We start from the raw sequence: 57,019 nt of genomic DNA, 5'->3' as shown, positions 1-57,019 counted from the left end.
CCGATGCCCCCGGGGTGTCGCTCCCGGGGGCATCGGGCGTCCTGCGGCCGCCGGGGCGGCCGGCCGGTGCGGTCACATGCCGGCGATCAGCTTCTCCACCCGTTCGTCCACCGAACGGAACGGGTCCTTGCACAGCACGGTGCGCTGCGCCTGGTCGTTCAGCTTGAGGTGGACCCAGTCGACGGTGAAGTCCCGGCGCTGCTCCTGGGCCCGGCGGATGAAGTCGCCGCGCAGCCGCGCCCGGGTGGTCTGCGGCGGCACCGACTTGCCCTCGAAGATCTTGAGGTCGTTGCAGATCCGGGCGGCCTGCCCCCTCTTCTCGAGCAGGTAGTAGAGGCCACGACGGCGGTGGATGTCGTGGTACGCGAGGTCTATCTGCGCGACCCGCGGATTCGACATGGTCATGTTGTGCTTGGCCCGGTACCGCTCGATGAGCTTGTACTTCATGACCCAGTCGATCTCGGTGCCGATGCGGTCGAGGTCCTCCTCCTCGATGGCGTCCAGGGTGCGGCCCCACAGCTCCAGCACCTGCTCCACCGTGCCGGTGCGGATCCCGCGGCGCTCGCAGAAGTCCAGCGCCTTCTCGTAGTACTCGCGCTGCACCTCCAGCGCGGACGCCTCGCGGCCGCTGGCCAGGCGCACCTTGCGCCGGCCGGTGATGTCGTGGCTGACCTCGCGGATCGCCCGGATCGGGTTCTCCAGGGTCAGGTCCCGCATGACCGTGCCCGCCTCGATCATGCGCAGCACCAGGTCGGTGGCACCGACCTTGAGCAGCATGGTCGTCTCGGACATGTTCGAGTCGCCCACGATGACGTGCAGCCGGCGGTAGCGCTCGGCGTCCGCGTGCGGCTCGTCCCGGGTGTTGATGATCGGACGGGAGCGGGTGGTCGCCGAGGAGACGCCCTCCCAGATGTGTTCGGCCCGCTGGCTGACGCAGTACACGGCTCCGCGCGGTGTCTGCAGCACCTTGCCCGCGCCGCACAGCAGTTGGCGGGTCACCAGGAAGGGGATGAGGATGTCCGCGAGCCGGGAGAACTCCCCGTGCCGGGCGACGAGGAAGTTCTCGTGACACCCGTAGGAGTTTCCCGCGGAGTCGGTGTTGTTCTTGAAGAGGTAGACGTCGCCCGCGATTCCCTCCTCGTGCAGGCGTCGTTCGGCGTCCACCAGGAGTCCTTCGAGAATGCGCTCGCCGGCCTTGTCGTGGGTGACCAGCTCGGTCACGTTGTCGCATTCGGGTGTGGCGTATTCCGGATGCGAACCCACGTCGAGATAAAGGCGGGCACCGTTGCGCAGAAAGACGTTGCTGCTTCGGCCCCATGACACGACACGGCGGAAGAGGTACCGCGCCACCTCGTCAGGAGACAGGCGCCGCTGTCCCCTGAACGTGCACGTGACGCCGTACTCGTTCTCCAGCCCGAAAATGCGGCGGTCCATGACTGAACATTACGCCCGTTTCCCGGAACTGAAACGGGGTTCGAGGGCACGGTTCGGATCATTTTCGGAGCGGGCCGCAACTACCGCCCCGCCCACCGGAACTGCCATTACCCTTCCTGTCGCGATCAAAACCAGCAGGGACACGCCACCCGCCACCCCGGGCACCGCGAAACCCCACAGCGCACCGCCCGCCTCGACGACGGGTCCCGCCACGCCCGTTCCGGCCGACGCGCCGACGGTGAAGGTGGTCACCAGCCAGGAGAACGCCTCGGTGACCGTCCCGCGCGGCGCGTGCCGGTCCACCAGGACGAAGGCGCAGGCGATGGCCGGGGCGAGGAAGACCCCGGCGAGGGCGGCGAGCAGCGTCATGGCGACCGGGCCCGGCATCAGCATCAGCGGCAGGTAACACACCGCCAGAAGGGCCACCAGCACCCGCAGTCGCCGTGCCGGCTCGCCCCGCCACCCGCGCGCCCCGTAGGCGAGGCCCCCGGCCAGGGCGCCGAAGCCGAGGCCCGCCATCAGCCAGCCGTACACCACATCGCCGCCGTGGTCGTCCCCGTAGGAGACGGCCGCCACGGTGATGGAGCCCAGCGCCATGCCGACGAACAGGAAGGCGGCCAGCAGGGCGAGGAGCCCCGGTGAGCGCAGGGCGCCGAGCCAGTGCGCCTCGCGCGGGGCGGAGCGCCAGGCGCGGGAGGGCGCCGAGACGACCACGGACAGCGCGCCGAGCACCCCGATGACGTTGAGCACGAGCAGGGCCGCCTGGGCCGACCACAGGGCGGCGCACACCGTCACCAGCAGCGGCCCGACGGTGAACATCACCTCCTGGGCCACGGCGTCCAGGGCGTACGCCCGGTGCACGTGGTCCTCCCGGGGCAGCACCGTGGCCCACAGCGCGCGCAGCCCGCCCTCCAGCGGCGGCGTGAACAGGCCGGCGGCGGCCACGGCGGCGCAGGCCAGCGGCAGCGGGCCGATGCCGGCGAAGGCGAAGACGGCCATGGCGAGGGCGGAGAGGACGGCGGCGGGGAGCTGGACGCGGGGCTGCCCCTTCAGGTCCACCAGCCGCCCCAGCACGGGCTGGCCCACGGCGTTGGAGACGCCGTACACGGCGGCGAGCGCACCGGCCAGGCTGAAGGAGCCTCCCTCGGCGCGCACGAACAGCACGATCGCGATGGCCGCGGTCGCGTTGGGCAGCCGGCCCACCAGCGTGCCGACGAGCAGCCGGGCGGCGTGCCGCACCCGGAGGATCTCCAGGTATCCCGTGGCCATGCCGAGCCCTCCACTCACCTGCCGGACTGCGCCGGACGGGGGGTTGTACGTATAACGGCCGCTTCCATACGTACCATGTCGGCTGTTCGCCAGTCCAGACGAAGGAGCGGTCCGCGGTGGCCCGAGCCAGCACCCGACCCACGAGCCGGGACGTCGCCCGGGCCGCCGGTGTCTCCCAGGCCGCCGTCTCCCTGGTACTCGGGGAGAAGTGGCGCGGACGGGTCTCGGAGGCCACCGCGCAGCGGGTCCGCGACGCCGCGCACGACCTCGGCTACCGGCCCAACCTGGCCGCCCGCAATCTGCGCCTGGGGCGCACCCGCACCGTGCTGCTGGTGGTGCCGGCCCTCACCACGGAGTTCTTCGCCGGGGTCTACACGGGCGCGGCACGGGTCGCCGCGCAGCACGGCTTCGGCGTGGTCCTCTACCCCTCGCCGGAGGGCATCGGGCCGGCCCGCGATCCGTTCGCGTCCGCACAGGCGGCCCTGGACGGCGTCATCGCCTCCTCCATGGCCGCCGACGCCCTCAGCGCGATCCGGGGCGACCAGCTCCCCCTGGTGATGCTGGACAGCGATCCGGAGGCCGGCCCCGGCGCGGCCACGGTGAACCTCGACATCGCCGACGGCGTCCGCCAGGTCGCCCGGCACCTGCTGGACCTCGGCCACCGCCGCTTCCTGCACCTGGCCGCGGACGTGGCGTCCTGGACCTTCGAGGTACGCGCCCGCGAACTGGCCGCCCGGCTGGCGGGCGCCCCGGGCACGTCCCTGCGCACCGTCTCCTCCCCCATCTCCATCCGGGGCGCCGAGGCCGCCGCCGCGGCCGCCCTGGCGGAGGGGGACCGGCCCACGGCCGTCGTCTGCGACGACGACCAGTTGGCGGCCGGCGTCTACAAGGCGGCCCGCCGACTGGGCCTGGCGATCCCCGGCGACCTCTCCGTCACCGGGCTCGACGACCTGGCCCTGGCCACGGCCATCGACCCCGAGCTCACCACCGTGCGGTTCGACGCGGAGCTGTTCGGCGAGCGGGGCATGCGGGCCCTGCTGGCCGTCCTGGAGCAGCGCGAGCCCCGGGCGGACGACATCCCGGTGGACCTGGTGGTGCGCGGTTCCACCGGTCCGGCCCGGGACTGATCCGGGTCCGGGCACGCGTGCGCCGCGTGCCCGGACCCGCGGATCCGGCGGCACGCGGCGCACCCGTACGGGACTACTCGGTGTCCGTGCCGGACTCCGTCTCCGCCTCGGCGTCCGCTTCCGCCTCCGACGCCGTCTCGGCGCCGCCGGCCTCCAGCAACCGGGCCAGCTGCCGGCCGGTGATCCGCTTGAACTTGCGCTTCTGCGGCCGGGTGCGGTCCAGCACCGCGACCTCCAGCCGCTCCGCGGGGATCTCCCGCTCACTGCCGTTGGTGTCCCGCGACAGGGACTGCACGGCCAGCTTGAGCGCCTCGGCCAGCGTCATGCCGTCCCGGTGGCGCTGGTCGAGGTAGCCGCTGATCTGCTCGGCGTTGCCGCCGACCGCCACCGAGCCGTGCTCGTCGACGATGGAGCCGTCGTGCGGCAGCCGGTAGATCTGGTCCTGCTCCGCGGTCTCGCCGACCTCGGCGACCACCAGCTCCACCTCGTAGGGCTTCTCCCCGACGCTGGAGAAGATGGTGCCGAGCGTCTGCGCGTAGACGTTGGCCAGGCCCCGGGCGGTCACGTCGTGCCGGGCGTAGGTGTACCCGCGCAGGTCGGCGTAGCGGACGCCGCCGATGCGGAGGTTCTCGTACTCGTTGTACTTCCCGGCGGCGGCGAAGCCGATCCGGTCGTAGATCTCGCTGAACTTGTGCAGCGCGCGGGACGGGTTCTCGCCGACGAAGACGATGCCGTCGGCGTACTGCAGCACGACCAGGCTGCGGCCGCGGGCGATGCCTTTGCGGGCGTACTCGGCCCGGTCGGCCATCGCCTGCTGGGGGGAGACATAGAACGGCGTCGACACCGGTTATCCGTCCCTTTCTGTCGAAGTCACTGGACCACCTTGAAACATCCGGACCGCCCGCTACAGCAGCGAGGCCCGCGGACCGTCGGGCTGCTCCAGCCGCCGTTCCAGCACGGACCGGGCGATCGCGGACGCCTCGTCCTCGGTGAGCCGGCGGAAGCCGTCCTCGGTGATCACGGTGACGATCGGGTAGATCCGGCGGGCGACATCGGGACCACCGGTCGCCGAGTCGTCGTCTGCCGCGTCGTACAGGGCCTGGACCACCAGCGTGGTGGCCTCGGCCTCGCTCAGGTCCTCCCGGAACAGCTTCTTCATCGCGCCGCGCGCGAAGATCGAGCCGGAACCGGTGGCGGCGTACCCCTGCTCCTCGGAACGGCCGCCCGTGACGTCGTAGGAGAAGATCCGCCCCTGCTCGCGGTCCACGTCGTACCCGGCGAACAGCGGCACCACGGCCAGGCCCTGCATGGCCATGCCGAGGTTGGAACGGATCATGGTCGACAGCCGGTTCGCCTTGCCCTCCAGCGACAGCTGTGCCCCCTCGACCTTCTCGAAGTGCTCCAGCTCCAGCTGGAACAGCTTCACCATCTCCACGGCCAGGCCCGCCGTGCCCGCGATGCCCACCGCGGAGTACTCGTCCGCCGGGAAGACCTTCTCGATGTCCCGCTGGGCGATGACGTTGCCCATCGTGGCCCGCCGGTCACCGGCGAGGACGACCCCGCCGGGGAAGGTCACGGAGACGATGGTGGTGCCGTGCGGGGCCTCGATCGCGCCCTGGACGGGCGGCAGCTTCCTGCGCCCCGGCAGCAGGTCCGGCTGGTGTTCGGAGAGGAAGTCCATGAAGGAGGAGGACCCGGGCGTCAGGAAGGCAGCCGGCAGACGCCCGGTGTCACGAGTGTTGGCTTCCACGAGGTTCCCTCCAGGTAGGCGGCAGCCCGACGGATGCTGTCGGGATCGTCTCCCAACTTGCCGATGGCCGAATTGCAGTTGAAGCACAGTACGTCACGGACCCTACCCGCCTCGCGGCAATGATCCACATGGGATACGGGTTCGATGCGGGTCGTTCCGTCACGCGTCCTCCGCGAGCGGACCACGCGGCCTGCCGCAGCGCGAACGCTGTCCCCGGCCCGTGCCGACGCACCGCGGACAGCGTTCACACCTTCTTCGATTGCGAAGTACGGCACCTGCTCGGCCTGCGGGCCGAAGGTTACTCGCCGCCCTTTTGGACGAAGGACCTGACGAAGTCCTCGGCGTTGGCCTCCAGGACGTCGTCGATCTCGTCGAGGACGTCGTCCACGTCCTCGCTCAGCGCCTCCTGGCGCTCCTTGAGGTCCTCGGAAACCTGCGCGTCCTGCGCCTGCTCCTCGACCTCCTCGGTGGAACGCGTGGCCTTCTGCTGCCCGCCGCCGGTGTCCTTGGTCGCCATAACCCTCACCCCGCTCAGTTCGCCCGACATGGTCGGCATGACGCCGATTGGTGATGATCAGACCCTACAAGCCGGGTCCGACAATGCCCCCGTACTTGCTCCAACGTACGGGGACCACCTCGATGATTCCCGCCGGCGGGTCGTTCCACCCTCCGACGGGCCGTTGCCGCCTCCCGGGTACCCGGGAGGTTCCGGCTCAGTTGCCGGAGAGAACCCTGACCAGGTCTTCCGCGGTGCGGCAGCGGTCGAGGAGTTCCTTGACGTGGTGACGCGTCCCGCGCAGCGGCTCCAGGGTCGGGACGCGCTGGAGCGAGTCCCGGCCCGGGAGGTCGAAGATGACCGAGTCCCAGGAGGCGGCCGCCACGTCGTCCGCGTACTGCTCCAGGCAGCGGCCGCGGAAGTAGGCGCGGGTGTCCTCCGGCGGCTTCGTACGGGCCCGCTCGACCTCCGCCTCGTCCAGCAGCCGCTTCATCCGGCCGCGGGCCACCAGCCGGTTGTAGAGGCCCTTGTCGGGGCGTACGTCGGCGTACTGGAGGTCCACCAGGTGCAGCCGGGCGGCGTCCCAGTCCAGGTCGTCACGGCGCCGGTAGCCCTCCATCAGCTCCCGCTTGGCGACCCAGTCCAGCTCGCCGGCCAGGCTCATCGGGTCGTTCTCCAGACGGGTGAGGGTGTCCTCCCAGCGCGCCAGGACGTCCTTGGTCTGCTCGTCCGCGTCGGCGCCGAACCGCTCCTCCACGTACTTGCGGGACAGCTCGTAGTACTCCATCTGCAGCTGCACCGCGGTCAGTGTCCGCCCGCTGCGGAGAGTGACCAGGCGCTTCAGCGACGGGTCGTGCGAGACCTGGTGCAGGGTGCGGACCGGCTGGTCGACGGCGAGGTCGACCGCGATGAAGCCGTCCTCGATCATCGACAGCACCAGGGCCGTCGTGCCCAGCTTCAGGTAGGTCGAGATCTCCGACAGGTTGGCGTCCCCGATGATCACGTGCAGGCGCCGGTACTTCTCGGCGTCGGCGTGCGGTTCGTCGCGGGTGTTGATGATGGGGCGCTTCAGCGTCGTCTCCAGGCCCACCTCAACCTCGAAGTAGTCCGCCCGCTGGCTGATCTGGAACCCGTGCTCGTGGCCGTCCTGGCCGATGCCGACACGGCCGGCACCGGCGAAGACCTGCCGGGAGACGAAGAAGGGCGTCAGGTGGCGCACGATGTCCGAGAACGGGGTGGCCCGCTTCATCAGGTAGTTCTCGTGCGTGCCGTAGGAGGCGCCCTTGTTGTCGGTGTTGTTCTTGTAGAGGTGGATCGGCTGGGCACCGGGCAGCGCGGCGGCCCGCTCGGCGGCCTCGGCCATGATGCGCTCACCGGCCTTGTCCCACAGCACGGCGTCCCGCGGGTTGGTGACCTCGGGCGCGCTGTACTCGGGATGCGCGTGGTCCACGTAGAGCCGGGCGCCGTTGGTGAGGATCACGTTCGCCAGGCCGATGTCCTCGTCGGTGAGCTGGCTGGCGTCGGCGGCCTCCCGGGCGAGGTCGAAGCCCCGGGCGTCCCGCAGCGGATTCTCCTCCTCGAAGTCCCAGCGGGCCCGGCGGGCCCGGTGCATCGCCGCCGCGTAGGCGTTCACGATCTGGGACGAGGTGAGCATGGCATTGGCGTTCGGGTGGCCGGGGACGGAGATCCCGTACTCCGTCTCGATGCCCATTACTCGCCGTACGGTCATGCGGCCCTCCTTGCCCGGCGGCACTCCCGGTCGGGGGCGCCGCTCAAGTACCGCCGTCGCTCAGGTGCGCGTGCGGTGCCCGTCCCCGCACCGCGCGACTCGGCGGTATGGAAGAGCCTAGAACGCCTCTGCGCCGGTGGGGAGATCATTTGCGTCATTGCTGTGCTCCAGCCGTGGCCCGGAAAACAGTCGGCTGCGGGTACCCGTTCAGGGCACCCGCAGCCACCCTGCTTTTTACAGGTACTGACCGGTATTCGCCACCGTGTCGATGGAGCGACCGGTGTCCGCGCCCTGCTTTCCGGTGATGAGCGTACGGATGTACACGATCCGCTCGCCCTTCTTTCCGGAGATGCGCGCCCAGTCGTCCGGGTTGGTGGTGTTGGGCAGGTCCTCGTTCTCCTTGAACTCGTCCACGCATGCCTGGAGCAGGTGCGAGACGCGCAGGCCCTTCTGGTTCTTCTCGAGGAAGTCCTTGATGGCCATCTTCTTGGCCCGGCCCACGATGTTCTCGATCATGGCGCCGGAATTGAAGTCCTTGAAGTAGAGGACTTCCTTGTCACCATTGGCGTAGGTGACCTCCAGGAAGCGGTTCTCCTCGGATTCGGCGTACATCTGTTCCACGGCGGTCTGGATCATGCTCTGGACCGTCATGCCCTTGTCGCCGCCGTGCTCGGCGAGGTCGTCGCCGTGCAGCGGGAGGCGCTCGGTGAGGTACTTGCCGAAGATGTCCTTCGCCGCTTCGGCGTCCGGACGCTCGATCTTGATCTTCACGTCGAGCCGGCCGGGCCGCAGGATCGCGGGGTCGATCATGTCCTCACGGTTGGAGGCACCGATGACCACGACATTCTCCAGGCCCTCCACACCGTCGATCTCGGCCAGCAGCTGCGGGACGATGGTGTTCTCCACGTCCGAGCTGACACCGGAGCCACGGGTGCGGAAGAGGGACTCCATCTCGTCGAAGAAGACGATGACGGGCGTGCCCTCGCTGGCCTTCTCACGGGCCCGCTGGAAGACCAGGCGGATCTGCCGCTCGGTCTCGCCGACGTACTTGTTGAGCAGCTCCGGGCCCTTGATGTTGAGGAAGAAGCTCTTGCCGGCGGCCTGCCCGGTCACCTCGGCCACCTTCTTGGCGAGCGAGTTGGCGACGGCCTTGGCGATGAGCGTCTTTCCGCATCCGGGGGGCCCGTAGAGCAGGACGCCCTTGGGCGGGCGCAGTTCGTGCTCGCGGAACAGGTCCGGGTAGAGGTACGGCAGCTCGACCGCGTCCCGGATGGCCTCGATCTGGTTGCCGAGGCCGCCGATCTGCTCGTACCCGATGTCGGGGACCTCTTCGAGGACGAGCTCCTCGACCTCGCTCTTGGGCACGACCTCGTAGACGTAGCCGGAGCGCGGCTCCATGAGCAGGGCGTCGCCGGGGCGGATGGTGATGTCCAGCAGCGGCTCCGCGAGCCGCACCACCCGCTCCTCGTCGGTGTGCCCGACCACCAGGGCGCGCTCGCCGTCCTCGAGGATCTCCTTGAGGGTGACGATGTCGCCGACGCGCTCGAACTCCATGGCCTCGACCACGTTGAGCGCCTCGTTGAGCATGACCTCCTGGCCACGCCGGAGCCCGTCGAGCTCCACGCCCGGGCTGACGTTCACCCGGAGCTTGCGGCCGCCGGTGAAGATGTCGGCGGTGCCGTCCTCGTTCGCCGTGAGGAAGACTCCGAAACCGGCCGGGGGCTGCGCCAGCCGGTCGACCTCCTCCTTGAGGGCCACGATCTGGTCGCGGGCCTCACGGAGCGTGCTGGCGAGTCGTTCGTTCTGGGCGGACACGCCGGCCAGGTTGGTCTGCAGCTCGACGATCCGCTCTTCGAGAATCCTCGTGTGTCGCGGAGAGTCGGCGAGCTTACGTCGCAGGACGGCGATCTCCTGCTCAAGGTAGGCGATCTGCCCGGCCGGGTCGTCGGACCCGCGTCCCGGGCGGATGCCGCGGTTCATGTCGTCGTCGTGGGCTGCCACGGTCCTCACCTCCTCCAAGGGGAGCTGGACGCTTCCAGACCCTACCTGGGCGGGTGTCGATTGAAACCCCTAGATCACAAACACGGTCGGGGTGTGTCCGATCTTCACCCTTGCGCTCTCCCTCACGCCAGGGGAATACCCACCGACGAAGATTGGAATCCCGGCGCGGGTAGGCTCGACGTGTTCAACACCCGTCGGAGCTGGCCGGATTCCCGTCCGGTCCGGCGCGGGAAAGCGGCAGGAGGGATGAGCGTGCAGCAGGAGGCCGGGGTCCGCGAGGAGCCGCTGGAGGTCTGGATCGACCAGGACCTGTGTACGGGCGACGGCATCTGCGCCCAGTACGCGCCGGAGGTGTTCGAACTCGACATCGACGGGCTGGCCTACGTCAAGGGCCCGGACGACGAACTGCTCCAGGACAAGGGAGCGGCAACGCCCGTTCCGCTGCCGCTCCTCACCGACGTCGTCGACTCGGCGAAGGAGTGTCCCGGCGAGTGCATCCACGTCCGCCGGACGACGGACGGCGTGGAGGTGTACGGGCCGGACGCCGGGTGACCGGCGCGGCACGGCCCGTCATGGCTGTCCGGAAATCCGCGGGCGCCGGAGTGCGCGCCGGGCTCACGCTCCCGCGCGCACGCCGCGGATCGCCCTACCTCCGTCACACGCTGCGGGCGCCGGACGGCTCGGAGCGCACGAACGCACCGTCGTCCCAGTGCCACTTCACGTCCTCGCGCACATCGGGGCAGCAACTCGGCACGTCGTCGGACGAGTAGCCGAGGAGGGTGGCGCGGACATCGCCCGCGCGCACGGCGAACTCCTCGACGTTGGTGCGGTCACGGGGGTCGACGAGCGTGGCGACCACGCGCGCGGTGTCGTCGCCGTCGGCGCGGGTGAGCACGTACACGCCGTCCGGCGGAGTGCCCATGGGGGCGTCGCAGTGGACGACGGCCACCGTCTCGGGCCGGCCGTCCCCGTCGAGGTCGCCGGACGCCTGCCGCTCCACCACCTGTTCCACCGGACCGCAGTCGAACGGGAAGTCCACACCCGCCGGATCCGGCGGAGCGCCCTGCGCCGGCGCACTCTTCGTCTGCGGGGCCGGGGTCTGGGCCGCGGTCGCGGAGCCGGGCTGGAACAGCGACGACAGCGCGACGACACCGGCCAGGGCCGTCGCGGTGGCGACCCAGTGGATCGGGCGGGCGTGCGTGTGGGCCAGTTCCGGGACGGCGGAAGGCTGCACGGGGAGTGCCTCCTGTGAGGGCTGTGCCGGTGGGGTGGCCAGCATCGTGCCACACGTCACACGACCGAGGGAACGGCGGGGGTGTGCCGTTGTGGTGCGGGGGTACCGGGGCGGGTCCGCCGGCGGCCCTCGGACCCCGGACCCCGGACCCCGGACCCCGGCGGCCGGCCGGCCGGAGCGCCGGTCAACGCGGCGGCGCCGTGGCACAGTTCCGGCGGATGCCGGGGAACTGGGCCACGGCGCCGGTGCGTTGTCGTGGCGTAAGCCGTCAGCGGGCGTCGTGGCGTAAGCCGTCAGCGGGCGTCGTGGCGAAAGCCGTCAGCGGGCGGTGCCGCCGTCGGCGTTGGGGCCGGAGTAGTCCTCGCCGTAGGCGCCCTTCGCGGGACGGCGGCGGCGCATGGGCGGCTCGACGCCGTCGGCGAGACGGCGGGCGGTGAGCAGGAAGCCGGTGTGGCCGATCATCCGGTGGTCCGGGCGGACGGCCAGACCCTCGATGTGCCAGTTGCGGATCATCGTCTCCCACGAGGTCGGCTCGTTGAAGCAGCCGATCTCGCGGATGGACTCCACGGTCCGGGCGAGCTGGGTGGTGGTCGCCACGTAGCAGCACAGGATGCCGCCGGGGACGAGGGCCTTGGAGACGGCCTCCAGGCACTCCCAGGGGGCGAGCATGTCGAGGATGACGCGGTCCACGTCGGCGTCGGACAGGTTGTCCTGGAGGTCACCGACGGTCAGCTGCCAGGCGGGGTGCGGCCCGCCGAAGTAGCGCTCGACGTTCTGCCGGGCGATGTCGGCGAAGTCCTCCCGGCGCTCGTAGCTGTGCAGCATGCCCTGGTCGCCGATGGCCCGCAGCAGGAAGCTGCTCAGCGAGCCGGACCCGACACCCGCCTCCACGACGCGCGCGCCGGGGAAGATGTCGGCGAAGGCGAGGATCTGCCCCGCGTCCTTCGGATAGACGACGGCTGCCCCGCGGGGCATGGACAGGACGTAGTCGGGGAGCAGGGGGCGCAGCGCGAGGTAGGCGACGTTACCGGTGGTGCGGACAACGCTGCCCTCGGGTGCGCCGATCAGCTCGTCGTGCGGGAAGGAACCCTTGTGGGTGTGGAAGTTCTTCCCGGCCTCGAGCGTGAACGTGTAGTGGCGGCCCTTGGGGTCGGTCAGCTGAACCTGGTCCCCGACCTTGAAGGGCCCGCGCCTGCGGGCGGCACCGGTCGGTTCGGACATGTGACCAGCCTACCGGTCCCCGGAGGGGCCACCGACCACCTCCCGGACGGGCGCGGACCGGGACGGCGCGGGCGGGCCTCGGCTCCGCCCGCGTCAGCTGGGCCGTGCCATCGCCTTCACGAAGGCCCGCTCCACGTCCGCCGCGGACAGCACGCCGTAGATCTCGCCGGTGTCCTCGACGACCAGGTACTCGGTGGCCGGGGTCGCCCGCAGCACCTCCAGCAGGTCCTCGCCCGCCAGCTCGGCGGACACCCGCATGCCGTCGGTGATGTCCTGGGACAGACCGCTGACCGGGACCCACGGGCGGCGGTGCTCGGGCACGCCGACGATGGCGGCCTCGCGCACCAGGGACAGCGGGGTGCCGTCGGGGTCGACGACGACCAGGGCGCGGGCGCCGGCGGCGTTGGCGCGGCGCAGGGCCTCGGACAGCGGGGTGTCGTTCTCCACCGGCACCGCACGCCGGGTGAGGGTGCGGGCGCGCAGCTCGGGAAGGTGCTCGCGCAGCCGGGCCACGCGCAGGCTGTTGCCCGCTCCGGTCCAGATGATGGCGGCCAGGATGGCGGCGAGCAGGGCGTCCAGGACGGTGTCCATGCCGACGCCGTCCTGCGCGTCGGAGCCGAGCGCGCCGGTCTGGGTGAGCAGCGGCAGCCCGATCAGCACGGAGACGGCGAGGGCGCGGCCGACCCAGGCGGCGGCGACCGTGCCGCTCATCGGCTTGCCGGTGAGTTTCCAGACCACCGCGCGGAGCATGCGGCCGCCGTCGAGGGGGAGGCCGGGCAGGAGGTTGAAGACGGCCACGATGAGGTTGGAGATCATCAGGCCGGCCAGCAGGACACCGGGCACGGAGGCGGGGTCGACGACGAGGAGGCCCAGGTAGAAGACGCCGGACAGCACCAGGGACAGCAGCGGGCCGACGAAGGCGAGTACGAACTCGCGGCCGGGGGTCTCGGCCTCCTTCTCGATCTCGGAGACGCCGCCGAAGAACTGGAGCTGGATGCGGCGCACCGGCAGCTTGAAGCGGAGCGCGGCGAGGGTGTGGGCCAGCTCGTGGACGAGGACCGAGGCGTAGAAGGCGACGGCGAAGAACAGGGAGACCAGGTAGCTGGCGGCGCCGAGCTCGGGCAGGACGCGGTCGATCTGCCCGCCGAAGACCCAGGTGATGAGGATGGCGACGAGGAACCAGCTCGGCGCGACGTACACCGGCACGCCGAACGGCCGTCCCATCAGCAGGCCGCCGCGCTGCTGCTCGGGGGGCCGCTGCGGACCCCTGCCGGAGCCGGAGGCGGCGCGTGCGCGGTCGTCGGTGCCGTGCGGGGTGCCCTGCGGGCCAGCCGGAGGGCCGGGGGGCGCCGGGGGAACCCCCGGGCGGGGGGCCTCATCGGATGCCGGGAGCGGGGCCGTGCCGTCGCGGGGGTCGGTGGGTCCGCCGGGGTCCGTGGGTCGGCCGGGGGCGGCGGGGCCGCCGGGTGCGCCGCCGGGGCGGTCGGGGCCGCCGGGTGCGGCGGAAGGTTCCGTCGGGGGCGGAGGGCCGCCGGCGGGGGCCTCCGGGGCGGTCCGGCCGGGGTCGCCGGCCGGGGCGCCGGGGGCGGGGGGTGCCGGGTGCGGCGCCCCGTCGTCTCCGGGTCCGGGGGCGGTGCCGGTGGCGGGGGCGGTTCCGGGCCGGGCCGCCTCGGGCCGGCCGTGACCGTCCGGGGCGGGGCCCTGGCCGCCGTCCCGGGTGGTGGTGTCGTCGGGGGCCGGGTCCGAGCGGCCCGGGCGGTGCTCGGTCGATTCGCCGTCGCCGGACCGCGGCCGCCCGCGCCCGCCACTTGCCTCCACCGGTGTCCCCTCGCTCGCTGCGTCTCCCGCGCCTGCCGGGCGGGAGGGTCTCGTGTCGATGGTATGCGGCCGTCGCCACCCGTTTCCCCTCGGCACCCCAGTCCCCTCCCCCGCGTCTCCCCGCGTCTCCCGCGCCGACTGCCCCTCTGGTTCCCGTCTCCTTCCCGTTCTTCCTCCGCGGTCACCCCGGGCGGTTGTCCACAGGCGGCGACCGCCTCGTGCCCCGTGTCGGTGCCGGGCCGTAAGGTCTGGGGCATGGAGACGAGCACGGAGGACCCGGCACGGCCGGCGAGCGGCCCGGCGGCACCGGCGGCGGCACCGCCGGCCCCGGACGCACTGCCGTCCGGGACCGCGTTGACCGGGACGGCGCAGACGGCCGTCGCGGCGACCGGGACCGCGGAGACCGGGACGGCGCAGACGGCCGTCACGGAGACCGCGGCCACGGAGGGCACGGTGGCGGAGGGGACCGGTGCGGAGAGGGCCCCCGCGCTGCCGCCCGTCTCGCTGTCCCCTTCCCGTGCCGGTGACTTCATGCAGTGCCCCCTGCTCTACCGGTTCCGGGTGATCGACCGGCTGCCGGAGAAGCCCAGCGAGGCGGCGACCCGGGGCACCCTGGTGCACGCCGTGCTGGAGCGCCTGTTCGACGCCCCGGCGGCCGAGCGCACCGCGCCGCGCGCCAAGGCACTGCTCCCGGGCCAGTGGGAGCGGCTGCGGGAGAGCAGGCCCGAGGTGGCGGAGCTGTTCGCCGAGGATCCCCAGGGCGAGCGGCTCGCACGGTGGCTGGCGGAGGCGGAGCAGCTGGTCGAGCGCTGGTTCACCCTGGAGGACCCCCGGCGGCTGGAACCGGCGGAGCGGGAGCTGTTCGTCGAGGCGCGGCTGGAGTCGGGGCTGACCCTGCGCGGCATCATCGACCGGGTCGACGTGGCCCCCACCGGTGACGTGCGGATCGTCGACTACAAGACCGGGAAGGCACCGCGCCCGGAGTACGCCGAGGGCGCGCTGTTCCAGATGAAGTTCTACGCCCTGGTCGTCTGGCGGCTGAAGAACGTCGTCCCCCGCCGCCTGCAGCTGGTGTACCTGGGCAGCGGTGACGTCCTGACCTACGACCCCGTGGTCGCCGACCTGGAGCGGGTCGAGCGCAAGCTGCTGGCGCTGTGGGACGCGATCTCGCGCGCCACCGAGACCGGTGACTGGCGTCCGCGGCCCACCAAGCTGTGCGGCTGGTGCGACCACCGGGCCCACTGCCCCGAGTTCGGCGGCACTCCCCCGCCCTACCCCCTGCCGGTGGTGCCGCCCCCCGCGCCGCGCGGTCCCTGACCGGGCGCCCGCTCTCCGCCGTGCCCCGGCCGCGGACCGGTCCCCCGCCGCAGGGCAGAATGGGACCGGACTAGCGAAGGAGACTTACGTGGCCATCCGCGTCCTACTGGTCGACGACCAGCCCCTGCTGCGCACGGGCTTCCGGATGATCCTGGAGGCCGAGCAGGACCTCGCGGTCGTCGGCGAGGCCGGGGACGGCCTCCAGGCCCTGGACCAGGTGCGGGCGCTGCAGCCCGATGTGGTGCTGATGGACATCCGCATGCCGCGGATGGACGGGGTGGAGGCGACCCGGCAGATCACCGGCCCCGAGCGCAACGGCCCGGCCAAGGTGCTGGTGCTGACGACGTTCGACCTCGACGAGTACGTGGTGGAGGCCCTGAAGGCGGGCGCCAGCGGGTTCCTGCTGAAGGACGCCCCGGCCAACGAACTGGTGCAGGCGATCCGGGTCGTGGCGGCCGGGGAGGCGATGCTCGCGCCGAGCATCACGCGCCGGCTGCTCGACAAGTACGCCACGCACCTGCCGTCCGGCGAGGAGGCGGTGCCGGACACCCTGCACACGCTGACCGACCGTGAGGTCGAGGTGCTGAAGCTGGTGGCCCGCGGCCTGTCCAACGCGGAGATCGCCGCCGACCTGTTCGTCAGCGAGACCACGGTCAAGACGCACGTGGGCCACGTGCTGACCAAGCTGGGGCTGCGGGACCGGGTGCAGGCCGCGGTGTACGCCTACGAGAGCGGGCTGGTGCGCCCCGGCGCCCAGTAGGCCGGCCGGCACGGCGGCCGGCGGCGGCAAGCCGACGGGCAGCGGGAAGCCGGGCCGGAGGACACCGGACGCGAGGCACAGGACGTACGACGAAGGGTGGTCCCTCCCGGCCGGGAGGGACCACCCTTCGTCTCGTGACGCGGGTCCGCGTCAGTTCTTGCTCAGTTCCCAGAACCGGAACACGGTGGAGGCGTCCAGGCAGTACTCCACGCCGGCGACGCCGTCACGGACGACCGCGTACTGCTTGGCCTGCCAGACGGGCAGGACCGGCAGCTCGTCGGCGACGATGTCCTGGAGTTCGCCGTACTCCTTGTCGGTCGCGGCACGGTCGCTGATGGCGGCGGTGCGGGGGATGAGCGTGCCGGTGATGGTGCGGTTGCTGTAGTTGTTGCCCAGCACGTTGCCCTCACCGAAGAAGGGCCCGGTGAAGTTGTCGGCGTCCGGGTAGTCGGGCACCCAGCCCTTGACGTAGACACCGTACTTGCCGGCCTCGATGTCCTTCTCGTACTGCTCGAAGTCGACGGACTTCATCTCGGCGTCGAACAGCCCGCTGGCGTTGAGCTGCTCCGCTATCGCGGTGAGCTCCTGGTCGGTGGCCGGGCCGTAGCGGGACGGCGTGGACCACAGGGTCAGCTTCACCTTGCCGGTGATGCCCTCCTCCTGGAGCGCGGCGGCCGCCTTGGCGCGGGAGGGTCGGGCGCCGTAGGTGTCGAAGAAGGCGGTGTTGTGGCCCGCGATGCCGGCCGGGATGATCGAGTACAGCGGGGTGGCGGTGCCCCGGTAGACGTCCTGGATCAGCGCCTCGCGGTCGAGCAGGTGGGCGATGGCCTTGCGAACGCCGGTCTTTCCGGCCACGGGGTCGTCCATGTTGAAGACGAGGTGCTGGACCTCGGCGCTGCTGCCCTCGACGACCTCGACCTCGCCGGTGCCGTTCGAGGACTCCTCGATGTCGGCGATGGCCTTGGCGGTCAGACCGCGGTAGGCGATGTCGACGTCGCCGCCCTGCACGGCCTTCTGGAGGGCGGACTGGTCACCGCGGAAGAACTTCAGCGTGACGCCGGAGTTCTTCGTCTCGACCGTGCCCTTGTAGTACTCGTTGACGGAGAAGACGGCCTGGTCCTTGCCGTAGGAGTCCAGCTTGTACGGCCCGGAGCCGGACGCCTTCCCGTCCTCGCGCAGCTTGCCCTCGTCGTACTGGCGGTGGTCGACGATGGACCCGGCGCCGGAGGCGATCTTGCTGGGGAAGGTGGCGTCCGAGGTGTTGAGCCGGAAGACGACCGTCTTCTCGTCGGGCGTCTCGACCTCTTCGAGGGTGGAGAACATCACCGCCGGGCCGTCCGGGTCGTCGATCTTCAGCATGCGGTCGAAGGAGAACTTGACGTCCTTCGAGGTGAGGGAGTCACCGTTGCTGAACTTGAGACCGTCCTTGAGCGTGCAGCGGTAGACCGAGCTCTCGGAGTCGGTGAAGGCGCACTCCTCGGCCGCCTCGGGCCGCGGCTCGGTGGCTCCCTTGGGGAAGCTGAGCAGCGACTGGAAGACGTTGTTGAACAGCAGCCAGGAACCCGGGTCGTAGCCGGAGGCCGGGTCGGTGGCGAGGACGTCGTCGGACATCCCCACCACCACGCCGGAGCCGTCCGACCCGGAGTCGCCGTTCTCTGATCCACAGCCGGTCAGCAGGCCGGACGCCAGACCGGCCACCAGGGGCAGGACCGGCCACTTCTTGCGCAGGTTCACGTGTGCTTCGTCCTCGGTAGGTCCCGGTCGCGGAGGTGCCGGCCCGGGCGGTCGGTTCGGGTCAGCCGTCCACTCCCCGGCCGAGCTCCCACAACTGGAGCGTGGCCGAGGAGTTGAGCGAGTAGGCGGTGCCGGTGATGTCGTCGCGCGCGGCGACGTACTGCTTGCCCTGCCACAGCGGCAGCACGGGCACGTCGTCGGCGACGATGTCCTGAATGTCCGTCAGGCTGCCCGCGGCGCCCAGCCGGTCGGCCTGGCGGCGGGACGCGGGGATGAGGTCCTCGCGGATCTTGTCGTTGGCGTAGGGCGAGCGGAGGAAGTTGTTCTCGTCCAGGAAGGGCGCGAGGAAGTTGTCGGCGTCGGGGAAGTCCGGGAACCAGCCCATGCCGTAGACGTCGTAACGGCCCTTCTGGCCGGCCGCCCGGTATTCCGACCAGGGGTGGCCCTCGATGTCGGCCTCGAACAGTCCGCTGTCGTCGAGCTGCTTGCGGAGCTGCTCGAACTCCGCCTTGGTGCCCGTCCCGTAGTGGTCGGTGTTGTAGTGCAGCGTCAGCTTCACCGGGGTGCTGACGCCGGCGTCCTCGAGCAGTCGCCGGGCCTTAGCGGGGTCGGGGTCGCCGTACTGGTTGAAGAAGGAGTTCGAGTGCCCGGTGATGGTCGCCGGGACGAGCGAGTACAGCGGCTGGGCCTGGGAGCCGTAGACCGCGTCGACCAGTGCTCCGCGGTCGACGATCCGGGCCATGGCCTGCCGGACCGCCTTGGACTTCACGGTCGGGGCGTCGGTGTTGAAGGCCAGGTAGCGGATCTCCAGGCCGGGCATCTCGACGAGGTCGATGTCGTCGTCGGCGTTGCCCGCGAGTTCGTCGATCTGCTCGGGCGACATCGTCCGGGTCATGACGTCGATGTCACCGTGCTCCAGCGCGTCGCCCATGGCGTCGGGGTCCGGGAAGGAGACGATCTGGACCTTGTCGCTGTTCACCTTCAGCGAGCCCTTGTAGTGCGGGTTCCTGGTGAAGGTGGCGCGGACCATCTCGCCCTTGTCGACCTCGGCGTCCAGGGTGTAGGGGCCGGAGCCGTCGACGTCGAAGCCGTCGCGCAGCTTGTCCTTGGCGTAGCTCTCGGGCTGGACGATGCCGGCGACGGGCGTGGAGAGCTTGTAGGGGAAGGTGGCGTCGGCGGTCTTCAGGTGGAAGATCACCTCGCGGTCGCCCTGGGTCTCCACGGTGTCCACGGTGGACAGCAGCGCGTGGACCTCGCTGTCCGCCTTGATGGCCAGGGCCCGGTCGATGGAGTACTTCACGTCCTCGGCGGTGATCGCGTCGCCGTCGGCGAACTTCAGGCCCTCGCGGAGGACGCAGCGGTAGCGCTCGTTGCCGGCGTCGGTGAACTCGCACGACTCGGCCGCCTCGGGCACGGGCTCGCCGGCCCCCCGCGGCTGGGTCATCAGCGTCTGGACGGTCTGGCGCAGGATGTTCCAGGTGCCGACGTCGTAGGCGAAGGCGGGGTCGAGCGGGGCCGGGTCGTCCTCCGAGGCGGTGAACCGGTCCGTGGTGCCGACCACGATGGCGTCGCTGTCGCCGCTGCCGCCGTCGGTGTCCCCGCACCCGGCGAGCACCGGCGCGAGCAGGCCCAGGAGGGCCGCCGGCACCAAAGTCTTGCGGTTCATGCTCGAGTTTCTCCAGAGCTGTCGACTCCGTGTACCCGGCATGCAGGGGTGGCGCAGCGGATCACGAGAGGGGGGCGATGTTCTCGCGACGAGATTAGTCCGCCACCGCAGGGGGGCCGACAAGTACCGGAGTTGGGCGTTCATCACGCAGTGGAATCGGGTGTGAACGCACCGGCAGAAGCGTCCGGGGAATGATTCGTGCAGCGTCCCCCCAATCGGTACACATGGGTCCGAGCACAGGTGCCGAAAAGGGGCGGACGGCACGCCCCGGCACCCCCCTCGCGCACGCGGAAAGTGGCGAACCTCACATGTGAAAACGGCCTCGATGGTAACGGAATTAAGCCATCACCCATGATTCGAATTCCGCCGTACACATGTTCCGTGATCACGCGGTCACGGGAACGGAATTCCGGTGCCGGCGTTGTTGCACGCTGGGTGAACTTCTAGCGCATTTCCGTCATCAGACCGCGCAGGAATGGCAGGTCGACCACTTCCAGCGAGGGGACGACGGTGCGGCCGGCGGCCGGCGGGATGGGCGCCACGGAGGGCACCGCCACCACCTGGCAGCCGGCGGCCTCCCCGGCCGCGACCCCGGTCGCGGTGTCCTCGACGACCGCGCAGCGGGCCGGGTCGGCCCCGAGTCCGGCGGCGGCGGACAGGTACGGGTCCGGGTGCGGCTTGGTGCGCGGGACCTCGTCACCGGCGACCGAGAGGGCGAAGTGGCGCCGCCCGAGGGAGTTCATGACCCGGTCGATGATCCGCCGGTGCGAGGCGGACACCAGGGCCGTGGGGACGCGGTGCTCCGACAGTTCGGCGAGCAGCCGCTCCGCCCCGGGCATCAGCGGCAGCGCCCGGTCGATGCGGGCCTCGAAACCGTCGTTGAGCAGGACCGTCAGCTCGGGGAGCGCGATGTCGGCGCCGGTCGCCTCGATCAGGAATCCGGCGCTGCGGGACATGGGACCGCCCACCACGACGTGGCGCCAGGACTCGTCGAGGGTGTGCCCGAGGGAGGCGAAGACCTCGACCTCGACGTCCCACCAGAAGCCCTCGGTGTCGACGAGCGTGCCGTCCATGTCCAGGAGCACGGCCTGCAGGCCGGTGCCCGCCGAACGGGTGGGGGCGGCGGCCGTCCGGGCGCGGCCGGACGGCCGGGGCAGCGGCCCCGGGGCGGAGCCGAAAGCGGGGATCGTACTGGTCATCCACGTACCTCCTGGAGGGGCGAGCAGGCCGGCCCCCCGTGCGGGGAGCCGGCCTGCAGTGGACCGACCAGTGTACGTCGCGCGTGGGGCACATGCCTCATTTGCCCCGTGGGTCCCCCGCCACACGCCGCAGGGGACCTGCGCCCCGAAGGGCGCGGTGAGGCGGGTGCGTGCCTCAGCGGGCGTTGAAGTACTTGGCCTCCGGGTGGTGGATCACGATGGCGTCCGTGGACTGCTCCGGGTGCAGCTGGAACTCCTCGGACAGGACGACCCCGATCCGCTCGGGCTGGAGCAGCTCGGCGATCTTGGCGCGGTCCTCCAGGTCCGGGCAGGCGCCGTAGCCGAGGGAGAAGCGGGCCCCCCGGTACTTCAGGGCGAACATGTCCTCCATGTCGGCCGGGTCCTCCCCCGCGAAGCCGAGCTCGCTGCGCACGCGGGCGTGCCAGTACTCGGCGAGCGCCTCCGCCAACTGCACCGACAGACCGTGCAGTTCGAGGTAGTCGCGGTAGGCGTTGGCCTCGAACATCCGGGCCGTCTCCTCGCCGATGCGGGAGCCGACGGTGACGACCTGGAAGCCCACCACGTCGGTCTCGCCGGACTCCTCGGGCCGGAAGAAGTCCGCGAGACACAGGCGGCGCCCGCGGCGCTGGCGCGGGAAGGTGAAGCGGGTCCGCTCGTTGCCGTCCTCGTCGAGGACGATCAGGTCGTCGTCCTTGGAGACACACGGGAAGTAGCCGTGGACCACGGCCGCCTCCAGCAGGTTGTCCGTCTGGAGCCGGTCCAGCAGGCCGCGCAGCCGGGGCCGCCCCTCGCTCTCGACGAGCTCCTCGTACGTCGGGCCCTCGCCGGTGCGGGCCTGCTTGAGCCCCCACTGGCCCTTGAACAGGGCGCCCTCGTCGAGCCAGGAGGCGTACTCCTTGAGCTGGATGCCCTTGCTGACCCGGGTGCCCCAGAACGGCGGGGTGGGCACGGGGTTGTCGGTGGCGACGTCGGAGCGCACGTGCCCGTCCTCGGGGCGCTCCTCGATCTCCACGGTGGCCGCCCGCACGCGCCGCTGGCGCAGTTCGGGCAGCTTGGCCCCGGGCACCCCGCGCTTGATGCCGATCAGGGCGTCCATCAGGCGCAGGCCCTCGAAGGCGTCGCGGGCGTAGCGCACCTCGCCCTGGTAGATCTCGTGCAGGTCCTGCTCGACGTAGGCGCGGGTCAGGGCGGCGCCGCCCAGGATGACCGGGTAGTCGGCGGCCAGGCCGCGCTGGTTGAGCTCCTCCAGGTTCTCCTTCATGATCACGGTCGACTTCACCAGCAGGCCGGACATGCCGATGACGTCGGCCCGGTGCTCGTCGGCGGCGTCGAGGATCGCGGAGACCGGCTGCTTGATGCCGAGGTTGACGACGTTGTAGCCGTTGTTCGACAGGATGATGTCGACCAGGTTCTTGCCGATGTCGTGCACGTCGCCGCGGACGGTGGCCAGCACGATGGTGCCCTTGCCGGCCTCGTCGGTCTTCTCCATGTGCGGTTCGAGGTGCGCCACGGCGGACTTCATCACCTCGGCGGACTGGAGCACGAACGGCAGCTGCATCTGGCCGGAGCCGAACAGCTCGCCGACCACCTTCATGCCGTCCAGGAGGGTGTCGTTGACGATGTCGAGCGCCTTGCGGGTCTGCAGGGCCTCGTCGAGGTCGGCCTCCAGGCCCTTGCGCTCGCCGTCGATGATGCGGCGCTTGAGCCGCTCGTCCAGCGGCAGGGCGGCCAGTTCCTCGGCCTTGCCGGCCTTCAGGGACTTGGCGGTGGCGCCCTCGAACAGCTGCATCAGCTTCTGCAGCGGGTCGTAGCCCTCGCGGCGGCGGTCGTAGATCAGGTCGAGGGCGGTCCGGACCTCCTCCTCGCTGAAGCGGGCGATGGGGAGGATCTTCGAGGCGTGCACGATCGCCGAGTCCAGCCCGGCCTTGACGCACTCGTCCAGGAAGACGGAGTTGAGCAGGATGCGGGCGGCCGGGTTGAGGCCGAAGGAGATGTTCGACAGGCCCAGCGTGGTCTGCACCGCCGGGTGACGCCGCTTCAGTTCGCGGATGCCCTCGATGGTGGCGACGCCGTCCTTGCGGGACTCCTCCTGGCCGGTGCAGATCGTGAAGGTGAGGCAGTCGATGAGGATGTCCTCCTCACGGATGCCCCAGTTGCCGGTGAGGTCCTCGATCAGCCGTTCGGCGATCTCGACCTTCTTCTCGGCGGTGCGGGCCTGGCCCTCCTCGTCGATGGTCAGCGCGATCAGGGCGGCGCCGTGCTCCTGGGCCAGCCGGGTGACGCGGGCGAACCGGGACTCGGGACCCGCGCCGTCCTCGTAGTTGACGGAGTTGATGACCGCCCGGCCGCCCAGCCGCTCCAGGCCGGCCCGGATGACGTCGACCTCGGTGGAGTCCAGGACGATCGGCAGGGTGGAGGCGGTGGCGAGCCGGCCGGCCAGTTCGCTCATGTCGGCGACGCCGTCGCGGCCGACGTAGTCCACGCACAGGTCGAGCATGTGCGCGCCCTCGCGGATCTGTTCGCGGGCCAGTTCCACGCAGGCGTCCCAGCGGCCCTCCAGCATGGCCTCGCGGAACTTCTTGGAGCCGTTGGCGTTGGTCCGCTCGCCGATCGCCAGGTAGGCGGTGTCCTGGCGGAAGGGGACGCTCTGGTAGAGGGAGGCGGCGCCGGGCTCGGGGCGCGGGTCGCGCTCGGCCGGGGCCAGGTCGCCCACCCGCTCGACCAGTTGCCGCAGGTGCTCGGGGGTCGTGCCGCAGCAGCCGCCGACCAGGGACAGGCCGTAGTCGCGGACGAAGTTCTCCTGGGCGTCGGCCAGCTCACCGGGGGTCAGCGGGTACCGCGCGCCGTCCTTGGTGAGTTCGGGCAGCCCGGCGTTGGGCATGCAGGACAGCCGGATGCGGGAGTGGCGGGCCAGGTGGCGCAGGTGCTCGCTCATCTCGGCGGGGCCGGTGGCGCAGTTCAGCCCGATCATGTCGATGCCGAGCGGTTCCAGCGCGGTGAGCGCGGCGCCGATCTCGGAGCCGAGGAGCATGGTGCCGGTGGTCTCGACCGTGACCGACACGATCAGCGGGACCTCGAAGCCGGCGGTCTCCATGGCGCGGCGGGCGGCGACGACGCTCGCCTTGGTCTGCAGCAGGTCCTGGGTCGTCTCCACGAGCAGCGCGTCCGCGCCTCCGGCGAGCAGGCCCTCGGCGTTCTGCTGGTAGGCGTCGCGGATGGCGGCGAAGGTGGTGTGGCCGAGCGTGGGGAGCTTGGTGCCGGGGCCCATCGAGCCCAGCACCCAGCGGAGCCGGCCGTCGCGGGCGGTGTACTCGTCCGCCGCCTCGCGGGCGATCCGCGCCCCGGCCTCGGAGAGTTCGGTGACGCGTTCGGCGATGTCGTACTCGCCGAGGGCCGTCAGGTTGGCGCCGAAGGTGTTCGTCTCGACGCAGTCGACGCCCGCTGCGAAGTACTCGGCATGGACCGAACGGACGATGTCCGGGCGTGTCAGGTTCAGGATCTCGTTGCAGCCTTCGAGGTTCTCGAAGTCCTCGAGCGTCGGGTCCTGAGCCTGGAGCATGGTGCCCATCGCACCGTCGGCGACCACCACCCGGGTGGCGAGTGCCTCTCGTAGGGCGGACACACGGGTCCGGCTGTCGGCGGAAGGGGACTGCGGCAACGAGGCCATGTGAAGGGCTCCCTCAGATGCGACGGCTGTCGGCTTTGCGGCTGCGTGGGGGGAGGCGTCACGGGCCTTCCCCGGCAGGGGCGCACGCGGCCAGGGTAGCCGGGACCGCGTGCCGATGTTCGGAGCGTCCACGGGCCGGACCATGATGGGCGGCACCCGTTGCGCAGGACGAGTGAGGCGACCGATGACCTCCGACCATTGGCGGGAGGTCGGCATCGACCGGTAGTGTTCGGCAATGCCGAACAGCGGCAGCGGCGTCGCAGGTCGACGGTCGAAGGGGACGGAGGCAGTACGGCGATGGCACGGAACATCCAGTCGCTCGAACGGGCGGCGGCGATGCTGCGCCTGCTCGCGGGCGGCGAGCGGCGGCTCGGCCTCTCGGACATCGCCTCCTCGCTGGGCCTGGCCAAGGGCACCGCGCACGGCATCCTGCGCACCCTCCAGCAGGAGGGCTTCGTGGAGCAGGACGACGCCTCCGGCCGCTACCAGCTGGGCGCCGAACTGCTGCGCCTGGGCACCACCTACCTGGACGTGCACGAGCTGCGGGCCCGGGCCCTGGTGTGGACGGACGACCTGGCCCGCTCCAGCGGGGAGAGCGTCTACCTCGGCGTGCTGCACCAGCAGGGCGTGCTGATCGTGCACCACGTCTTCCGGCCGGACGACAGCCGGCAGGTCCTGGAGATCGGGGCCATGCAGCCGCTGCACTCCACCGCGCTGGGCAAGGTGCTGTCCGCCTACGACCCGGTGGCGCACAGCGAGGCCCTGGACGCGGACCGCAAGGCGTTCACCGACCGCACGGTGTGCGATCCGGACGCCTTCGAGCAGATCCTGGACCTGACCCGCGCGCGTGGCTACGCGGCGGACGTGGAGGAGACCTGGGAGGGCGTGGCGTCCATCGCGGCGCCCATCCACGACCGGCGGCGGATGCCGGTGGGGGCGGTCGGGGTGACCGGTGCGGTGGAGCGGCTGCGCGGGGACGGCGACCTGCGGCCGGAACTGATCGCCGCGGTGCGGGACTGCGCCCGGTCGGTGTCCCGGGACCTGGGCGCGCGCCGCTTCTGAGCGAGGTTGGACCTTCGACCGGGGCGCCGGGCCGGCGCTCCGGCCGCCGTCGTGCCCGGGGCCGGAGCGCTCGCGGGACGGCCGCCCGTCCGGACCCCGGCGGACGAAGGACGCGCCCGCGCGGGAGGGTGTGCCCTCGGTGCGCCGGGACATCTGACGGGCCGTGATCAGTAACGATCGCGTTTTCGACAACCAGACCCTTGACGCACGGAACACGCCACGGCGAGACTCCCGTCCATCGGTCGGCATTGTCGAACACCTACCGGCAATACGCGCTAGAGTGTGACAACGCCAAGGGCCGGCATCGCTCTCAATTTCCGAGGGCGCCCATCCCCGGAGGGACCCGGGGGTCGGCTTCCCTGGACGAAGGACAAAGGAGTCGCGGGTGTCCAGCTCCGACATCTTCATCGGCGAGACCATCGGTACCGCCATACTCATCCTGCTCGGCGGCGGTGTGTGTGCCGCCGTGACGCTGAAGGCCTCCAAGGCCCGCAACGCCGGCTGGCTCGCCATCGCCTTCGGGTGGGGGTTCGCCGTCATGACGGCCGTCTACATCGCCGGGCCGCTCTCCGGCGCCCACCTCAACCCGGCCGTCACCCTGGCCCTCGCCATCAAGGACGGCGACTGGAGCAACGTTCCCGTCTACTTCGCCGGAGAGTTCCTCGGCGCGATGATTGGTGCCACTCTGGTCTGGATGGCGTACTACGGGCAGTTCCAGGTCCACCTGACCGACAAGGAGATCGTCGGCGGGCCGGGCGCCCAGGCGACCACCGCCAAGGCGGTCGAGGCCCAGGAGAAGGGCGCGGGCCCGGTGCTGGGCGTCTTCTCCACCGGCCCCGAGATCCGGAACCCGGTGCAGAACCTCGCCACGGAGATCATCGGCACCATGGTGCTGCTGCTCGCCGTGCTCACGCAGGGCCTGAACGACGAGGGCAACGGCCTCGGCGTCCTGGGCGGACTGATCACCGCGCTCGTGGTCGTCTCGATCGGTCTCTCCCTCGGCGGCCCGACCGGGTACGCGATCAACCCGGCCCGCGACCTCGGTCCGCGCATCGTGCACGCCCTGCTGCCGCTGCCCAACAAGGGCGGCTCGGACTGGTCCTACGCCTGGGTCCCGGTGGTCGGTCCGCTCATCGGCGGCGCCCTCGCGGCGGGCATCTACAACGTCGCTCTCGCCTGAGAGCCCCCGTATGCCCGCCGGCCGCCGCCAGGACTTCGCCGCAGCGCCGTACGTTCAGCCCCGTAACCAAGGAACTCCCAGGAGCACACAGTGACCGACGCCCACACCGCCGGCCCCTTCATCGCAGCCATCGACCAGGGCACGACCTCGTCCCGCTGCATCGTGTTCGACCGCGACGGCCGGATCGTCTCCGTCGACCAGAAGGAACACGAGCAGATCTTCCCCAAGCCGGGCTGGGTCGAGCACGACGCCACGGAGATCTGGACCAACGTCCAGGAGGTCGTCGCCGGCGCGATCGAGAAGGCCGGCATCACCCGCGACGACATCAAGGCCATCGGCATCACCAACCAGCGCGAGACCACCGTGCTGTGGGACCGCAACACCGGTGAGCCCGTCCACAACGCCATCGTCTGGCAGGACACCCGTACCGACGCCCTCTGCCGCGAGCTGGGCCGCAACGTCGGCCAGGACCGCTTCCGCCGCGAGACCGGCCTGCCGCTGGCCTCCTACTTCGCGGGCCCGAAGGCCCGGTGGCTGCTCGACAACGTCGAGGGCCTGAAGGAGCGCGCCGAGGCCGGCGACATCCTCTTCGGCACGATGGACACCTGGGTCATCTGGAACCTGACCGGCGGCACCGACGGCGGCCACCACGTCACGGACGTCACCAACGCGTCCCGCACCATGCTGATGAACCTGCACACCATGCAGTGGGACGAGAAGATCGCCGAGTCCATCGGCGTGCCCACCGCGATGCTCCCCGAGATCCGCTCCTCCGCGGAGGTCTACGGCGAGATCAAGGGCGGCAAGCTGGGCGACCTGCTCGGCGGCATCCCGGTCGCCTCCGCCCTGGGCGACCAGCAGGCGGCCCTGTTCGGCCAGACGTGCTTCTCCGAGGGCGAGACCAAGTCCACCTACGGCACCGGCACCTTCATGGTGATGAACACCGGCGACAAGGTCATCAACTCCTACAGCGGGCTGCTGACCACCGTCGGCTACCAGATCGGCGGGCAGAAGCCTGTCTACGCCCTGGAGGGCTCGATCGCCGTCACCGGCGCGCTGGTGCAGTGGATGCGCGACCAGATGGGCCTGATCTCCACCGCCGCCGAGATCGAGACGCTCGCGCTCTCGGTCGAGGACAACGGCGGCGCCTACTTCGTGCCGGCCTTCTCCGGCCTGTTCGCCCCGTACTGGCGCTCCGACGCCCGCGGTGTCATCGCCGGCCTCACCCGGTACGTGACCAAGGCGCACCTCGCGCGCGCCGTCCTGGAGGCCACCGCCTGGCAGACGCGGGAGATCGCGGACGCCATGACGAAGGACTCCGGGGTGGAGCTGACCGCCCTCAAGGTCGACGGCGGCATGACCTCCAACAACCTGTTGATGCAGACCCTCTCGGACTTCCTGGACGCCCCCGTGGTGCGCCCGATGGTCGCCGAGACCACCTGCCTCGGCGCCGCCTACGCCGCCGGCCTCGCCGTCGGCTTCTGGAACAGCACCGACGACCTGCGCGCCAACTGGCGGCGGGCCGCCGAGTGGACGCCCCGGATGGACGCGGACACCCGCGACCGCGAGTACAAGAGCTGGCTCAAGGCCGTCGAGCGGACCATGGGCTGGATCGACGACGAAGACTGACGAGGAGCAAGAACCCGACATGACCACTCAGTCCACCCTGCAGTCCGTGCCTGCCCTGGGGACGCACCCGGCCTCCGGCTCGAACCCGAGCCGGGCCGAGACCCGGGACCAGCTCACCAAGGCGTCGTACGACCTCCTCGTGATCGGCGGCGGCATCCTGGGCATCTCGACCGCCTGGCACGCCGCGCAGTCCGGTCTCAGGGTGGCACTGGTGGACGCCGGCGACTTCGCCGGCGCCACCTCCTCCGCCTCCTCCAAGCTGCTCCACGGCGGTCTGCGCTACCTGCAGACCGGCGCGGTGAAGCTGGTCGCGGAGAACCACTTCGAGCGCCGTGCGGTCTCCCGGCAGGTGGCCCCGCACCTGTCGAACCCGCTCACCTTCTACCTGCCCGTGTACAAGGGCGGGCCGCACGGCGCGGCGAAGCTGGGGGCCGGCGTCTTCGCCTACTCGGCGCTGTCGGCCTTCGGCGACGGCGTCGGCCACCTCCTGTCGCCCGCCAAGGCCGCCCGCGACGTGCCGGAGCTGCGCACCGACGGCCTCAAGGCCGTGGCCGTGTACGGCGACGACCAGATGAACGACGCGCGCATGGCTCTGATGACGGTCCGCGCGGCCGCCGAGTCGGGCGCGGTCGTCCTGAACCACGCCGAGGTGACCGGCCTGCGCTTCACCCGGGGCCGGGTCACCGGCGCCGAGCTGCGCGACCGGCTCTCCGGGGACGAGTTCGGGGTGAACGCCCGGCTGGTGCTGAACGCGACCGGCCCGTGGGTCGACCACCTGCGCCGCATGGAGGACCCGGGCGCCGCGCCGTCGATCCGCCTGTCGAAGGGCGCCCACCTGGTGCTCAAGCGCACCTCGCCCTGGAAGGCCGCGCTCGCCACGCCGATCGACAAGTACCGCATCACCTTCGCCCTCCCCTGGGAGGACATGCTGCTCCTCGGCACGACCGACGAGGAGTTCGAGGGCGACCCGGCGGACGTCGCCGTCAACGACAAGGACGTCGCCCAGATACTCGACGAGGCCGCGTTCTCCATCCGCGACCAGCAGCTCGACCGGGACCTGATCACCTACGCCTTCGCCGGGCTGCGGGTGTTGCCCGGCGGCCCCGGCGACACCGCCAAGGCCAAGCGGGAGACCGTCGTCACCGAGGGCCGGGCCGGCATGCTGTCGGTCGCGGGCGGCAAGTGGACCACCTTCCGGCACATCGGCCGCACCGTCATGCAGAAGCTCCAGGCGCTGCCAGGGCACCCGCTGGGCGAGGACTTCGAGCCGGTGGCGTCGCTGCCGAAGAAGCTGCCGCTGCCGGGCGTCGCCAACCCGCGCGCGGTCGCCCACCGGCTGCTGGTGGACGGGCCGGCGCCCGGTCCCCGCATGGCGGCGGACACCGCCCGGCACCTGGCCACCCACTACGGTTCGCTGGCGTTCGACATCGCCCGGCTGGCCAACGACGACCCGGCGCTGGCGCAGCGGGTGCACCCGGACGCGCCGGAGATCTGGGCGCAGGTCGTGTGGGCCCGGGACCACGAGTGGGCCGAGACCGCCGACGACGTGCTGCGGCGCCGGACCACCCTGACGATCCGCGGCCTGGCCACGGACGAGGTCCGCGGACGTGTCCAGGACCTGCTCGACAGGAAGTAGACACCGGCCCCGCCGCAGCGGGGTGCGGATCCCGGGTTCCGCGCGGGGGGCGGGGCCGGGAAGGGGGCGGTCCCACGCCGACGGGGGCCGCCCCCACCGCTGTGCCGACGTCCGGCCGCGGCGTCCTAGGCCGGGTGTCCGGGCGGCCGTCCGGGCCGGGACGCGGCGTCACCCCGGCGGCACCGCACGGGAGTTCGCCCCGGTCCTCCGGGCGGCGCGCCCGGGGGGGCGGGGGTGTGTCCGGGTGACTCCCGGGGCAGTCATGGGGTCACTCCCCCCGCACGGGGGCTGCGGGCGTCCCCGCGGCACGCCGTAAGGTTGGGGGGTACGCGAGGGCACGTCGGAAGGAGGCGCTGGGTGATCGAGCTCGAGGGGGTTCCCGAGCTGATCGACCCGGTCATGGTGGCCGCGTTCGAGGGCTGGAACGACGCCGGCGACGCCGCCTCCACCGCGGTCGCGCACCTGGAGCGGGAATGGAAGGGCGAGGTCTTCGCGGCGCTGGACGCCGAGGACTACTACGACTTCCAGGTCAACCGTCCGACGGTGTTCATGGACGGCGGGGTCCGCAAGGTGACCTGGCCGACGACGCGGCTGTCCGTGGTCCGGGTGGGCGGCGACAAGCCGCGCGACCTCGTCCTAGTCCGCGGGATCGAGCCGTCGATGCGGTGGCGTTCGTTCTGCAACGAGCTCCTCGGCTTCGCCCACGAGCTCGGCGTGGAGATGGTGGTCGTCCTGGGCGCCCTGCTCGGCGACACCCCGCACACCCGTCCGGTACCGATCAGCGGGACCACGTCCGACCCGGACCTGGCGCGGCGCATGGACCTGGAGGAGACCAGGTACGAGGGCCCCACGGGCATCGTCGGCATCCTCCAGGAGGCGTGCACGCACGCCGGGGTCCCGGCGGTGTCGCTGTGGGCGGCGGTCCCGCACTACGTGTCGCAGCCGCCCAACCCGAAGGCCACGCTGGCCCTCCTGAACCGCCTGGAGGACCTGATCGACGTGCGCATCCCGCTGGGCGAGCTGCCGGAGGACGCGCGGGCCTGGCAGGTGGGCGTGGACCAGCTGGCCGCGGAGGACAGCGAGGTCTCCGAGTACGTGCAGTCGCTGGAGGAGGCCCGGGACACCGCCGAGCTGCCCGAGGCGTCGGGCGAGGCCATCGCCCGGGAGTTCGAGCGGTACCTGCGGCGTCGTGACGGGGCGTCGGGCCCCGCGCCCGGCGGGCACGCCACCGACGGCGGCGAGGGCCCGGCCTCCTACCGGCGGGAGGGCCCGGGCGGCCGCGCCCGGCCGTCGAGGCCGCCGAAGCCGGAGACGGAGACGGAGACGGAGACCGGCGGCACCGAACGGGACGGCGAGGAGCCGTCCGAGGAGTGAACGGGCCCGGGGCTCCCGTCCCCCCGGGGGGACGGGAGCCCCGGCCGTTGCCGGGCCCGCCCGGACCGCGCGGACCCGGCCCCGCTACAGGGCGACGCCGAGCAGGGCGTCGACGGCGCGGGAGACGACGCCGGGCGCGCCCGCGTCCGTGCCCCCTTCGCTCTCCTGGAGGACCACCCAGCGGTCGACGGCCGCCAGGGCCGCCGGGGCGTCCAGGTCGTTCGCCAGGGCCTCGCGGATCTCCTCGACCAGGGCGTCGGCGGGCGGGCCGTCGGGGCGGGAGACCGCCGCGCGCCAGTGGCCGAGCCGGGTCAGGGCGTCCTGGAGGACCTGGTCGGTCCACTCCCAGTCGGCCCGGTAGTGGTGGGCGAGCAGGGCCAGGCGGATCGCGGCCGGGTCGACGCCCTCGCGCCGCAGGGCGGACACGAAGACCAGGTTGCCCTTGGACTTGGACATCTTCTCGCCGTGCAGGGCGACCATGCCGGCGTGCACGTAGGCCTTGGCCATGGGGAACTCGCCGGTGAGCACCTGGGCGTGCGAGGCGCCCATCTCGTGGTGCGGGAAGACGAGGTCGGAGCCGCCGCCCTGGACGTCGAAGCCCATGCCGAGGCGGTCGAGGGCGATGGCGACGCACTCGATGTGCCAGCCGGGACGGCCGCGGCCCAGCGAGCCGCCGTCCCAGCTCGGCTCGCCCTCGCGGGCGGCCATCCAGAGCATGGGGTCGACGGGGTCCTTCTTGCCGGGCCGGTCCGGGTCGCCGCCGCGTTCGGCCGACAGCAGCCGCATGGCGGCCGCGTCCAGGCGGGAGACCTCGCCGAAGTGGGGGTCGGACTCGACGGAGAAGTAGATGTCGCCGTCGACCTCGTAGGCGGCGCCCAGCTCCCGCAGCCGCTCCACCAGCGGAACGATCCCCGGTATGGCCTCCACGGCGCCTATGTAGTCCCGCGGGGGCAGCATCCGCAGGGCCGTCATGTCCTCGCGGAACAGGGAGGTCTCCTGCTCGGCGAGGGCCGCCCAGTCGACGCCGTCGCGGTCCGCCCGCTCCAGCAGCGGATCGTCGATGTCGGTGACGTTCTGGACGTAGTGGACCTGCCGCTCGGTGTCGAGCCACACGCGCTGCACGAGGTCGAACGCGTTGTACGTCGCCGCGTGCCCGATGTGGGTCGCGTCGTACGGGGTGATGCCGCACACGTAGATGCGGGCGACGGGACCGGGATCGAGGGTGACGAGGCCGCCGGTCGCGGTGTCGTGGATCCTCAGGTCGCGGCCCCGGCCGGGCAGGGCGGGGACTTCGGAAGCGGGCCAGGCATGCATGGAGCGAGCCTAACCGGACCGGAGTTCCGGATACGAACCGGAGCGGGCCGGATGGCCGTGAAGGCACTCTTGCGCGTGGCCGCCCGATGTGCCCGCGTGCGCCGCGGTCACACGGGGGGCCAGGGGATGGCGGGCCACTGCCCGCCGGGCGCCGGGTGGGTCCCTGCGGCGAGCAGCGCGGCCACGCGCGCCCGGGTGGCGTCGATCTCCTCGGCGGAGAGCAGCGGCGCGAGAGCCGCGGACAGCGGGCCGTCGTCCGCCAGGGCCGCCCCGAGGCCGGTGAGCACCTCGCGGGCCTCCTCGGTCAGCGGCTCCCCCGCCCAGCCCCACAGCAGGGTGCGCAGCTTGTCCTCGGTGTGGAAGGTGACACCGTGGTCGATGCCGTACAGCCGGCCGCCGGCCGCGGGGAGCAGGTGACCGCCCTTGCGGTCGGCGTTGTTGATCACGGCGTCGAGCACCGCCAGCCGGCGCAGCCGCGGGTCGTCGGCGTGCACCAGGAGGGCGGTGCCGCCGTCCCCGGTGTCGACGAAGCCGATGGCCTTCCAGCCCGGCTCGGCCTCCTCGCCCTCCACCACGGCGAGCAGCGCGTCCCCGGGCACCGTCTCCACCCACAGCTGGCACATGCCCTCGCCGTGGGGGCCGTCGCGCAGCACGGTGGGCGGCACGAGGTCCCAGCCGGTGGCCGCGCAGACCAGGTGGGCGGCGACCTCCCGCCCGGCGAGCGTCCCCGTCGGAAAGTCCCACAGGGGGCGCTCCCCGGCGACCGGCTTGTAGACGCAGGCGGCCTCGCGGCCCTCATGGGTGACGGTGCAGTACAGCGCCGTGTTGGACGCCTCGCGGATGCGGCCGCGCACGGTCAGCTCCCCCTCGGCGAGCAGCGTCGTGACGGCGGGGTCGGTGGTGGTCACGCTCCGCGGCGGTATCCGTTCTGGCGCGGACATACGTGTCCTTCCGGGTCGAGCGGGAGGCTGCACAGCGGGCACGGCGGCCGCCCGGCGTTGACGACGTCCAGGGCGCGCTTGGCGAAGGCGCGGGCCTGCGCGCCGGTGAGGCGGACCCGCAGCATGGGGGGTCCGTTCTCCTCGTCCTGGAGCATCCGCTCCTCGGCCTCGGCGAGGTCCTCCTCGGACTCGGCGTCGAGTTCGACGAGGGCCTGCGCCTCGACGATCATGCGCTGCTCCTCGCCGTCCCAGGCCAGCGCCATGGTCCCGACCCGGAACTCCTCCTCCACCGGAGTCTCCAGCGGAGCGGTGTCGGGAACGTCGGCGGGGGCCACGGCCGGGACGGCGGCGTTGCCGCCGCTACGGCGTACGACCTCGTCGAGCAGTTCGTCCATGCGCTCGGCGAGCGCCGCGACCTGGGTCTTCTCCAGGGCCACGCTGGTCACGCGGGAACCGGCTGAGGCCTGGAGGAAGAACGTACGGCGCCCTGGCAGTCCGACCGTACCGGCCACGAAACGTTCCGGCTGGTCGTAGAGGAACACCTGACGGGACACGTCCTGTCTCCATTGAGAGTGGTGGGCACGGGCGTCGGTTCATGGGGACCACGGCTGCGACCGCTTCACCCTACTGCGGCCGACGATCACGGTGCGCCCGCACCGCCCCCGACCGGGGCGTCCTCCGCCGGTGGCTGATCGCGCGGCGCCAGGGAGGCGAAATCCCCGGTGTCGCCCAGGCGGACGAGGAAGGGGCGCAGCCGGGTGTAACGGATCGCGGTGATGGAACACGGTTCCACGGAGATCCGCTGGAAGAGGTCGAGATGAAGTCCGAGTGCTTCCGCGACGAGGGACTTGATGATGTCCCCGTGCGAACACATGAGGTAGACGGCGTCGGCGCCGTGCTCGCGCTCCACGCGCGCGTTCCACTCCCGCACCGCCTCGGCGGCGCGGGTCTGCATCGCGCGCAGGGACTCGCCGCCGGGGAAGGCGGCGGCCGAGGGGTGCGCCTGCACCACCTCCATGAGGGGTTCGTCCTTGAGTTCGGCGAGTTTGCGTCCCGTCCAGTCGCCGTAGTCGCACTCGCCGATGCGGTCGTCGGTGTGCGCGGTGAGGCCCGGGCGGGCGTCGAGCAGCGGCCGGACGGTCTCCTGGCAGCGCTGCAGCGGGCTGACGACGACCTCGTCGAGGGGGAGTTCCGCCAGGCGGGCGGGCAGCGCGGCGGCCTGCTCGGCCCCGCGGTCGTCGAGGGCGACACCCGGCGTGCGGCCGGCGAGCAGTCCCTCGGTGTTGGCGGTGGAGCGTCCGTGCCGGACCAGGAGCAAGGTGGGCATGCGGCCCAGGGTAGGCGCACGCACCGGTGCGGTGCCGTGCCGGTGAAGGGGGAATGCGGTCCGTGATCGTCGACTGTGCGGTGTACCGGGAGGGGCGGCGGACCGAAGCGCCCGGGGACTACTCCGACGCGCTGGCGCAGGCCCGCGCGGCGGGCGGCTTCGTCTGGATCGGGCTGCACGAGCCCGACGCGGGCGAGTTCGACCTGGTGGCGCGGGAGTTCGGGCTGCACCCGCTGGCCGTGGAGGACGCCCTCAAGGCGCATCAGCGGCCGAAGCTGGAGGTCTACGACGACTCGTTGTTCGTCGTGCTCAAGCCGGTCGACTACGAGCCGGAGAGCGACACGGTCTCCTCGGGGGAGGTCATGGTCTTCCTCGGTGACGGCTTCGTGGTGACCGTCCGGCACGGCGAGAGCGCCCCGCTCGCGGCCGTGCGCGACCGGCTGGAGCACGAGCCGGAGCTGCTGGGGACGGGGCCGACGGCGGTGCTGTACGGGGTCGCCGACGCGGCCGTCGACCACTACCTGGAGGTGGCGGCCGAGCTGCAGAACGACCTGGAGGAGCTGGAGACGGAGGTCTTCGACCCGGAGGGCGAGGGGTCGAAGAACACCGCGTCGAGGATCTACACGTTCAAGCGGCAGATCCTGGAGTTCCGGCGGGCCACCGGCCCTCTGACGATGCCGATGACGCGGCTCGCCGGGATCGGCACGTTCGGCGCCGGGGTGCCGTTCGTGGCGGACGAGGCACGGCCGTTCTTCCGCGACGTGCAGGACCACCTCACGCGGGTCAACGACTCGGTGGAGGGGCTGGACCGGCTGGTGTCGGACATCCTGTCGGCGCACCTGGCGCGGATGAGCGTGCGGCAGAACGACGACATGCGGAAGATCTCCGCGTGGGCCGCCATGGCGGTGGTGCCGACCATGATCGCGGGCATCTACGGCATGAACTTCGAGCACATGCCGGAACTCCGGTGGTCCGGTGCCTATCCGGTGGTGCTGCTGTTCATGGTGGTGCTGGAGGTGCTGCTGTACCGGACGTTCAAGCGGCGCGGGTGGATGTGACGGGTCACGGCCCGCCCGTCCCGGCGGGCGGGCCGGGCCGTGGCCGCCGTCAGGCGAACTCCGGGACGGTGCTCGCCGGTCCGCCCAGGGCGTCGCGGCGTTCCGGCATCCTCAGCGAGACCATGCGGTGCCAGCCGGCCAGCCGCTCGTAGACGTACCTCGCGCGGATGCCCGCCGCCAGCATCGCGGCCCTGGGCCGGGACCAGCCGAGGATGCGGCCCATGTGGGCCATGACCGCGAGGCTGACGTCCCGGTGGACGGCGATCTCGGCGAGCGCGCACTCCCGCAGGGCGCGCTGGATGGCCCGCCCGTGGCCGGCGCGGGCGAGCCGCAGCAGCTCCTCGTGGCAGTAGGCGAGGTGGTTGTCCTCGTCCCGGGAGATCATGCGGACCGCGCGGCCGAGTTCGGGATGGCCGGCGAAGTGGGTGCGCAGCAGTTCCATCTGCTCGGACGCGCGCTGTTCGGTCACCCGGCTGTGGGCGAGGTAGGTGACGATGTCCGCCGCGGTGAGGGCCTCGTCGCGCCGCAGCCTGGCGTGGGCCAGGCCGATCCCGTGCCGTTCCAGCAGCATCGTGTAGTCGGTCTCGGGCGGTACGGGCACGGGCTGCACGCCGCGCTTCCTCATCAGGGCGTTGAAGATGCGGCCGTGCTTGTCCTCGTCGGCGCCGTGTCGCGTGATCTTGGGGGCGAGGTCCCGCTGGTCCTCGGGGACCAGCGCGGCGATGCGGGCGTTCTCCCAGCCGCCCTGCGACTCGCCGCTCGCGGCGATCGAGCAGAACAGGGCGAACGACTCGTCGTTGTCGAGGATCTCCTGGAACAGACTCCTGGCCGAAAGCATCGTGACCACCTCTTCCGCGGGCTCGCAGGAGAAGAGTCAAATGCGGGAGCGGGCGAGGTCGCAACAGGGGTACGGGGGCCACTGCTCCGAACGGGGGACGTCCCGGTACGGCCCGGGCGGGCCCCCCGGGGCGGCCGTCCGGGCCGGAAGACGGCGCCCGGGGCCGTAACCGCCGAGCCGCGGGGGCGTTGTACCGCGTGACGGCCGTGGCGGGGAAGACCCCCGAGCCCCCACCACGGCCGTGGGTCTTTCAGGCGAGGCCGGCCCGCTCCAGCGCCTCGGTGCCGGCGCGCAGGGAGGCGAGGCGCTCGTCGAGCGTGAAGCCCGCCGGGGCGAGGGTCAGGGTGGTGACCCCGGCGGCGGCGTAGGCCTTCATCCGGTCGGCGATGCGGTCGACGGAGCCGAGGAGCGTCGTCTTGTCGATCAGGTCGTGCGGCACGGCGGCGGCCGCACCCTGCTTGTCGCCGGACAGGTACGTGTCCTGGATCTCGGCGGCCTCCCGCTCGTAGCCCATGCGGCCGGCGAGCTGGTTGTAGAAGTTCTGCTTGCGGCTGCCCATGCCGCCGACGTAGAGGGCGGTGTAGGGGCGGAAGGTGTCGGCGAGCGCGGTGATGTCCTTGTCGTCGCCCACGGCGAGCGGGACGGTGGGGCAGATGTCGAAGCCGTCCAGGGTCCTGCCCGCCTTCTCGCGGCCCGCGCGCAGGTGCCGTACGGCGGTCTCCTCCAGGTGCTCCGCCGCCGGGAAGATGAGCAGGGCGCCGTCGGCGATCTCGCCGGTCTGCTCCAGGTTCTTCGGGCCGATCGCGGCGATGTACAGCGGGATGTGCTCGCGCTGCGGGTGCACGGTGAGCTTGATCGGCTTGCCGGGGCCGCCGGGCAGCGGGAGGGTCCAGTGCTCGCCGTCGTGCGTCAGCCGCTCGCGGGTCATCGCCTTGCGGACGATCTCGACGTACTCGCGGGTGCGGGCGAGGGGCTTGTCGAACTTGACGCCGTACCAGCCCTCGGAGACCTGCGGGCCGGAGACGCCCAGGCCGAGGCGGAAGCGGCCGCCGGAGAGGGAGTCGAGGGTGGCCGCGGTCATCGCGGTCATCGCCGGCTGGCGGGCGGGGATCTGGAAGATGGCCGAGCCGACGTCGATCCGTTCGGTCTGGGCGGCGACCCAGGTGAGCACGGTGGCGGCGTCGGACCCGTAGGCCTCGGCGGCCCAGCAGACCGCGTAGCCGAGGCGGTCCGCCTCCTGCGCCACGGCGAGATTGTCCGCGTCCATTCCGGCGCCCCAGTAGCCGAGGTTGATCCCGAGCTGCATGACCCTCTCCCCTTACCGATGAGTAACGTCGCGTGTCCGCCGACCCTATACCGCCGGCGGCCGGGCGGGCGTGCTCCCGGGCGTCCCGCGGGCCCGGTCCGGCGACCCGCCGGGCCGGCCCCGGGCACCCCGGAAATCGTTGTCCACAGGCCCCCACATCGCCGTCCCCGGCCAGTAATCTCGGCGTCCATGGAGCAGAGGCATCTCGGCCGTACCGGCCTGCGTGTGTCCCGGATCGGGCTCGGGACCCTGACCTGGGGCCGGGACACCGACGAACACGACGCCGCGGACCTGCTGAAGACCTTCTGGGAGGCGGGCGGCACCCTCGTCGACACCGCGGACGTGTACGGCGACGGGGAGTCCGAGTACCTGCTGGGCAAGCTGATGGACGGCCTGGTCCCGCGCCGGGACCTGGTCATCTCGACCAAGGCGGGCAGCGTCCGGGACCCCGGCCGGCGCTTCGACGGCTCGCGCGGGCACCTGCTCTCCGCCCTGGACGCCTCGCTCGCCCGGCTGGGCACCGAGTACGTGGACGTGTGGCACGTCCACGCCTACGACCCGGACACCCCGCTGGAGGAGACCCTCCAGGCGCTCGACACGGCCGTCGCCAGCGGGCGGGCCCGGTACGCCGGGGTGTCGAACTTCTGCGGGTGGCAGCTGGCCAAGGCGGCGACCTGGCAGCTGGCCGCACCGGGTCCGCGCACCCGGCTGGCGAGCACCCAGATGGAGTACTCGCTGCTGCAGCGGGGCGTGGAGCGGGAGGTACTGCCCGCCGCGATCGACCTGGGGGTCGGGCTGCTGCCGTCCTCGCCGCTCGGCCGGGGCGTACTGACCGGCAAGTACCGCAACGACGCCACGCCGGCGGACTCGCGCGGCGCCTCGGAGCACCTGGCGCCGTTCGTCGCGCCGTACCTCGACGACACGGCCGCCCGCATCGTGGACGCGGTGACCACGGCGGCGGACGGCCTCGCGGTGACCGCGCTCCAGGTCGCCCTGGCGTGGGTGCGCGACCGGCCCGGCGTGACCGCGCCCGTGGTGGGGGCGCGCACCGCGCAGCAGCTCGCGGCGGCGTTGTCAGTGGAGGCGCTTACTCTTCCTGACGAGATCTGCCGGGCGCTCGACGACGTGTCGGCGCCCGTGCACCGCTATCCCGATCACGACTGGAGCACGCTGTGAGCACGGAGCCGCCCAAGACCGCTCAGGACACCGGGCCGGGGACGCCGGGCGGGGCGGAGAGCGGCGGACACCCGGACGCACCGGCCGCCGGGGAGCGGCACCCTCCGGAGGCGGCCCCGGCGCAGGCCCTCGGGGCGGCCCCGGCGGGCGGGGACGCGCCGGAGGGGGAGGCCGCGGCGGCCGGATCGCCGGACGAGGGCACCGCCGCCGGGGGCGCGCAGGTGTCCGAGGCCGAGGCGGAGCTGCTGGCGCAGCAGGTCGAGCGGGAGCGGATCGAGCGGCGCAAGGCGCAGAAGCGGGGGCCGGTCGAGGCCGGGGCGAAGCTCAGCGGGCCGGCGGCCGACCTGCTGGCCGCCGTGCGGGCCGTGGAGAGCGGGGCGCGGCCGGTGCGCGCCACGGTGTTCGAGGAGGCCGAGCCCGCCCCCCGGCGTCCGGCGCCCGAACCGGTGCGCCGGACGCCGGTGGCCGCGCCCGCCGAGGCGGCGCCCGCCCCCGAGGCCGTCGGCGCCGTGCGGGAGGTCCTGGTCCGGGGCGGCGCCCCCGAGGCGCTGGCGGGGCCCGCGGCCGCCGTGCTGGGCGAGGGGGCCGCCGAGGCGCTGCGGACGGATCCCTGGCAGCTGCTGCGGGTCGCCGGGGTGCGGCCGGAACAGGCCGACGGCTTCGCGCGGTCCCTGCTCGGCCCGGGGACCGGGCCGGACGACGGCCGCCGGGGGCGGGCGGTCGCCGTCTGGCTCCTGGAGCAGGCGGCGACGGCCGGGCACACCGCCCTGGACCTCCCGGCCCTGACGGCCGCGCTCGCGCGGCAGGGCGTGCCGGACGCGGAGACGGCCGTGCAGGACGCGATCGCGGAAGGGGAGGTCCTGGTCTTCCAGGACGCCGTGGACGACGGCCGGCCGGCGGCTCCGTCCGGGGCGGCGGCGGAGACCGGGGGCGACGGTGAGGTCCCGGAGGCCGGGGAGGCCGGCGAGGAGCGTCCGGTCCGCGTGCTGGTGGGTCTGGAGCGGTACGCGCTGGCCGAGGAGAGCCTGGCCGACGGTCTGGCCCGGCTGGCCGGCTCGGTGCCGGACCAAGGCGGTTCCGCCGCCGGCTGGGAGCAGGCGGCCGGCGCCGCCGAGGGGGCCGCGGCCGACCTGATCCGGGCCGTCGCCGGACATGGCCTGGTGCTGCACACCGGCGGCGCCGCGTCGGCCGCCGAGCCGGCGGCGCTGCTGCGGGCCGCGCACGGTCTCGGGCTGCGCGCCTGGGCGGCCACGCACGCCCCCGCTGGACGGCGCTCCTTCGCCGCGCTGCTGGGCGGGCCCGGCGGCGGTGAGGAGCCGGGTGTCGCCACGGTGACCGGGCTGCTGTCCGGAGCGGAGGGGCCGGGCCGGGACGCCGAGGGGGCTCTCGCCCTGGACCTGCTGGTCGTGCTCGACGCACCGCAGCTGGACGTCGAGGCCGCCGCGCTGCTCACGGAGTCGCTGCCGGACGGGGCCCGGCTGGTGCTGGCCGGGGATCCGGGGGTGCTGGAATCGGCCGGTCCGGGCCGGGTGTTCGCGGACCTGCTGGCCTCGCGGGTGTGCCCGCAGGTGGCTTCCCGGCGGCCGGATCCCGGCCCGCTGGGCGAGCTGGTCTCGGGGATCGGGGCCGGTGAGCTGCTCCGGGTCGAGGCGCCCGGCAAGGAGGTCGTGATCGTGCCGGTGCGGGACGCGGGCGAGGCCGTGCACCGGACGGTGCAGCTCGTGGTGGACTCCGTGCCCCGGGCGATCGGGGTGCCCGCCGAGGAGACGCAGGTGATCACCCCGGGTCACGGGGGCGCGGTCGGCACCCGGGTGCTGAACGCGGCGCTCAAGGAGCGGCTCAACCCGGGCCCCGGTCGCTTCGGCGGCTTCGACCCCGGTGACCGCATCGCCTACTCCCCCGCCCCGGGGCGCACGGTGCCGGGCCGGGTGGTGCGGGCCGACGCCGAGGGGCTGCACCTGTCCTGCGCGGGCGAGGCCGTGACCGTGCCCAGGGACCGGGTGGAGCGGTCGGTGCGGCACGGCTGGGCGCTGACCGCGCACCAGGCGGTGGGCTGCCGGTGGCCCGCGGTGGTCGTGGTGCTGCCCGGGGACGCGGCGGGCGTACTGAGCCGTCCCTGGGTCTACACCGCGTTCGGCAGGGCGGACCGGCACCTGTCGGTGGTGCACGGCGTGGAGCAGGCACTGCCGCGCGCGGTGGCCGAGGTGCCGGCGAAGCCGCGCACGACCCGGCTGCCCGTGCTGCTGGCCCCGCAGGCGGCCGCGGCGGACGGCTGAGCCCCCCGCGGGGCGCGCCGCCACACGGACGCCCGCGGACCGGCCACACGCCGTGGACGCGCCGGAGACACGCCGTGGACGCGCCGGGGACGCGCGGCGGACGCCCCGGGTGGCCACGCCGCGGCCGGTCACGCAGCGCGTACGTCAGGGGCCGGGCACGCCGACGGCGGTGACACCGAGGTGTCACCGCCGTGGGGCGTGTCCGGTGCGGCGGTCAGCGGTCGGCGTCGAGCGGCTCCAGGTCCTCGTCCCCGTCCGGGTCCCCGGTCAGGGTCCGGGCGAGCGCGTCGTCGAGGTCGTCGTCCTCGTCGTCGTCGAGGTCGTCGTCGAACACCGCGCTCACGTCGAAGCGGCAGATCACCCGCTGCGGGTCGGCGCCCTCGAAGGGGGCTTCGAGCCACTCGCCCGGTTCCGCCGGTTCGTCGGAGACCGTGACCCAGAGGGTGGAGTCGCCCTCCTCCAGCCCGAACTCCGCGTGCCGGGAGGCGATCTCGTCGGGCTCGAACTCGCCGAACAGCAGGCCGAGCGCACCGTGCACCGTGCCCGACGCCTCCCCGCCGCCGTCGTCGTCGGCCGCCTCGATCCGCTGGGCGTGGGCGCGCAGCCGCTGGGGTTCGGCGACGGCGTAGTCGCGTCGGATCAGCACACTCAGAGCGCTCGGCTCGTCGGGGCCGGTGTACGGCGGCAGCGGCTCCTCGCCGGGGATCTCGAACGGGGTGACCTCGTCGTACCGGTCGTAGAGCAGTTCGTCGTACTCCTCCGCGGCCGCGGCCAGCTCGTTGAACGCCTCGTAGACGGCCGGGTCGTCCTCGCCCGACCGGCGTTCGACCGCGGCCAGGTGGCGGTCGAGCGCGGTCTTGACCGCCTCGGCGGCGGCGCGTACCTCGGCAGCGGTGGGCTGCGCAGCATCAGACATAGTGCTGACGCTATCCGTACCGGGGCCCAGCCCGCACAATAGATGCGATGCCGGAATACGAATTTGTCGACGTGTACGTGCCGCGCGGGGTGTCCCGCAAGGAGACGGCACGCCTGCTGACCGACCACGCGGAGTACGGGCACTGGGAGTTGTACCGCCTGACGCTGTTGCGCGACGGCAGCCGCAGGGTGCGGCTGCGGCGGCGCATCATCCGTCAGGTACGGGCCACCTGGTGAGACCCGGCTCACCGTCGGGACGTGCCGTCCCGGGGTGAGGCGGCAGGGAGCGGGTCCCGCGGGCGCGGGTCCCGCTCCCTGCCGTGTGCGGCGGACCGTGCCCGGCCGGCCCGTCAGGCCGCGGAGCGGGCCCTGCGGTACAGGACGGCTCCGGCGAGCAGCGCACCGGCGCCGACCGGCAGCACCAGGCCCAGGGGCAGCTCGCTGCCGGTGGCGGCGAGTGCCGCCTCGGCCTGGTGCGCGTCGACGGAGCGGTTGCCCCGGTCGTCGCCGCCGTGGGAGCCGCCCGGGGTCTCGGCCCCCGGCGTTCCCGGCTGCCCCGGGGTGCCCGGCGTGCCCGGCTGCCCCGGCGTTCCGGGCGTGCCCGGCTCTCCCGGCTGCCCCGGCGTTCCGGGCGTGCCCGGCGTTCCCGGCTGCCCCGGCGTTCCGGGCGTGCCCGGCTCTCCCGGGTCGCCTGAGCCGCCGTCGGCGCAGCCGTTGCCGAAGGCGGGGTTGCCGATACCGATGATGTCGACGCTGTTGCCGCAGACGTTCACCGGGGCGTGGACGGGGACCTGGACGTTGTTGCCGGAGGCCACTCCGGGCGAATCGGAGGTGTGCCCGCCGGCGTGGGATCCGGAGGAGGCCCCGTGGTGGCCCGCGTCGCCGTAGCCGTCCGGCGCGGGGGCGCTCCGGTCGGCGCAGGCGTTGCCCATCGCGGGGTTGAGGAGGCCGACGACGTCGACCGTGTTGCCGCAGACGTTCACCGGCACGTGCACCGGCGCCTGCACCGAGTTGCCGGAGAGCACGCCGGGCGACCCCGCCGCGGCGCCCTGCGCCCCGGCGTCGGCGTGGGCGGCTCCGCCCGCGGCGGCGATCATGCCGGTCGCGGCCGCCATGGTCATCAGCCCCTTGCGGGTGACCTGTCGCATTGCTGTGTTCCTGCCTTCGACCTCGTGCCGGGAATGCCGATCGTGGCGGATTCCCGGGAAGTGGACGTACTCGAGACCGGACGGCCCCGGAGTGCATGGCGCGCACTCCGGGGCCGGCGGTTTCAACCCTGAAAAGAACCCGCCCTAACGAGCGAGGGATGACGTCACTGGTTGACGCAGGTGTTGCCGAAGGCGGGGTTCAGCAGCCCGATCACGGAGACCGTGTTGCCGCAGACGTTCACCGGGACGTGCACCGGAACCTGGATGACGTTGCCGGACACGACGCCCGGGGAGTGCACGGCGGCACCCTGGGCACCCGAGTCGGCGACGGCCATGCCCGCACCCGCGAGAACCAGACCACCCGTGGCAGCCGCAGCAGCGACGACCTTCTTGATCATTATTCCTCCTTGTTGGCAATGCGATCCAAAAGCGCGGATCACATCACGGGTAACGAGGAGGGAGTAATGAGGCTACGAGCTTATGGTCGCATTCACTCGTCCCGGTCAACTCCGCACGCCTGCGCGATTCGTGACCGGCCCACCGCGTGCGCGGGCCGGTCCTTTCCCGTCCCCGGCGCTTTCAGCACGCGGCGGTTCAGCACGCGGTCCTTCCGGCACGCGGCCGGCCTCGTCGTCAGGACGCGTCGAGGAAGCGGTCGAGGACCCGGACACCGAACTTGAGGCCGTCCACCGGCACCCGCTCGTCGACCCCGTGGAACATCCCGGCGAAGTCCAGCTCCGGCGGCAGCTGCAGCGGCGCGAACCCGAAGCAGCGGATGCCCAGGTCGTCGAAGGACTTGGCGTCCGTGCCGCCGGAGAGCATGTACGGCACGGCCCGCGCGATCGGGTCCTCGGCGCTGAGCGCCAGCTGCATCGCGTCGACCAGCCGGCCGTCGAAGTCGGTCTCCAGGGCCTTGTCGGCGTGCACGTCCTCCCGCTTGACGCGCGGGCCGAGGATGCGGTCGAGGTCGGCGAGGAACTCCTCCTCGTAACCGGGCAGGAAGCGTCCGTCGACGTGGGCGGTGGCCTGGCCGGGGATCACGTTGACCTTGTAGCCCGCACCGAGCATGGTGGGCGCCGCCGAGTTGCGCAGGGTGGTGCCGATCATGCGGGCGATGCCGCCCAGCTTGGCGAGGGTCTCGTCCATGTTCTCCGGGTCGAGCTCGGTGCCCAGGGCGTCGGAGAGCTCGTCGAGGAAGGCCCGGACGGTCTTGGTCACCCTGACCGGCCACTGGTGCCGGCCGAGGCGCGCGACGGCCTCGCTCAGCTCGGTGATGGCGTTGTCCGTGTTGGTCATCGAGCCGTGTCCGGCGGTGCCCTCGACGGTGAGCCGCATCCAGTGCATGCCCTTCTCGGCCGTCTCGACGAGGTAGAGGCGCAGCTTCTCGTTGACCGTGAAGGAGAAGCCGCCGACCTCGCCGATGGCCTCCGTGACGCCCTCGAACAGCTCGGGATGCTTGCGGACCAGGTGTTTGGCCCCGTACGTGCCGCCGGCCTCCTCGTCCGCGAGGAAGGCGAGGACGATGTCGCGCGGCGGCTTGCGGCCGGTGCGCATCCGTTCGCGGACGACCGCGAGGGTCATCGCGTCCATGTCCTTCATGTCGACGGCGCCGCGCCCCCAGACGCACCCGTCGGCGATCTCGCCGGAGAAGGGGTGGTGGGTCCAGTCCCCGGCATCGGCCGGTACGACGTCGGTGTGACCGTGGATGAGCAGCGCGGGGCGGGACGGGTCCTCGCCCTCGATGCGGGCCACCGTGGAGGCCCGTCCGGGGTGCGACTCGAAGATCTGCGGCTCCAGTCCCACTTCGGCGAGCTTCTCGGCGACGTACTCGGCCGCCTTGCGCTCGCCGGGACCCGAGTGGTCGCCGTAGTTGCTGGTGTCGATCCGGATCAGCTCGCGGCAGAGGTCCACGACCTCGTCCTCGCCGGTGACGTTCCTGGCCGTGTCGGTCCCGCTCACGTGCTTCCTCCCGCTCGTTCCCGCTGGTGCACCGGGGCGCCCGGCGGCGGCCCCGCTGGTGGGTCCCCCCATCCTCCCCCCTCGGCGGCCGGGCCCCAAGCCCCGGACCGGACCCGCGGGGCGTGCCGCCCCGCGGGTCCGGTGCCGCGGGGCGGGGCGGCGGGGTGATCGGCCACCCCTGAACACCTGGTAATGTTTACGTCGTCGCCGCGGGGGGAAACCCGCGCGACAGACACCTTGTCCGGGTGGCGGAATGGCAGACGCGCTAGCTTGAGGTGCTAGTGCCCTTTATCGGGCGTGGGGGTTCAAGTCCCCCCTCGGACACATGAAGCGCGAGGGCCGCGACCACGAGGTCGCGGCCCTCGGGCGTTGTCGGACACCACTGGTCGCGGAGGGTGACATGGCCACTCGTTCCTGCCCCTGCGGGCTCCCGGAGACGTACGAGGCCTGCTGCGGCCGTCTGCACTCCGGGGCCGCCGCCGCACCGACGGCGGAGCGCCTGATGCGGTCGCGCTACAGCGCCTTCGTCCTGCGGGACACCGGGTACCTGCTGCGGACGTGGCACCCGCGGACGCGGCCGGCCCGGCTCGACCTCGATCCGGCCGTGCGCTGGACCGGGCTGGAGATCCTGGACACCACCGACGGATCCGCCTTCGACGCGACGGGAACGGTCACCTTCCGGGCGTCCCACCGGGGCGGTTCGCTGCACGAGCGCAGCCGGTTCGAGCGGGTGGCCGGGGCGTGGGTGTACGTCGACGGGGACGTCACCGAGGCGTAGCGGGGCGAGGGCCCCGCGGAGGCCGGGCGGAGGGACGGCTCCGGCCGCCAGCGCGAGGTGCGGACCGCCGCGCGGGAGCCGGGCCCGGGGCGCGTGGTCGGGCCCGCGGCACACCGGGGGACGGACACCGCGGGCCGGGCGCGGGCGCCGGACGGCGGGCCCGTGCGAGGACGCCGTGCCGCGGGGCCGGCGTCCGGCGGCAACCCGGTGGCGGGCGGGTCCGCCCGGTGCCGCGGCACGGCCGCGCGGGACGCCGGCGTCACGGGGCCAGGACGTCCAGTTCCTCCAGGGCTCCCACGGTGATCTCCCGCGTCAGCCGCTCGGCGCGGTCGGCGTCGCGCTCCCGTACCGCCTCCGCCACCTGGACGTGCAGGGTGACGGCTGCCGGGTCGGGGTCGTCGAACATGACGTCGTGCTGGGTACGGCCGGTCAGGACCTCGGCGACGACGCCGCCGAGGCGGGCGAACATCTCGTTGCCGGAGGCCGTGAGGATCACGCGGTGGAAGGCGATGTCGTGGATCAGGTAGCCCTCCAGCTGCTGACCGCGTGAGTGGGCGACCATCCCCAGGGCGCAGCGGGTGAGTTCGGCGCACTGCTCGGGCGTGGCGTGCCGGGCGGCCAGTCCGGCCGCGACCGGTTCGACGGCCGAGCGGAGCACGGTCAGGGACCGCAGCTGCCGGGGGCGGTCGGCACCGGCCAGCCGCCAGCGGATGACCTGCGGGTCGTAGACGTTCCACTCCTGGGCCGGCAGCACCGTCACGCCCACGCGGCGCCGGGACTCGACCAGGTGCATCGACTCCAGGACGCGCACCACCTCGCGCATCACGGACCGCGACACGTCGAAGCGCTGAGCGAGTTCGTCGGTGCGCAGGACGCTGCCCGCAGGGTACTTCCCCGCCGTGATCTCGGGGCCGAGGGAGTCCAGTACGCGTCCGTGCAGCCCCCGGCCGGTTGTGCTCATGCACTCAGCGTACGGGGCGGATCACGGAAACAAAAAGTCAGACTTATAAGTCACACAGTCTTGAATTCGTCTGACCAATGAGCTTCAGTTGCGTCGACATCACGTGTCGACGAGGACATGCAGACAGTGAGGGCAGCGATGAAAATCCCCAGCGTCGTCGTGGTCATGGGGGTCTCCGGCACCGGCAAGACCACGGTCGGAAACCTGCTGGCGGACCGGCTCGGCGTCCCGTACGCCGAGGCGGACGACTTCCACCCCCGGGCCAACATCGAGAAGATGTCGGCCGGGATCCCGCTCACCGACGACGACCGGTGGCCCTGGCTGGACGCCATCGGCGACTGGGCGCGCGGACGCGCCGGGCTCGGCGGTGTGGTGAGCTGCTCGGCCCTCAAGCGCGCCTACCGCGACCGCCTGCGGGACGCGGCCCCCGGCCTCGTCTTCCTGCACCTCACGGGTGACCGCGCGCTCGTCGCGGAGCGGCTCGCGCAGCGGAAGGGCCACTTCATGCCCACGGGCCTGCTCGACTCGCAGTTCGCCACGCTCCAGCCGCTCGAACCCGACGAGGCGGGGGCCGCCGTGGACGTGACGCCCGCCCCGGCGGAGATCACCGAGCGGGCGCTGGCGGCCCTGGCGGAACTGCCCGAGCCCCCCGCCTAGGCCGTTTCTTTCAGATCATCGGATCGTTGGTCTGGGTGTGTCGTTGACTGACGCCCAGTGGGCCCGCATCGAGCCGTTGTTGCCGGACCGGACCCCTCGGCGCGGTGGTCGGTGGCGTGATCACCGGCAGGTGATCGACGCGATCGCGTTCAAGTACCGCACCGGCACCCCGTGGATGGACCTGCCCGAGCAGTTCGGGTCGTGGAAGGGCGCGTACAACCGGCTGCGGAAGTGGGCCGCCGACGGCACTTGGGAGAAGGTCTTCACCGCCCTGCTCGCCCAGGCCGACGCCGAAGGCGACCTCGACTGGGTCGTCGCAGTCGACTCCACTGTCGTGCGCGCACACCAGCACGCCGCCGGGGCCCGTCAAAAGGGGCCCCGGCCGGCGAGCCGGCTGACCATGCCCTCGGACGGTCCCGCGGCGGACTGACCACGAAGATCCACCTCGTCGCGGACGGCGGTTGCCGACCGCTGGCGTTCGTCATCACGCCGGGTCAAGCAGGTGACGCACCCGCCTTCGAGCAGGTCATGGCCCGGTTACGGGTGCCCAGACGGATCGGCCGCCCCAGGGTCACGCCAGACGTGGTCCTGGCCGACAAGGCGTATTCGTCCCGGGCGATCCGCCTCCATCTTCGACAGCGGAAGATCCGAGCGGTGATCCCGCAGCCGGCGGACCAGGCTGCGAACCGCAAGCGACGTGGTCGGCTCGGGGGCCGTCCCCCGGCCTTCGACCGCGAGACCTACAAGCAGCGCAACACCGTCGAGCGGTGCATCAACAAGCTCAAGCAATGGCGCGGCCTGGCCACCCGCTACGACAAGACGGCCACCATTTACCTAGCCGGACTGCACCTCGCCGCCATCTTCATCTGGTCGACGAGGTGATCCGAAAGAAACGGCCTAGTCCGCTCCCCCCTCCCTTCCCCTCCCCGACCCCTCCCCCTCCCTTCCCCTCCCCGACACGGGCACAGGGGCCGGGCATCCCCGCCCCGGTACCGGAGCGCCCCCACGGCTCCGGAGCCGCTCCCCCCGTCCCCACCCCCCACGTCATTTCCCCCACGTCCCCCACCCCGTAGAAACAAGGGATCCACCGTGACCAGACTCAGCGTCGAGATGCTGGCAGCGGACGCACCCGAGCCGATCACCTCGGCCGGCCACGCTCAGCTGGGCATCGCCGTCCTGGCGGGCATCGCCGTCATCGTCCTGCTCATCACCAAGTACAAGCTGCACGCCTTCCTCGCGCTGACCATCGGGTCGCTCGCGCTCGGCGCCTTCGCCGGAGCGCCGCTGGACAAGGCCATCCTCAGCTTCGGTTCCGGGCTCGGCTCCACCGTCGCCAACGTCGGTGTGCTGATCGCCCTCGGCGCCATCCTCGGCAAGATGCTCGCCGACTCCGGCGGTGCCGACCAGATCGTCGACACCATCCTCGCCCGGGCGAGCGGACGCGCGATGCCCTGGGCGATGGTGCTGATCGCCTCCGTGATCGGCCTGCCGCTGTTCTTCGAGGTCGGCGTGGTGCTGCTGATCCCCGTCGTCCTGATGGTCGCCAAGCGGGGCAACTACTCCCTGATGCGCATCGGCATCCCGGCGCTCGCCGGTCTGTCCGTGATGCACGGCCTGGTCCCGCCCCACCCCGGCCCGCTGGTCGCGATCGACGCGCTGGACGCCAACCTCGGTGTGACGCTGGCGCTCGGCGTGCTGGTCGCCGTCCCGACCGTCGTCATCTCCGGCCCGGTGTTCTCCCGGTACGCCGCCCGCTGGGTGGACGTCCCGGCACCGGAGCGGATGATCCCGCAGCGCCCCTCCGAGGAGCTGGAGAAGCGGCCCGGCTTCGGCCCGACGCTGTTCACCATCCTGCTGCCGGTCGTGCTGATGCTGGCCAAGGCGCTGGTCGACATCGTCATCGACGACACCGGGAACAGCGTGCAGCGGGTCTTCGACGTGATCGGCTCCCCGCTGATCGCGCTGCTGGCGGCCGTGCTGGTCGGCTTCTTCACGCTCGGCATGCCCGCCGGGTTCAGCAAGGAGCGGATGCAGCAGCTGGTGGACAAGAGCCTCTGGCCGATCGCGGGCATCCTGCTGATCGTCGGCGCGGGCGGCGGCTTCAAGCAGACGCTGATCGACTCCGGGGTCGGTCAGATGGTCCTGGAGATATCCGAGGACTGGTCGATCCCGGCCCTGCTGCTGGGCTGGCTGATCGCGGTGGCGATCCGGCTCGCGACCGGCTCCGCCACGGTGGCGACGGTCTCGGCGGCCGGTCTGGTGGCCCCGCTCGCGGCCGACATGTCGACCACCCACGCGGCTCTGCTGGTGCTGGCCATCGGCGCCGGTTCGCTGTTCTTCAGCCACGTCAACGACGCGGGCTTCTGGCTGGTGAAGGAGTACTTCGGCCTCACCGTCGGCCAGACCGTGAAGACCTGGTCGGTGATGGAGACGATCATCTCGGTGGTGGCGGGCGGCCTGGTGATGCTGCTGTCCCTGGTCATCTAGCCCGGCGGCCGTGCGGCACCGCGGTGAGCGGTGCGGCGGCGGCCGCCCACCCCCTTCCGTGCCGCGGACCGGTCACCGGTCCGCGGCACGGTGCTGTGCGCACGGCACCGGCCGGGGCCGTCCCGGCCGCGAGGGGGCCTTCCGGTGAGCGGCGGACCACCGGATGATGGGGGCTCCGGTGCCGACCATCGTGCGGGGGACGTCATGAGGGCATGGCTCGGGGCGCGGATCTCGGGGCTGCTGATCGCCGGCTCCCTGGCCGTCTCCCTCACGGTCGCGCTGGGGGGCGCCCCGGCCGGACCGGATCCCGGCGCGGGCATCCCGGAGGCCGCCCCGGACAGCACACCCGGCCGGAGCACGGCCGAGACGGCGGTGCCGCTGCCGGGCACGGGCGCCGGGGGCCGTACGTCCCCGGACGGAGGACGCCGCTCGGTCGCCCCGGGCCCCGAGGTCCCCCGGCCGCGCCCCGCCGCGCCCCCACCCGTACGGCCGGAGCCCGCCGCCCCGCCCGCCCGGCCGCTCGCCGCGCCCGTGTGGCTCCCGGCGGGGCCGCGGTCGCCGGACACCGACGGGGTGGCGGACCCGGCGAGCGTCTACGACCTGCTGCGGACGCCGGACCGCTGCGCCGAGGTCCTGCGGGCGGGGGCGGATTCCCGTGGGGCGGGGACGGGCGCGGGACCGGACGCCGAGTGGCGGGTGCTGGGCGCGCTGGCGCGGGCGTGCCTGGCGGTGCGCGGTGCGGGCGGCGGCGACTGGGCGGAGGCGGCCCGGGAGCACGCGGCGCTGGCGGGACGGCCGCTGGGCTGCAAGGGCCGGGCCGCGTACGCGGTGCTCGGCAGGCTGCTGGAGTTCCACGCGAGGCATCCGGGCGCGACCGTGCGGCCGGTGAGTCCGTCACGCGGGGGCGCCGCGTGCGACTTCCGGGTGGTGTCGGTGGACGTGGGCGGGGACGGCGAGGCCCGGCCGGGCGAGGCGGTGACGGCCGAGCTGGACGGCGTGTTCTTCGACCCGGAGGAGTTCCTCCGCGAGGGGGAGGTGTCGGTCGGCGGCATCCCGGTGACGGACCCGGCGGTGCCCGGCCCGCTCGTGGCGGAGACCGGGCCCGGGGGGCGGCTCACCCTGGCGTTCCGCGTGCCGGCGGGGACGCCCGCCGCCCCGGCCGTGGCCCTGTCGGTCGGCTACGCGGACGTCCGGGCGGTACGGGAGCGGGCCTTCGCCGTCGTGGAACCGCCCGCTCCGGCGGCTCCCTCACCCTCCGGGACGGGCACCGGACCGGCGGCCTGAACGGCGGCCCGCGCGAGCAGCCGGGAGGACGTCTTCCGCATGCCTGCCAGGATGCCCCGCAGTGGAGGACAGCACCTGTCCGCTATGGCTGCCAGGGTGGTGCGCACGCCGGCCGGGGCATCGTCCCCGGTCACGGCGGCCGTTCACCCGGACGAGCGGGCAGGCGGTACTCGGATCCCGACGAGGCGAGGAGCCCACGATGTCCGTCACGACCACCACGCGTCCGCAGGTCCGGGGTTCCGTCCCCCCGTCCCCCCGCCCGCGCCCCCCGGCCGCACCGACGACCGCCCCCGGCGTCCGTCGCCCCCACCGAGTCACGAGCTGAGCCCTGTCATGACGATCCTCGACCACCGCGCCCTCAACCGGGCCACCCTCGCCCGCCAGTTCCTGCTGGCCCGCGCCGACACCACCACGCCCGAGGCGGTGGCCCACCTGTGCGGCCTCCAGGCACAGGAACCGCAGGAGCCCTTCATCGGGCTGTGGTCCCGCCTGGCCGGCTTTCGGCCCGGGCACCTGGACGACGCGCTCACCGGCCGCGCCGTGGTGCGCACCCCCCTGATGCGCCGCACCCTCCACCTCGTCACCGCGGACGACGCGCTCGCCTGGCGGGCCCGCCACGACACCATGCTGCGGCAGCGGGTGCTGGGCACCTACCGGAGCGAACTGTCCGGACTCGACGTGGAGGAGGTCGCCGCGGCGGGCCGTGCGGTGATGGCCGACGGGCGGCCCCGCACCATGCGGGAACTCGTCGACGCCCTCGGGGACCGCTGGCCGGACCCGCCGCGCCGCGCCCTGGGCGAGCTGCTGGTCGCCGCGCTGGTCCCCACGGTCCAGCTGCCGCCGCGCGGTCTGTGGCAGCGCAAGGCCGGGGTGCGCAACGTGTCGCTGCCCGTCTGGCTGGGGCGGGACGTCGAGCCGCTGCCCTCGGGCGACGGCGATCCCGTCGGGCAGCGGCTGCTGCGCCGGTACCTGGCCGCCCACGGGCCCGCCGCCGGCGCGGACCTGCGGGCCTGGTGCGGCCTCACCGGGCTGCCCGCCGCCGTCAAGGCGTGCCGGGACGAACTCCTCGTCTTCCGCGACGAACGCGGGCGTGAACTGTTCGACCTGCCCGACGCGCCTCGGCCCGACCCCGGCACCCCGGCCCCCGTCCGGTTCCTCCCGGCCTTCGACAACGTCGTCCTCGGCCACCACGACCGCAGCCGGATCATCGACGACCGCCACCTCGGGCTGTCCGTGGCGGGCCACCGCATGGTCCTGGTCGACGGACGCGTCACCGCCACCTGGGCCGTGCGCGACCGAGCGCTGCGCGTCAGCCCGCTCCGCCCCCTCACCGCCGCGGAACGGAAGGACGTCCGTGCCGAGGGCCAGGACCTGGCCGTCTTCCTCGACGAGGGCATCGAGGACGTCCTGGTCGAGGCCGCGCCCTGAGGACCCGCGCACCGGCGGCCCCCGCCGTGGCACGGCGGACGGGGGCCGCCCCGGACCGTCACCCCTGCGGTGTGCCGGCCTCCTTGTCGAGCTGGAACGCCTCGTTGCCCAGACCGATCCGGGCGTGCTTCTCCGGGGCGCGGGCGCGCAGCACCAGCCCCTGCACCAGCCCCGCCACCAGGGCGAGACCGATGATGCCGGGCAGGAGCCGGCTCAGCGCCGAGCCGGCACCGGCACCGACGAGCACGTCGAAGTCCTTGACGGTGTAGCCCGCGATGACGACCAGGGCGGTTCCGGCCACCGCGGAGGTGACCAGCCGCCAGGCCTGGGCACGGGCCGCTCCCCGGCGGACGAAGAAGACCACGACGGACAGCGAGGCGATCGCCATCAGGACGATGACACCGAGGGCGCCGACGTTGCCGAACCAGGTGAACAGGTGCAGCACGGGTGCGGTCGGGTCGCCGACCGGCTTGTCGTCGGTGACGGCGAAGGCGAGCACCAGCACGGTCGCGACCGCGGTCTGCAGCAGCGAGCCGGTGCCGGGCGCCCCGCTGGTCCCGGAGGTGCGGCCGAACGCGGACGGCAGCAGGCCCTCGCGGCCCATGGCGAAGGCGTACCGGGCGACGACGTTGTGGAAGCTGAGCATCGCGGCGAACATGCCGGTGACGAAGAGGACGTGCAGCACGTCGGTGAACGTGCCGCCGAGCCGGGCCTCGGTGAGGAAGAACAGCAGGCCCGCGCTCTGCTCCTGGGAGGTGCCGACGATGTGCGCGGGCCCGGTGGCGACGGTGAGCGCCCAGCTGCTGATCGCGAAGAACACGGCGACCCCGGCGACCGCGAGGAACATCACGCGCGGCACCAGGACGTGCGGCCTGCTGGTCTCCTCCGCGTACACCGGAGCCTGTTCGAAGCCGAGGAAGGCGGCGATGCAGAAGCACAGCGCGGTGCCCACGCCGGCGCCGGTGAGCGTGTCGGGGTTGAAGGCGTGCAGGGACAGGCCCTCGCTGCCGGGGTCGGCGATGGCGGCGATGTCGAAGACGACGACCAGGAGCACCTCGATGACCAGCAGGACGCCGAGCACGCGGGCGTTGACGTCGATCTTCAGCCAGCCCAGCACGCCGACCGCGAGGACGCCCGCCAGGGCCGGTATCCACCAGGCGACCTCCAGGCCGGCGTAGGTGGCGAGGAGACCGGAGACCTCGAAGCCGAAGATGCCGTAGATGCCGATCTGGAGCGCGTTGTAGGCGAAGAGGGCGACCAGGGCGGCGCCCGCTCCGGCCGTGCCGCCGAGGCCTCGGGAGATGTAGGCGTAGAAGGCGCCGGCGTTGTGGACGTGCCGGCTCATCTCGGCGTAACCGAGGCTGAAGAGGATCAGCACGGTGCCGAGGACCACGAAGAGCAGGGGCTGGCCCACGATGCCCATCACCGCGAAGGTGGTGGGCATGACGCCGGCGACCACCATGAGGGGTGCCGTCGCAGCCAGGACCGACAGCAGCAGGCCCCCCGTGCCCAGACGGTCGGCGCGCAGCGCGCGCTCGCGGCCCTTGAAGGTGCTGATGCCGTCGGCCGGTGTTCTGCTCGTGCTCGAACTGTCCGTCGTCATGCGGAGACCGTCCTTCGGTCGGAGGTGGTGGTCGGGGCTGAGCGGGTCGGAGGAGCGGAGGAGCGGAGCGGGGTCGGAGGGTGCGCGGTCGGGGAGTGCGAGTCCGGGGGGGTACGGGTCCGGAAGTAGCGGGTCAGGGGGTTGCGGATCGGGGAGGGCGGGTTGCGGGCGGAGGGTCCGGGAGGGGCGGGCCGGCGGCGGAGGGTGGGGCACCGGGGACGGTCAGGGCGTGCCCAGGGCCGCCGCGCGGGCGGTGCGGAAGGCCGTGACGGGGTCGCGGGCGGGGTAGGACCAGGGCGCCGGGGTGGCATGGTCACCGATGCGGTGGAACAGGGCGGCCGCCTCGGCGCCCCGCCCCTCGCAGACCTTGGCGTGGGCGAGGAAGTTGAGGTCGATCAGGCGCCGCGGATGGCCCTCGTGCTCCCACTCCAGCCACCAGTCGAAGGCGGCCTTCATCACCTGCCGCGCCCGGCGGCCCGTCCAGTGCCCGGAGGCGACCGGGTCGGCGGGTTCGTGTCCGGCGGCGGCCAGCGCGCGGTAGCGCTCGGCGTGCGCGATCACCGGGAGGATCGCCAGCGGGGAGTCGGCGGGGGCCTGCTCGGCGGCCCAGTTGGCGAAGTCGTAGACCTCGTGCAGCGGGTCCGCCCCGGCCTCGACGCGGCGCTCGGCGAGCCAGGCGACCACCAGGTGGTGGGCGTGGTGGTGGTCGGCGTGCCGGGCGCGGACCTGTTCGAAGACCCGGACGACGTCTCCGTCCGCGCCGAGGGCGTTCTCCAGCATCAGCAGCCCGAGCCACGGGGTGGGGTCGGCCGGCCGGAGCCGGGCGGCGCGGTCGCACGACGCGCGGGCCCGGGAGGGAGTGTCCTTGCCGCGCAGCACCCGGCGGACCTGGGCCAGCGCCAGCAGGACCGCCGCGTCACCCGAGTCGGGTTCGGCGAGCAGCCACTCGCGGGCCCAGGCGGCACAGGTCGACTCGCGGGCCAGCACCGTGACCCGGTGCCCCCGGCGGTCCCAGTCGGTGCCCGTGCGCACCAGCAGCGAGCGGGCGTTCTGCCAGCGGCCCTGGGCGAGCGCGCCCCGCGCGGCGACGAGGCCGGCGTCGTCGAGCGCCTCATCGAAGCCCGGAGCCGCGCGTCTGCGGGCACGGCCGAGGGGTGGCGGGGGTGGGGGCACCGCGGGACTTCCTCACGCGTTCTTCGTGGTTCGGTTCACGACGGCGGTCGGTACGGCAGTGGTCGGCTGCCGAACGCCATGAACTGATCACGCACAGCAAACCGGCCGCCCACAGTCGACGTCAAGGGCGCCCCCGCCCTTACACGCGTCAACTCCCGTCACACGTCCGAGAATTGACATGACCGCCCGGGCACCGGCGCGCGGGTTCCGGCGCAGGGTGACGGTCCCCTCGCGACCGCGGCCGCAGGCGGCGGGACCCCGCGGCGGTTAGAGTCGGCATCACCGTCCGTGATCCCGCATGATCAACGAGGTACGCAGCGTGTCGGTTCCGGTCCTGGTGCTCGCCCTGGGCGCCGCATGCTGCCTGGGCTTCGGTTTCGTGCTCCAGCAGGACGCCGCCCAGCGGGCGCCGCTCGGCGACTTCCTCCGTCCCCGTCTCCTCCTCGATCTGATGAGGGTGCCGGAGTGGCTGGCCGGAATGGGACTGGTCGTGGCCGGCATGGTCCTCGGGGCGGTGGCGCTGAGCCAGGGCGAGCTGTCGCTGGTGGAACCGCTGCTCGCGACGAACCTGCTGTTCGCTCTCGCCCTCTCCCGGCACCGCACGCGCCAGGCGCTCGGCCGGCAGGGCTGGGCGGGGCTGGCGCTGCTGGCCGGGGGCGTCACCGCGTTCGTCGTCGCGGGCCGTCCCACGGGCGGCACCGCGCTCACCGATCCGCTGCGCCACTGGCTGATCGTCGGCGGCATGGTCGGGCTCGCCCTGCTGCTGACCGGGTGCGCCAGACGCCGGCGGCTGATGACCTGGGCGCCGATGCTGCTGGCCGGCGCCGCGGGCCTGCTGTACGGGGTGCAGGACGCGCTCACCCGGGTCACCGGCCAGCGGTTCGAGGCGGGGGGACTCGACGGGGTGCTGACCGGCTGGCAGCCGTACGCGGTGCCGGTGCTCGGGGTGACCGGACTGCTCCTGGTGCAGAGCGCCTTCGAGACGGCGCCGCTGCGCATGTCGCTGCCCGCGCTCACGGCCGCCCAGCCGCTGGCCGGCATCGTCTGCGGCGTCGGCTTCCTCGGC

General features: G+C 72.7%; 48 protein-coding genes and 1 tRNA gene (1 of these 49 running past the window's edge). 21 read left to right on the top strand and 28 right to left on the bottom strand.

The features are described from left to right. Window positions 1–72 precede the first annotated feature (72 nt). Window positions 73–1,434 (bottom strand): Pup--protein ligase, encoded by a 1,362-nt coding sequence (gene pafA, locus ACSU53_RS25495; protein ID WP_437031350.1) that lies wholly within the window; start codon window positions 1,432–1,434, stop codon window positions 73–75. A 9-nt stretch (window positions 1,435–1,443) separates the two neighbouring features. Continuing rightward, the gene (locus tag ACSU53_RS25490; protein WP_437031349.1) at window positions 1,444–2,703 is read right to left on the bottom strand and encodes an MFS transporter; all 1,260 of its coding nucleotides are present in this window, start codon (window positions 2,701–2,703) and stop codon (window positions 1,444–1,446) included. Window positions 2,704–2,819: 116 nt separating this feature from the next. Here ACSU53_RS25490 and ACSU53_RS25485 point away from each other — a divergent pair, with 116 nt between their 5' ends. Beyond that, on the top strand, window positions 2,820–3,830 hold the full coding sequence (locus ACSU53_RS25485) for a LacI family DNA-binding transcriptional regulator (RefSeq protein ID WP_437031347.1): 1,011 nt from the start codon (window positions 2,820–2,822) through the stop codon (window positions 3,828–3,830). A gap of 73 nt (window positions 3,831–3,903) precedes the next feature. Here ACSU53_RS25485 and prcA read toward each other — a convergent pair whose 3' ends face one another. The 6 genes from prcA to arc form a co-directional block, all read right to left on the bottom strand. Next, window positions 3,904–4,674, bottom strand: a complete 771-nt coding sequence (gene prcA / locus ACSU53_RS25480) for a proteasome subunit alpha (RefSeq protein ID WP_437031346.1) — start codon at window positions 4,672–4,674, stop codon at window positions 3,904–3,906. Between the two features lie 60 nt (window positions 4,675–4,734). Further along, window positions 4,735–5,580, bottom strand: coding sequence for a proteasome subunit beta (prcB, locus tag ACSU53_RS25475; RefSeq protein ID WP_437031344.1), 846 nt, complete (start codon window positions 5,578–5,580; stop codon window positions 4,735–4,737). Further along, window positions 5,532–5,708 (bottom strand): endonuclease domain-containing protein, encoded by a 177-nt coding sequence (locus ACSU53_RS25470; protein ID WP_437033400.1) that lies wholly within the window; start codon window positions 5,706–5,708, stop codon window positions 5,532–5,534. Before ACSU53_RS25470 ends, prcB begins: the two co-directional genes overlap by 49 nt. Window positions 5,709–5,878: 170 nt before the next feature. Beyond that, a complete protein-coding gene (locus ACSU53_RS25465) occupies window positions 5,879–6,097 on the bottom strand; it encodes a ubiquitin-like protein Pup (protein ID WP_362093560.1) in 219 nt (72 codons plus the stop codon). Window positions 6,098–6,293: 196 nt separating this feature from the next. Further along, on the bottom strand, window positions 6,294–7,805 hold the full coding sequence (gene dop, locus ACSU53_RS25460) for a depupylase/deamidase Dop (protein ID WP_437031342.1): 1,512 nt from the start codon (window positions 7,803–7,805) through the stop codon (window positions 6,294–6,296). 234 nt (window positions 7,806–8,039) lie between these two features. Further along, window positions 8,040–9,806, bottom strand: coding sequence for a proteasome ATPase (gene arc, locus ACSU53_RS25455; protein WP_164335104.1), 1,767 nt, complete (start codon window positions 9,804–9,806; stop codon window positions 8,040–8,042). A gap of 246 nt (window positions 9,807–10,052) precedes the next feature. Here arc and ACSU53_RS25450 point away from each other — a divergent pair, with 246 nt between their 5' ends. Continuing rightward, window positions 10,053–10,358, top strand: a complete 306-nt coding sequence (locus tag ACSU53_RS25450) for a ferredoxin (RefSeq protein ID WP_437031340.1) — start codon at window positions 10,053–10,055, stop codon at window positions 10,356–10,358. 103 nt (window positions 10,359–10,461) lie between these two features. Here the strand turns inward: ACSU53_RS25450 and ACSU53_RS25445 are convergent, their stop codons facing one another. From ACSU53_RS25445 to ACSU53_RS25435, 3 genes are all read right to left on the bottom strand, one after another. Continuing rightward, entirely contained in the window at window positions 10,462–11,040 is a 579-nt protein-coding gene (locus ACSU53_RS25445; protein ID WP_437031338.1) for a hypothetical protein, read from the bottom strand. A 318-nt stretch (window positions 11,041–11,358) separates the two neighbouring features. Continuing rightward, window positions 11,359–12,261 carry a tRNA (adenine-N1)-methyltransferase gene (locus tag ACSU53_RS25440; protein WP_432058390.1) on the bottom strand — a complete coding sequence of 301 codons (903 nt, stop codon included), beginning with the start codon at window positions 12,259–12,261 and terminating at the stop codon, window positions 11,359–11,361. 93 nt (window positions 12,262–12,354) lie between these two features. Further along, window positions 12,355–14,079, bottom strand: a complete 1,725-nt coding sequence (locus ACSU53_RS25435) for a site-2 protease family protein (RefSeq protein WP_437031336.1) — start codon at window positions 14,077–14,079, stop codon at window positions 12,355–12,357. A gap of 255 nt (window positions 14,080–14,334) precedes the next feature. On the opposite strand from ACSU53_RS25435, the gene ACSU53_RS25430 reads away from it, so the two are divergent. Next, entirely contained in the window at window positions 14,335–15,396 is a 1,062-nt protein-coding gene (locus tag ACSU53_RS25430) for a RecB family exonuclease (RefSeq protein WP_437031334.1), read from the top strand. An 88-nt stretch (window positions 15,397–15,484) separates the two neighbouring features. Next, window positions 15,485–16,156, top strand: a complete 672-nt coding sequence (locus ACSU53_RS25425) for a response regulator transcription factor (protein WP_362092950.1) — start codon at window positions 15,485–15,487, stop codon at window positions 16,154–16,156. A 150-nt stretch (window positions 16,157–16,306) separates the two neighbouring features. On the opposite strand, the gene ACSU53_RS25420 is transcribed toward ACSU53_RS25425, so the two are convergent. The 4 genes from ACSU53_RS25420 to metH form a co-directional block, all read right to left on the bottom strand. Further along, window positions 16,307–17,890, bottom strand: coding sequence for an ABC transporter substrate-binding protein (locus ACSU53_RS25420; protein ID WP_437031332.1), 1,584 nt, complete (start codon window positions 17,888–17,890; stop codon window positions 16,307–16,309). Between the two features lie 61 nt (window positions 17,891–17,951). Next, window positions 17,952–19,556 carry an ABC transporter substrate-binding protein gene (locus ACSU53_RS25415; protein WP_437031330.1) on the bottom strand — a complete coding sequence of 535 codons (1,605 nt, stop codon included), beginning with the start codon at window positions 19,554–19,556 and terminating at the stop codon, window positions 17,952–17,954. A gap of 443 nt (window positions 19,557–19,999) precedes the next feature. Continuing rightward, window positions 20,000–20,755, bottom strand: coding sequence for an HAD family hydrolase (locus ACSU53_RS25410; RefSeq protein WP_437031328.1), 756 nt, complete (start codon window positions 20,753–20,755; stop codon window positions 20,000–20,002). A 175-nt stretch (window positions 20,756–20,930) separates the two neighbouring features. Then, window positions 20,931–24,443 carry a methionine synthase gene (metH, locus tag ACSU53_RS25405; RefSeq protein ID WP_437031327.1) on the bottom strand — a complete coding sequence of 1,171 codons (3,513 nt, stop codon included), beginning with the start codon at window positions 24,441–24,443 and terminating at the stop codon, window positions 20,931–20,933. 297 nt (window positions 24,444–24,740) lie between these two features. On the opposite strand from metH, the gene ACSU53_RS25400 reads away from it, so the two are divergent. From ACSU53_RS25400 to ACSU53_RS25380, 5 genes are all read left to right on the top strand, one after another. Then, the gene (locus tag ACSU53_RS25400; protein ID WP_437031325.1) at window positions 24,741–25,505 is read left to right on the top strand and encodes an IclR family transcriptional regulator; all 765 of its coding nucleotides are present in this window, start codon (window positions 24,741–24,743) and stop codon (window positions 25,503–25,505) included. A 385-nt stretch (window positions 25,506–25,890) separates the two neighbouring features. Continuing rightward, window positions 25,891–26,685, top strand: a complete 795-nt coding sequence (locus ACSU53_RS25395; protein ID WP_437031323.1) for an MIP/aquaporin family protein — start codon at window positions 25,891–25,893, stop codon at window positions 26,683–26,685. A gap of 90 nt (window positions 26,686–26,775) precedes the next feature. Further along, window positions 26,776–28,314 (top strand): glycerol kinase GlpK, encoded by a 1,539-nt coding sequence (gene glpK / locus ACSU53_RS25390; protein ID WP_437031321.1) that lies wholly within the window; start codon window positions 26,776–26,778, stop codon window positions 28,312–28,314. Window positions 28,315–28,333: 19 nt separating this feature from the next. After that, complete coding sequence (locus tag ACSU53_RS25385; RefSeq protein WP_437031319.1) at window positions 28,334–29,950, top strand: FAD-dependent oxidoreductase; 1,617 nt, start codon at window positions 28,334–28,336, stop codon at window positions 29,948–29,950. A 357-nt stretch (window positions 29,951–30,307) separates the two neighbouring features. Beyond that, window positions 30,308–31,324 (top strand): PAC2 family protein, encoded by a 1,017-nt coding sequence (locus ACSU53_RS25380; RefSeq protein WP_437031317.1) that lies wholly within the window; start codon window positions 30,308–30,310, stop codon window positions 31,322–31,324. Between the two features lie 84 nt (window positions 31,325–31,408). On the opposite strand, the gene mshC is transcribed toward ACSU53_RS25380, so the two are convergent. The 4 genes from mshC to ACSU53_RS25360 all read right to left on the bottom strand — a co-directional run bounded on the left by mshC (window position 31,409) and on the right by ACSU53_RS25360 (window position 34,906). Continuing rightward, a complete protein-coding gene (gene mshC / locus ACSU53_RS25375; RefSeq protein ID WP_437031315.1) occupies window positions 31,409–32,638 on the bottom strand; it encodes a cysteine--1-D-myo-inosityl 2-amino-2-deoxy-alpha-D-glucopyranoside ligase in 1,230 nt (409 codons plus the stop codon). Between the two features lie 107 nt (window positions 32,639–32,745). Continuing rightward, a complete protein-coding gene (locus ACSU53_RS25370) occupies window positions 32,746–33,579 on the bottom strand; it encodes an SCO1664 family protein (protein WP_437031314.1) in 834 nt (277 codons plus the stop codon). Further along, window positions 33,543–34,133: a DUF3090 domain-containing protein gene (locus tag ACSU53_RS25365; protein WP_437031312.1), complete on the bottom strand. Its 591-nt coding sequence runs from the start codon at window positions 34,131–34,133 to the stop codon at window positions 33,543–33,545. The genes ACSU53_RS25370 and ACSU53_RS25365 overlap by 37 nt, the downstream gene beginning before the upstream one ends. Window positions 34,134–34,219: 86 nt before the next feature. Beyond that, window positions 34,220–34,906, bottom strand: coding sequence for a histidine phosphatase family protein (locus ACSU53_RS25360; RefSeq protein ID WP_437031310.1), 687 nt, complete (start codon window positions 34,904–34,906; stop codon window positions 34,220–34,222). Window positions 34,907–34,968: 62 nt separating this feature from the next. Here ACSU53_RS25360 and ACSU53_RS25355 point away from each other — a divergent pair, with 62 nt between their 5' ends. Then, entirely contained in the window at window positions 34,969–35,964 is a 996-nt protein-coding gene (locus ACSU53_RS25355; protein WP_437031308.1) for a magnesium and cobalt transport protein CorA, read from the top strand. Between the two features lie 49 nt (window positions 35,965–36,013). On the opposite strand, the gene ACSU53_RS25350 is transcribed toward ACSU53_RS25355, so the two are convergent. Continuing rightward, window positions 36,014–36,802, bottom strand: coding sequence for a ferritin-like domain-containing protein (locus tag ACSU53_RS25350; RefSeq protein ID WP_437031307.1), 789 nt, complete (start codon window positions 36,800–36,802; stop codon window positions 36,014–36,016). A gap of 250 nt (window positions 36,803–37,052) precedes the next feature. Next, window positions 37,053–38,108, bottom strand: a complete 1,056-nt coding sequence (locus tag ACSU53_RS25345) for an LLM class F420-dependent oxidoreductase (RefSeq protein WP_437031305.1) — start codon at window positions 38,106–38,108, stop codon at window positions 37,053–37,055. 189 nt (window positions 38,109–38,297) lie between these two features. Between ACSU53_RS25345 and ACSU53_RS25340 the strand changes: the two genes are divergently transcribed. Then, complete coding sequence (locus ACSU53_RS25340; RefSeq protein ID WP_437031303.1) at window positions 38,298–39,284, top strand: aldo/keto reductase; 987 nt, start codon at window positions 38,298–38,300, stop codon at window positions 39,282–39,284. Continuing rightward, window positions 39,281–41,560, top strand: coding sequence for a helix-hairpin-helix domain-containing protein (locus tag ACSU53_RS25335; RefSeq protein WP_437031301.1), 2,280 nt, complete (start codon window positions 39,281–39,283; stop codon window positions 41,558–41,560). Before ACSU53_RS25340 ends, ACSU53_RS25335 begins: the two co-directional genes overlap by 4 nt. 214 nt (window positions 41,561–41,774) lie before the next feature. On the opposite strand, the gene ACSU53_RS25330 is transcribed toward ACSU53_RS25335, so the two are convergent. Next, window positions 41,775–42,476 carry a hypothetical protein gene (locus ACSU53_RS25330; protein ID WP_437031299.1) on the bottom strand — a complete coding sequence of 234 codons (702 nt, stop codon included), beginning with the start codon at window positions 42,474–42,476 and terminating at the stop codon, window positions 41,775–41,777. A 47-nt stretch (window positions 42,477–42,523) separates the two neighbouring features. Between ACSU53_RS25330 and ACSU53_RS25325 the strand changes: the two genes are divergently transcribed. Then, a complete protein-coding gene (locus ACSU53_RS25325) occupies window positions 42,524–42,712 on the top strand; it encodes a DUF5703 family protein (protein ID WP_437031297.1) in 189 nt (62 codons plus the stop codon). Between the two features lie 113 nt (window positions 42,713–42,825). On the opposite strand, the gene ACSU53_RS25320 is transcribed toward ACSU53_RS25325, so the two are convergent. The 3 genes from ACSU53_RS25320 to ACSU53_RS25310 form a co-directional block, all read right to left on the bottom strand. Further along, window positions 42,826–43,623 carry a chaplin gene (locus ACSU53_RS25320; RefSeq protein ID WP_437031295.1) on the bottom strand — a complete coding sequence of 266 codons (798 nt, stop codon included), beginning with the start codon at window positions 43,621–43,623 and terminating at the stop codon, window positions 42,826–42,828. Window positions 43,624–43,787: 164 nt separating this feature from the next. Beyond that, a complete protein-coding gene (gene chpH, locus ACSU53_RS25315) occupies window positions 43,788–44,021 on the bottom strand; it encodes a chaplin ChpH (RefSeq protein WP_437031293.1) in 234 nt (77 codons plus the stop codon). A gap of 235 nt (window positions 44,022–44,256) precedes the next feature. Next, the gene (locus ACSU53_RS25310) at window positions 44,257–45,582 is read right to left on the bottom strand and encodes a M20/M25/M40 family metallo-hydrolase (protein ID WP_437031292.1); all 1,326 of its coding nucleotides are present in this window, start codon (window positions 45,580–45,582) and stop codon (window positions 44,257–44,259) included. 239 nt (window positions 45,583–45,821) lie between these two features. Here ACSU53_RS25310 and ACSU53_RS25305 point away from each other — a divergent pair. After that, window positions 45,822–45,906 (top strand) — tRNA-Leu (locus ACSU53_RS25305). A 76-nt stretch (window positions 45,907–45,982) separates the two neighbouring features. Then, a complete protein-coding gene (locus ACSU53_RS25300) occupies window positions 45,983–46,360 on the top strand; it encodes a YchJ family protein (RefSeq protein WP_437031290.1) in 378 nt (125 codons plus the stop codon). 259 nt (window positions 46,361–46,619) lie between these two features. On the opposite strand, the gene ACSU53_RS25295 is transcribed toward ACSU53_RS25300, so the two are convergent. Then, window positions 46,620–47,321, bottom strand: a complete 702-nt coding sequence (locus ACSU53_RS25295; protein WP_437031288.1) for a FadR/GntR family transcriptional regulator — start codon at window positions 47,319–47,321, stop codon at window positions 46,620–46,622. A gap of 138 nt (window positions 47,322–47,459) precedes the next feature. On the opposite strand from ACSU53_RS25295, the gene ACSU53_RS25290 reads away from it, so the two are divergent. The 5 genes from ACSU53_RS25290 to ACSU53_RS25270 all read left to right on the top strand — a co-directional run bounded on the left by ACSU53_RS25290 (window position 47,460) and on the right by ACSU53_RS25270 (window position 53,177). Then, a complete protein-coding gene (locus ACSU53_RS25290; protein ID WP_437031287.1) occupies window positions 47,460–47,978 on the top strand; it encodes a gluconokinase in 519 nt (172 codons plus the stop codon). A 22-nt stretch (window positions 47,979–48,000) separates the two neighbouring features. Then, window positions 48,001–48,860 (top strand): IS5 family transposase gene (locus ACSU53_RS25285; RefSeq protein WP_437032984.1). Its coding sequence is split into 2 segments (ribosomal slippage): window positions 48,001–48,346 and window positions 48,346–48,860, totalling 861 coding nucleotides; the frame shifts between segments, so codons are not numbered across the junction. A gap of 207 nt (window positions 48,861–49,067) precedes the next feature. Beyond that, window positions 49,068–50,465 (top strand): GntP family permease, encoded by a 1,398-nt coding sequence (locus ACSU53_RS25280; RefSeq protein WP_437031285.1) that lies wholly within the window; start codon window positions 49,068–49,070, stop codon window positions 50,463–50,465. Between the two features lie 204 nt (window positions 50,466–50,669). Beyond that, a complete protein-coding gene (locus tag ACSU53_RS25275) occupies window positions 50,670–51,749 on the top strand; it encodes a hypothetical protein (protein ID WP_437031283.1) in 1,080 nt (359 codons plus the stop codon). 333 nt (window positions 51,750–52,082) lie between these two features. Then, a complete protein-coding gene (locus tag ACSU53_RS25270; protein ID WP_437031281.1) occupies window positions 52,083–53,177 on the top strand; it encodes a winged helix DNA-binding domain-containing protein in 1,095 nt (364 codons plus the stop codon). A gap of 58 nt (window positions 53,178–53,235) precedes the next feature. Here ACSU53_RS25270 and ACSU53_RS25265 read toward each other — a convergent pair whose 3' ends face one another. Together ACSU53_RS25265 and ACSU53_RS25260 are read right to left on the bottom strand one after the other, a co-directional pair. After that, window positions 53,236–54,780 (bottom strand): APC family permease, encoded by a 1,545-nt coding sequence (locus ACSU53_RS25265; RefSeq protein WP_437031279.1) that lies wholly within the window; start codon window positions 54,778–54,780, stop codon window positions 53,236–53,238. A gap of 222 nt (window positions 54,781–55,002) precedes the next feature. Further along, window positions 55,003–55,953 carry a hypothetical protein gene (locus tag ACSU53_RS25260; RefSeq protein WP_437031277.1) on the bottom strand — a complete coding sequence of 317 codons (951 nt, stop codon included), beginning with the start codon at window positions 55,951–55,953 and terminating at the stop codon, window positions 55,003–55,005. A 319-nt stretch (window positions 55,954–56,272) separates the two neighbouring features. Between ACSU53_RS25260 and ACSU53_RS25255 the strand changes: the two genes are divergently transcribed. Beyond that, window positions 56,273–57,019 carry the 5' portion of a DMT family transporter gene (locus ACSU53_RS25255; RefSeq protein WP_437033397.1) on the top strand. It continues 150 nt past the right edge of the window, so only the first 747 of its 897 coding nucleotides appear in the window; the start codon lies at window positions 56,273–56,275; the stop codon falls past the right edge of the window.

This window comes from Streptomyces sp. enrichment culture (assembly GCF_964273255.1).
Classification (GTDB): Bacteria; Actinomycetota; Actinomycetes; order Streptomycetales; family Streptomycetaceae; genus Streptomyces.
Note: the sequence above shows the minus strand (reverse complement) of the source record. Positions and strands in the feature narration are given on the sequence as shown.

What these genes read in the sequence shown, in the direction of transcription:
- pafA (WP_437031350.1), bottom strand. Translation starts at nt 1,434, where the DNA reads ATGGACCGCCGCATTTTCGGGCTGGAGAACGAGTACGGCGTCACGTGC.
- ACSU53_RS25490 (WP_437031349.1), bottom strand. Translation starts at nt 2,703, where the DNA reads ATGGCCACGGGATACCTGGAGATCCTCCGGGTGCGGCACGCCGCCCGG.
- ACSU53_RS25465 (WP_362093560.1), bottom strand. Translation starts at nt 6,097, where the DNA reads ATGGCGACCAAGGACACCGGCGGCGGGCAGCAGAAGGCCACGCGTTCC.
- dop (WP_437031342.1), bottom strand. Translation starts at nt 7,805, where the DNA reads ATGACCGTACGGCGAGTAATGGGCATCGAGACGGAGTACGGGATCTCC.
- ACSU53_RS25450 (WP_437031340.1), top strand. Translation starts at nt 10,053, where the DNA reads ATGAGCGTGCAGCAGGAGGCCGGGGTCCGCGAGGAGCCGCTGGAGGTC.
- ACSU53_RS25440 (WP_432058390.1), bottom strand. Translation starts at nt 12,261, where the DNA reads ATGTCCGAACCGACCGGTGCCGCCCGCAGGCGCGGGCCCTTCAAGGTC.
- ACSU53_RS25430 (WP_437031334.1), top strand. Translation starts at nt 14,335, where the DNA reads ATGGAGACGAGCACGGAGGACCCGGCACGGCCGGCGAGCGGCCCGGCG.
- ACSU53_RS25415 (WP_437031330.1), bottom strand. Translation starts at nt 19,556, where the DNA reads ATGAACCGCAAGACTTTGGTGCCGGCGGCCCTCCTGGGCCTGCTCGCG.
- ACSU53_RS25410 (WP_437031328.1), bottom strand. Translation starts at nt 20,755, where the DNA reads ATGACCAGTACGATCCCCGCTTTCGGCTCCGCCCCGGGGCCGCTGCCC.
- metH (WP_437031327.1), bottom strand. Translation starts at nt 24,443, where the DNA reads ATGGCCTCGTTGCCGCAGTCCCCTTCCGCCGACAGCCGGACCCGTGTG.
- ACSU53_RS25400 (WP_437031325.1), top strand. Translation starts at nt 24,741, where the DNA reads ATGGCACGGAACATCCAGTCGCTCGAACGGGCGGCGGCGATGCTGCGC.
- ACSU53_RS25385 (WP_437031319.1), top strand. Translation starts at nt 28,334, where the DNA reads ATGACCACTCAGTCCACCCTGCAGTCCGTGCCTGCCCTGGGGACGCAC.
- mshC (WP_437031315.1), bottom strand. Translation starts at nt 32,638, where the DNA reads ATGCATGCCTGGCCCGCTTCCGAAGTCCCCGCCCTGCCCGGCCGGGGC.
- ACSU53_RS25370 (WP_437031314.1), bottom strand. Translation starts at nt 33,579, where the DNA reads ATGTCCGCGCCAGAACGGATACCGCCGCGGAGCGTGACCACCACCGAC.
- ACSU53_RS25360 (WP_437031310.1), bottom strand. Translation starts at nt 34,906, where the DNA reads ATGCCCACCTTGCTCCTGGTCCGGCACGGACGCTCCACCGCCAACACC.
- ACSU53_RS25350 (WP_437031307.1), bottom strand. Translation starts at nt 36,802, where the DNA reads ATGCTTTCGGCCAGGAGTCTGTTCCAGGAGATCCTCGACAACGACGAG.
- ACSU53_RS25345 (WP_437031305.1), bottom strand. Translation starts at nt 38,108, where the DNA reads ATGCAGCTCGGGATCAACCTCGGCTACTGGGGCGCCGGAATGGACGCG.
- ACSU53_RS25340 (WP_437031303.1), top strand. Translation starts at nt 38,298, where the DNA reads ATGGAGCAGAGGCATCTCGGCCGTACCGGCCTGCGTGTGTCCCGGATC.
- ACSU53_RS25330 (WP_437031299.1), bottom strand. Translation starts at nt 42,476, where the DNA reads ATGTCTGATGCTGCGCAGCCCACCGCTGCCGAGGTACGCGCCGCCGCC.
- ACSU53_RS25325 (WP_437031297.1), top strand. Translation starts at nt 42,524, where the DNA reads ATGCCGGAATACGAATTTGTCGACGTGTACGTGCCGCGCGGGGTGTCC.
- ACSU53_RS25320 (WP_437031295.1), bottom strand. Translation starts at nt 43,623, where the DNA reads ATGCGACAGGTCACCCGCAAGGGGCTGATGACCATGGCGGCCGCGACC.
- chpH (WP_437031293.1), bottom strand. Translation starts at nt 44,021, where the DNA reads ATGATCAAGAAGGTCGTCGCTGCTGCGGCTGCCACGGGTGGTCTGGTT.
- ACSU53_RS25300 (WP_437031290.1), top strand. Translation starts at nt 45,983, where the DNA reads ATGGCCACTCGTTCCTGCCCCTGCGGGCTCCCGGAGACGTACGAGGCC.
- ACSU53_RS25295 (WP_437031288.1), bottom strand. Translation starts at nt 47,321, where the DNA reads ATGAGCACAACCGGCCGGGGGCTGCACGGACGCGTACTGGACTCCCTC.
- ACSU53_RS25290 (WP_437031287.1), top strand. Translation starts at nt 47,460, where the DNA reads ATGAAAATCCCCAGCGTCGTCGTGGTCATGGGGGTCTCCGGCACCGGC.
- ACSU53_RS25275 (WP_437031283.1), top strand. Translation starts at nt 50,670, where the DNA reads ATGAGGGCATGGCTCGGGGCGCGGATCTCGGGGCTGCTGATCGCCGGC.
- ACSU53_RS25270 (WP_437031281.1), top strand. Translation starts at nt 52,083, where the DNA reads ATGACGATCCTCGACCACCGCGCCCTCAACCGGGCCACCCTCGCCCGC.
- ACSU53_RS25265 (WP_437031279.1), bottom strand. Translation starts at nt 54,780, where the DNA reads ATGACGACGGACAGTTCGAGCACGAGCAGAACACCGGCCGACGGCATC.